Origin of the sequence: Streptomyces tailanensis (assembly GCF_008386495.1) — a bacterium.
Classification (GTDB): domain Bacteria; phylum Actinomycetota; class Actinomycetes; order Streptomycetales; family Streptomycetaceae; genus Streptomyces; species Streptomyces tailanensis.
This window is the reverse complement of sequence record NZ_VTHJ01000027.1, coordinates 1-41,496: the sequence shown is the minus strand read 5'-3', so window position 1 is coordinate 41,496 and position 41,496 is coordinate 1. Positions and strand designations below refer to the sequence as shown.

At 67.9% G+C, this 41,496-nt stretch carries 24 protein-coding genes and 1 pseudogene; 14 read left to right on the top strand and 11 right to left on the bottom strand.

Annotated features, from left to right (window positions below; genetic code table 11):
* The first annotated feature begins 500 nt into the window (after window positions 1-500).
* Entirely contained in the window at window positions 501-1,250 is a 750-nt protein-coding gene (locus F3T56_RS22250; protein ID WP_149827088.1) for a DNA-methyltransferase, read from the top strand.
* A 94-nt stretch (window positions 1,251-1,344) separates the two neighbouring features.
* On the opposite strand, the gene F3T56_RS22245 is transcribed toward F3T56_RS22250, so the two are convergent.
* On the bottom strand, window positions 1,345-2,286 hold the full coding sequence (locus tag F3T56_RS22245) for a DUF5655 domain-containing protein (protein WP_149827086.1): 942 nt from the start codon (window positions 2,284-2,286) through the stop codon (window positions 1,345-1,347).
* Window positions 2,287-2,566: 280 nt separating this feature from the next.
* Here F3T56_RS22245 and F3T56_RS22240 point away from each other — a divergent pair, with 280 nt between their 5' ends.
* From F3T56_RS22240 to F3T56_RS22215, 6 genes are all read left to right on the top strand, one after another.
* The gene (locus F3T56_RS22240) at window positions 2,567-2,770 is read left to right on the top strand and encodes a hypothetical protein (RefSeq protein ID WP_149827084.1); all 204 of its coding nucleotides are present in this window, start codon (window positions 2,567-2,569) and stop codon (window positions 2,768-2,770) included.
* A gap of 77 nt (window positions 2,771-2,847) precedes the next feature.
* A complete protein-coding gene (locus F3T56_RS22235) occupies window positions 2,848-3,471 on the top strand; it encodes a restriction endonuclease (RefSeq protein ID WP_246203759.1) in 624 nt (207 codons plus the stop codon).
* Between the two features lie 68 nt (window positions 3,472-3,539).
* On the top strand, window positions 3,540-4,937 hold the full coding sequence (locus F3T56_RS22230; protein WP_172639072.1) for a competence protein CoiA: 1,398 nt from the start codon (window positions 3,540-3,542) through the stop codon (window positions 4,935-4,937).
* A gap of 136 nt (window positions 4,938-5,073) precedes the next feature.
* Window positions 5,074-6,612: a UvrD-helicase domain-containing protein gene (locus F3T56_RS22225; protein WP_149827079.1), complete on the top strand. Its 1,539-nt coding sequence runs from the start codon at window positions 5,074-5,076 to the stop codon at window positions 6,610-6,612.
* 212 nt (window positions 6,613-6,824) lie between these two features.
* Entirely contained in the window at window positions 6,825-8,606 is a 1,782-nt protein-coding gene (locus F3T56_RS22220; RefSeq protein WP_149827077.1) for a hypothetical protein, read from the top strand.
* Between the two features lie 76 nt (window positions 8,607-8,682).
* On the top strand, window positions 8,683-9,291 hold the full coding sequence (locus F3T56_RS22215; protein ID WP_149827075.1) for a hypothetical protein: 609 nt from the start codon (window positions 8,683-8,685) through the stop codon (window positions 9,289-9,291).
* 61 nt (window positions 9,292-9,352) lie between these two features.
* Here F3T56_RS22215 and F3T56_RS22210 read toward each other — a convergent pair whose 3' ends face one another.
* Window positions 9,353-10,864: a UvrD-helicase domain-containing protein gene (locus F3T56_RS22210; RefSeq protein ID WP_246203765.1), complete on the bottom strand. Its 1,512-nt coding sequence runs from the start codon at window positions 10,862-10,864 to the stop codon at window positions 9,353-9,355.
* A 674-nt stretch (window positions 10,865-11,538) separates the two neighbouring features.
* Here F3T56_RS22210 and F3T56_RS22205 point away from each other — a divergent pair.
* Together F3T56_RS22205 and recD2 are read left to right on the top strand one after the other, a co-directional pair.
* On the top strand, window positions 11,539-12,612 hold the full coding sequence (locus F3T56_RS22205; protein WP_149827071.1) for a DUF6083 domain-containing protein: 1,074 nt from the start codon (window positions 11,539-11,541) through the stop codon (window positions 12,610-12,612).
* 202 nt (window positions 12,613-12,814) lie between these two features.
* A complete protein-coding gene (recD2, locus tag F3T56_RS22200; RefSeq protein WP_216372989.1) occupies window positions 12,815-15,136 on the top strand; it encodes an SF1B family DNA helicase RecD2 in 2,322 nt (773 codons plus the stop codon).
* Between the two features lie 148 nt (window positions 15,137-15,284).
* Here recD2 and F3T56_RS22195 read toward each other — a convergent pair whose 3' ends face one another.
* Genes F3T56_RS22195 through F3T56_RS22185 form a run of 3 tightly spaced genes read right to left on the bottom strand, consistent with a single transcriptional unit; the run spans window position 15,285 to window position 18,291 of the window.
* Complete coding sequence (locus F3T56_RS22195) at window positions 15,285-15,524, bottom strand: DUF397 domain-containing protein (protein WP_172639071.1); 240 nt, start codon at window positions 15,522-15,524, stop codon at window positions 15,285-15,287.
* Window positions 15,521-17,815, bottom strand: a complete 2,295-nt coding sequence (locus F3T56_RS22190; protein WP_149827069.1) for a tetratricopeptide repeat protein — start codon at window positions 17,813-17,815, stop codon at window positions 15,521-15,523. Before F3T56_RS22190 ends, F3T56_RS22195 begins: the two co-directional genes overlap by 4 nt.
* A gap of 50 nt (window positions 17,816-17,865) precedes the next feature.
* Window positions 17,866-18,291, bottom strand: a complete 426-nt coding sequence (locus F3T56_RS22185) for a hypothetical protein (protein ID WP_149827067.1) — start codon at window positions 18,289-18,291, stop codon at window positions 17,866-17,868.
* A gap of 263 nt (window positions 18,292-18,554) precedes the next feature.
* Between F3T56_RS22185 and F3T56_RS22180 the strand changes: the two genes are divergently transcribed.
* The 3 genes from F3T56_RS22180 to F3T56_RS22170 all read left to right on the top strand — a co-directional run bounded on the left by F3T56_RS22180 (window position 18,555) and on the right by F3T56_RS22170 (window position 21,855).
* Window positions 18,555-19,550 (top strand): competence protein CoiA family protein, encoded by a 996-nt coding sequence (locus F3T56_RS22180; protein WP_149827065.1) that lies wholly within the window; start codon window positions 18,555-18,557, stop codon window positions 19,548-19,550.
* A gap of 182 nt (window positions 19,551-19,732) precedes the next feature.
* Complete coding sequence (locus F3T56_RS22175) at window positions 19,733-20,131, top strand: hypothetical protein (RefSeq protein ID WP_246203758.1); 399 nt, start codon at window positions 19,733-19,735, stop codon at window positions 20,129-20,131.
* A gap of 1,202 nt (window positions 20,132-21,333) precedes the next feature.
* Window positions 21,334-21,855: a hypothetical protein gene (locus tag F3T56_RS22170; protein ID WP_149827063.1), complete on the top strand. Its 522-nt coding sequence runs from the start codon at window positions 21,334-21,336 to the stop codon at window positions 21,853-21,855.
* 15 nt (window positions 21,856-21,870) lie between these two features.
* On the opposite strand, the gene F3T56_RS22165 is transcribed toward F3T56_RS22170, so the two are convergent.
* From F3T56_RS22165 to F3T56_RS48035, 6 genes and pseudogenes are all read right to left on the bottom strand, one after another.
* Complete coding sequence (locus F3T56_RS22165) at window positions 21,871-23,136, bottom strand: erythromycin esterase family protein (RefSeq protein WP_149827061.1); 1,266 nt, start codon at window positions 23,134-23,136, stop codon at window positions 21,871-21,873.
* A 54-nt stretch (window positions 23,137-23,190) separates the two neighbouring features.
* On the bottom strand, window positions 23,191-24,123 hold the full coding sequence (locus tag F3T56_RS22160) for an LLM class flavin-dependent oxidoreductase (RefSeq protein WP_246203757.1): 933 nt from the start codon (window positions 24,121-24,123) through the stop codon (window positions 23,191-23,193).
* A 58-nt stretch (window positions 24,124-24,181) separates the two neighbouring features.
* A complete protein-coding gene (locus F3T56_RS22155) occupies window positions 24,182-25,966 on the bottom strand; it encodes an ABC transporter ATP-binding protein (protein WP_149827058.1) in 1,785 nt (594 codons plus the stop codon).
* Window positions 25,963-29,019 carry a lantibiotic dehydratase gene (locus tag F3T56_RS22150; protein WP_149827186.1) on the bottom strand — a complete coding sequence of 1,019 codons (3,057 nt, stop codon included), beginning with the start codon at window positions 29,017-29,019 and terminating at the stop codon, window positions 25,963-25,965. Before F3T56_RS22150 ends, F3T56_RS22155 begins: the two co-directional genes overlap by 4 nt.
* A gap of 5 nt (window positions 29,020-29,024) precedes the next feature.
* Complete coding sequence (locus F3T56_RS22145; RefSeq protein WP_246203756.1) at window positions 29,025-30,110, bottom strand: lanthionine synthetase C family protein; 1,086 nt, start codon at window positions 30,108-30,110, stop codon at window positions 29,025-29,027.
* A 35-nt stretch (window positions 30,111-30,145) separates the two neighbouring features.
* Window positions 30,146-30,513, bottom strand: a pseudogene (locus F3T56_RS48035) (site-specific integrase); the annotation flags it as partial.
* 1,707 nt (window positions 30,514-32,220) lie between these two features.
* Between F3T56_RS48035 and F3T56_RS22135 the strand changes: the two are divergent.
* Both F3T56_RS22135 and F3T56_RS22130 read left to right on the top strand, forming a co-directional pair.
* On the top strand, window positions 32,221-35,862 hold the full coding sequence (locus F3T56_RS22135) for a laminin G domain-containing protein (protein WP_342786971.1): 3,642 nt from the start codon (window positions 32,221-32,223) through the stop codon (window positions 35,860-35,862).
* A gap of 55 nt (window positions 35,863-35,917) precedes the next feature.
* The coding region (locus tag F3T56_RS22130) for an RHS repeat-associated core domain-containing protein (RefSeq protein WP_216372988.1) at window positions 35,918-41,496 on the top strand (5,579 nt) is incomplete at its 3' end.

The following is a 41,496-nucleotide window of genomic DNA, read 5'->3' as shown; positions in this document are numbered from 1 at the left end:
GGTCACCGGCGCCGCGCCGGTGTGAATCCGAACTCGCGTAGGAGCGAGAGGAATCCGGTATCGGGGGCTGCTAACTCCCGGAAGCCGGTGATGTCATCGGGGCGCGGCAGCCAGCCGCGCTCGTAATCTCAGGCAGCACATCGGAAATGCGTCCCCTCGCTCGGCGATAACACGTCTCAACTGTGATGCCGGGAATGCCCCGTTGGACGGGACAGCACAGAACAACACAGGTCAGCAGGAGTGGATGCGGGCTCCGTCCTGCGAACACGGCGAGACAGTAGACGCGTATTCCGGCCGTACCAAACGACCCCTCGATCCAGCCCGTTCTCGGCGCGACAGGCGGGCTCTGGACTCATTGGGTGCGGCCGGAAATAGCCGCTAACCTTCCGCCCATCAACCGCCCCGAATGGCTGCTCCCGATGCCACCCGGAGCCACTACTGCGCGACTCCCGAAGGAAATTCGCGCCACGACCGAAACCCCGGAAAGCGAGAACTCCCGGATGCCGTACACCCTCCACCGAGGCGACGCACTGACCGTGCTCGCCGGCCTCGGCGACGACAGCGTCGATGCCGTGATCACCGACCCGCCGTACAACAGTGGCGGGCGCACCAGCGCGGAGCGCACCGGCCGCACCGCGCGCTCGAAGTACACCTCCGCCGACGCCGAGCATCAGCTGGCGAACTTCCCAGGCGAAAACCGCGACCAGCGCTCGTACGGCTTCTGGCTGAGCCTGCTGCTCACCGAGGCATACCGGGCCACCGTCGAATCCGGCGCCGCGCTTGTCTTCACCGACTGGCGGCAGTTGCCGACGACGACGGACGCCCTTCAGGCGGCTGGATGGACCTGGCGCGGCATCGCCTCGTGGCACAAGCCGGTCTCCCGCCCGCAGCGGGGCCGCTTGAAGCAGTCATGCGAGTACATCGTCTGGGGCACCAAGGGCCCGGTCGACGCCGACCGAAACCCCGTCTACCTCCCCGGCCTCTACACCGCGAGCCAGCCGAGGAAGGATCGCGTGCACATCACCCAGAAGCCGGTCGAAGTCATGCAGGAGCTGGTCAAGATCTGCCCGCCAGGCGGCACCGTCCTGGACCCGTTCACCGGGTCCGGCTCCACGGGCGTCGCCGCACTGCGTGAGGGACGACAGTTCGTCGGAATCGAACTGTCCGACCACTACGCGGATATCGCAGAACAGCGACTCCAGCGCGCCCTGACTCAGGACGACTTCGAACTGGCAGGCCCCGAAGAATGAGACCGGACCACGCCAGACCGCCGCCCCTGAAGGCATGCAAGACGGGGGCCGGTGTGCATCGGAACTCCGATGCACACCGGCCCCGCAATCTGGGTCAGCGGCCTTCGACGCTTCGCCGGACGAGGTCGCCGGCTCTCGACAGGTCCTCGTGTGACCGGATCCGCAGCTCCAGAGGGCCAGTCCCCAGACAACCGATCTTGCGTACGTCGCGGGCGAAGCCCTCGACCAGTTCGACCGTGTCGGGATCGACCGCAAGCCGGACCACGAGGGTGTGGCTGCGTGGCTGGAAGCGGACGGTCGCGACGTTCTTGATCCGTCGGTAGGCGATGTAATGCAGCTGGAACTCCTTCTGCACATCAGCGTGGGAGATCAGCATCGCGTCGAGGTCGGCGTACAGGTCCCGCAGCGACTGAGGCGACTCGTCGTAGAACTGCCGGACCGACTTGACCGTGGAGCCAGCACCCCCAGAATGCTCCGAGGGTGCACTCGTGTTCGTGGGCGTGTCCGGAGTCCGGGACGGTGTCGCGGAGCCCGTCACGGAGGCGACCAGTTGCAGAGCCAGCAGGCCCCCGCCGAAGTCCCGGTAGCTCACGAGGTCGATCCGGCGCCCGATCTCCTCCAGCGCGTTCGTGTCGTGCGACGTGAAGTCCCCGGCGATGCACACCAGGCGCGGGTTGCTCCAGTCGACCGAGCCAGCCGTCCCGTCTCCCAGCCGCTCCTTCACCAGGCTCTCGAACTCGTGTCGGTGATCCCGCAGCCACGACAGGTATGACAGCGCCTGAGTGATCACCGCCTTACCATTCGAACGCTTGTACTCAATGATCACCGGGTTACCGCATTCGTCCAGTCCTAGCGAGTCGATCCGCCCCCGGTGCCGCGCACCCGTGCCGTACTCGGACGCCAGGAACCGTATGCCGAGCATCGCTTCCATGTTCCGCTCGATCAGCGTCTGCAGGTGCCGCTCCAGCGCCACCGCCGCTCCCGGGATCTCGGCCGCCTGGCCGTCCTGTATGCGGAACAGCTTCAGATCGTTCACCGGCTTCCCCCGTTCGCCTCGATGGCCTCGCACGGAACAATCGATTCCGGGCAGGCGCGTATTCCGGACACTGTGGAAGTAAGGGGCTGGCCACCGCCGCCCCGCCCCCGACGGGGAGTCGCGGTAGGGGATCGGACACCTGCGCGATCAGATCCGGACAGCGACAACGTGCCTCGTACGAGGTTGACTTGATGATCCGTCACCTCCTGTCAGTGGTGCCTGCTACATCAGTAAAGGACGGGCTGCACGAAGGCAGTCCGCTGGTGTGGAGGGGGTCCGTATGGCGTCCAAGGGCAGGCCGGGGATGCACTACCGGCGCGGGGGCTGGGTGAAGAACCCGACGCCGAAGAAGAAGAGCGGTGCGTGGATCGCAGCGGCCGTGGTCGTGGTCCTGCTGTACGGGTGGCTGAACGGCTGCATCAACGGGGACTCCAAGGACGACTCCTCGCCCAAGCCTGCCGCCTCCTCGTCTGAGAACCGGTGAGCCGCCGGGTTCCCTGGCGGCCTGGCGTTCCCCGTCCGCGCCTTCCACGGGACCGCGCCGAGTGGATCGCTGCCGGCGTGATCCTGGCCGTGGTGTTCCTCGCTCTCGTGCAGTTCGGCTCGCCGATCGCCGGGGCCCTCCTGCGCGCCTGGTACGTGCTGCCCGTGATGGCCGTCGGCGCTGGTGTGACGCTCGTGGCGCGGTGGCAGCGGCGGGCGGCAACTGAGCGAGCCCGTGCCGTCCGGCTGGCGAGCCTCCGACTGACGCTTGAAGAACTCGACGCGCTGGATCCGACCGGTTTCGAACTCGCGGTGCGCGACTTGATGGTCCGCGACGGCATCGCCGCCCGGCATGTCGGGCAGCAGGGGGACCAAGCTGCCGACGCGATCGGCAAGGACACCATAGGGCGCACGTTCGTCGCCCAGTGCAAACACACCACCAGCGGCGGCCGGGTCACCTCCCGCGTGATGTACGAGGTGAACGGTACGGCTGGCCCCGCCCACGGAGCTGACATCGCCGTCGTGGTCACCAACGGGACGTTCACCCGCGACGCACGCGCCTGGGGAGACCGCCACCGCGTCTACTGGATCGACCGGGACCGCCTGCGTCAATGGGCCGAGGACGGGGCCTCCCTGCAACGGACCCTGCGCCTGCCCGCGCGGAGCCGACCCCGACGGCCAGCGAGCAAACCCACAGCCTGAGCGTGAGGAGCCCGTCCGGTGGCAGCACACCGGAGGCCGCACGCAAGACCCTTGCCGAAGGGAGACGTATGGCGTTCACCGCCATCCATCCAGAGCACGGACGGCTTGATGCGACCCGCAGCGATCTGGGCTGCGGGCTGGACTGGTCGCAGGTCTACCGTGTCCGGCCCCGCGTCTCACTGACATGCCCCGAGTGCGGCTGGGGCGTCCACGCCAAGCGCTCTCCGCGCCGGGCACGATACTTCGCCCACAACCCCGGCAGGCCACCGGACTGCCAGCTGTCGAACGAGTCCGTCGAGCACCACCTGCTGAAGCTGGAACTGGCCACGGTGGTACGAGCCTCCGGCTGGCATGCGGAGCTCGAAGTGCGCGCCCCCGACGGCTCTTGGCGGGCCGACGTCATGGCCTCCGCACCCGACGGAGGCCGCCGCATGGCTTGGGAAGCCCAGCTCTCCCCGATCACCCTTGACGACCTGCGGGAGCGGACCGGCCGGTACACCGACGCGGGCATCGGGGTGTGCTGGGTTTCACCGCGCGACGAGGGTGTGCCATGGCTGGGCGCGGTGCCGGCCGTGCGCGTCACCCCACCCGCGCAGGGCGTCAGTGCCTGGACGGTAGCCGACGGCATCGCGCAGTTCGACGAAGACCGCGGGGTCTGGATCCGGGTCATTGGGACCGAACTTGGCGTCTTCACCCGCTGGGTGTTCAACGAGCAGCTATCGCCTCACCCAATCCTGGCGCGGTATCGCCGTATCTACCTCACACGCGGCGGCGCCATGGCCCGTCGCGGGATGATCTGGACGACGGCACGCTCCACCGCCGCCGAGGCCCGGCACGAGAAGAAGCGGCAGCGGCAAGAAGCATGGAAGCGGGAACAGCAGCAGCGGGAGGAGGAAGCGGAAGAGCGCAAACGGCAGGAGGAGGAAGCCCGGCGGCAGGAAGAAGAACGCCGTCGCAAGATTGAGCAGGAAGCCGCCCAGGCCGAGGCGCGCGAGCGGCACCGGCTGTTGATGATCGAGCTGGAAGCCGAGCGCAAGCGTCGGGAAGCTGAGCGGCGGGAGAAAGAAGAGCAGGCCCGGCAGGCCGAGCAGGAACGGCTGGAGAGAGAACGTCAGGAACGAGAGGCCGCTGCGCGGTGGTGGGCGGAGCTGTCCGTCGAGCAATGGCGGGAACTGGTCGACGCGGTGGCCGCGCTGTCGCTCAAGGAGAAGTCTGCCAGGGCGGCGCCTCGCGACAACCAGACTGTCGTGGAATACGCCTACGGTGTTCCGTTGTACGCGGCCGGCAGGCTTTACGGTGTCGTGCGCCCCTACCCTGCCTCCGTGCCCCGTTGGTCCTTTCACCGATCGACACGCGTCTTTGTCCGCAACGTGCGTGAAGCGGAGCTGGTCATCGAGCAGGGCGTGGACGCTGCCAATGTCGTCCACTTCGACTTGCCCGACTACGAGCAAATGCATCTGTGCTGACCCAGCCGGGCACGGGCCGTCATCCGGCCGACAGGGTGAAAGGGGCAGCGGATTCTGTGATCGCCGTACGCGGACCATCTCTGTGTGTCACCGTGCGATTGCGCTATGAAGCCGCACCCACCCTTTGAGGAGCACGATGCCCACACCCACCCACGAACAGAACACCGCCGTCGATACCTTTCGGCGCGGAGACCACCTGGTCCTGCAGGCCGGCGCCGGAACCGGGAAGACGACGACGCTGGCGATGCTTGCGGCCAGTACGACCAAATCCGGCCGGTACATCGCGTTCAACAAGTCGATCGCGAGCGACGCGACCCACAAGTTCCCCAGCAACGTGCGGTGCAAGACCGCGCACTCGCTCGCCTTCGGCGCCGTGGGCCACAAGTACGCGTCCCGGATGGATGCACCCCGGGTGCCTGGCTGGAAGACCGGCGCCTCCCTGGGCATCGCCGTCAACATGCGTATCCGCATCGGCGAGCGGAACGTCACCAACAAGGCGCTCTCGTACACCGTCCTGCGGACCGTCACCCGCTTCTGTCAGTCCGCGGACAGTGCCATCCAGCGCCACCACGTCCCGCGCCTTCGCGGCATCGAAGCCGAACACCTGCACGCCCAGCTCGTAGACGTCGTGCTGCCATACGCCAACCAGGCGTGGAAGGACGTCCAAAACCCCCAGGAAGGCGTCGTCCGCTTCGACCACGACCACTACCTGAAGATCTGGGCCCTGACCGAACCCAGGATCCAAGCGGACTTCCTGCTGCTCGACGAGGCCCAGGACACCAACCCCGTCGTCGAGAAGATCTTCAATGCCCAGCGCAACCACACCCAGCTGGTGATGGTCGGCGACTCGGCCCAGGCGATCTACGGCTGGCGCGGTGCCCGGGATGTGATGAGTGCCTTCGACGGCACCCAGCTGGCCCTGTCCCAGTCCTTCCGCTTCGGCTCCGCGCTCGCCGAGGAGGCCAACCGGTGGCTGCACATCGTCGAATCCCCGATCCGGCTGACCGGTACCTCGGCGATCAACACCCGCCTGGAACGCGTCCAGGAACCGGACGCGATCCTGTGCCGGACCAACGTCGGCGCGATGCTCGAAGTCATGCGCCTGCTGGAGGAAGGCCGTCGCGTCGCCCTCGTCGGCGGCGGCGAGGCTCTTCGCGCCCTTGCCAGAGCGGCCCGCGACCTCAAAGCCGGCAAGCGCAGCACCCACCCCGAGCTGATCCTTTTCGAGTCCTGGGGCGAGCTCCAGGAATACGCCGAATACGACCCGTCCGGCCGTGACCTGCTGCCGTTGGTCGACCTCGTCGACGAACACGGCGTCGACGTCATCCTCGACGCGGTGGACAAACTCTCCGTCGAACGGGGCGCTGAGATCGTGGTCTCCACCGCCCACAAGGCCAAGGGCCGCGAATGGGCTTCCGTCCGCATCGGCGAGGACTTCACCGAGCCGATGGATCAGGAAGAGACGGACGAGAACGGCGACCCTCTGCCTGGCGACATCGACGACGCCGAAGCCCGCCTCGCCTACGTCGCTGTCACCCGAGCCCGCCACCGACTCGACATCGGCGGTCTGGGCTGGATCAACCAGCACCCCGACGGCAACCCCGGCGGGACACCTCCGCGCCAGGACCCCGAACCTCCCTCGCCCTGGGACACGTTGGGGCCCTCTGCGAACTGAGACGCCACATCAAGGTGTGCCCGTCGGCCACGGGCACACCTCCACGCGCTGTTACGGCGTCGCTGGTTCAGCCAGCCTCGTACGCAACAGGGCCCTGCGCCATCATGCGCGCAACGGCAAGCGGCGATCCTCGTATGAGGCCCCTTGCCGCCGGTGAGCGGCCAGGCAAGAACCGATCAGCAATGTCAGCGGGGGCTTTTACAGTGGGTGACGTGACCGACCTTCCCGAACCGCAGCCGACCGTCGATGACCTCTCCAACCTCATCCCGGCAGTCATCCCAGACGACGAGGCCGATCCCGAACTGGTGACCATCGGTGAGCGCTATTGGGCCTTGGCCGGCTTCGCTCCGGATTACGGCACACCCGTGTGGTGCGAGAAGACCAAGGACATCGACACCGCCGGTTGGGGTCACCAGATTTACGTCGTCGCGGCGGCCGGCGTACGGGCCGTTGTCCCCGGACGGAAGTGTCCCGAATGCGGAGGGCTGCTCAGTCTCGCTTCCCGGACCGCCTTCCAGCAGGTCTGCGACGGCAACGACCCCGCCTGCGTGGAGTGCACCGAATCTCTCCTCCTCGCGGTACGTGCCGTCCTTGATCCTGCACGTAAGGCCAAGCGGGAAGCAGCCAAGGCCAAGGCACAGGCACAGCAAGCCGTCGACGAGGCCCGCGCCAGGTGGCAGCAGGTCCAGCAGGAGACCGTCGCGAAGGAATACGCGGCCGTCTTCCCGTCGGAACACACCACACCGCCCGTCGCCGGAGTCCGGGACATGATCTGCGCCTTGGCGCTGCTGCGCTACGCGCCCTCCATGTCACCCATCGCCGATATCAGCGCCTGGCCGGACCCGCTCTATCCGGACAGCAGCAAGATCGGATCGCTCCTGGGGACGCTGGTGCGAGCGGGCCTACTGAAGATCCACTCCTCCAGCCCCGTCACAGCCTTCGTCTGGGGGCCGGAGACGTTTGAGGACGCCCTGAGGGAGGCCGAGGGTGATCTGAATGCGGTTACCACGCCACAGCTCACCAGCAGTTTCTATCCGTTGACGGCCCGGTACTACGCGCCCTACGGCACAAGCCCAGGGAAGGCCGCCGAAACACTCGACGCCCACCTCACCTCCGCCCTGGACCCGACCGGCATGCCAGCAGGGCATCACGACGACCTCCTGGCCGTCGCCCAGGAACTCATCGCCGAGGAAGCCCTGCGCTACTTCTCGAACCGGCTGGCAGAAATCCATCTCCCCGCTGTCCCGGAGAACCACTCCGCCCGTCTCAGCGAGGCGGCCTACAAGCTCGCCGAGCACCGAACGCTCGGTGAGATCTACAGTCTCGTCTGGCGGGCGACCCGGGCAGCAGCCGAAGCCGCGCAGAAGAACCCCCGAGCTCCGCGCGCCCACATGAGCACTCACGCCATCAACCAGTTCGAAACGCATGCCCAGCGGGCGGTCGCAGACCCCGACTGGGAAATCAAGCCGTTCAACGAGATTCAGGGCCACGGCCCGGCGGCCATGACCCGGGCGCTTTTCTACAACGTCCTCGACAGCAGCCCGATCGACACCAGCCTCCCCCAGATCGCAGACGCTCTGCCCGCTCCCGTCCCCCTGGCAACCGCAGAGAAGCGCTCCGTCGTGTCGGACGACGACCAGCTGACGATCACCATCGAGTGGCTCAATGCCTACCCCAACAGCTGGAATCCCGAGGATGTCCCCGCTGCGCTCGCCGTCCTCAAGGAAAAGCGGGAGGAGACTCCAGAATGGCACTTCGAGGGCAAGATCCTGGCCCGTGGAGCAGCGCAGCTGCACCGCCTCTATGAACGGCTCGCCCCCACCATCGGCGCGAGAGAGGCAGCCTTGGCGGTACTCGGTGCCACCGCCATGCTCGTCCACCCCGTGACGCTCAACGGCAAATCACTCACCAACGGTGAATGGATCTTCGGCAAACTCAGCGACCTTCTCCTCGGCATCCCGGAGGCGGAGTCCGACGACGAAGACGACGCCTGACGGGTGACGTCGCCATCTGCCCTTCCCGATCGTTCTACCTGGCGGCCTTGCTATCCAGCACCAGGAGAAGCCAAAAATGAATGAGACCCGCGCCGGCCAGAACGGAAGTGAATCCGGCATGGAGCAGAGTGAAGCTGTCCGGCGGGCCGGCGAAGAGATTCTTCGCATTGGTGGCGATTGCACCACCCGCGCCGAGTTTCTCGACTACATCGCTGAGTTGGGACATGTAGCCTCCGCCATCCGATACGGGTTGATCAATGCGGCATGGCGGGCGTTGCTCGGCGGTGGCGCGCCTCTTGACCAGCGTCCGGCGGCAGGAGAGGTCGAGCGTGTGCTCTCGCTGAGGACTCCAGGCACGCACGATAATCACCCAGCCGAATCAGCCTTCATGCATGCGACGGCCGACGCCCTGAAACTCGCGGAGTGCCTTGGACATGTGACGCAGACAGCGTGGCTCGCTGGGATGAGCGATGAGACACGCATTGCCGTCGGCGAAGCTCGTGGCCGAGGTGAACGCGACACCTTGAACCGGGTCATGAAGGCCGTCAAAGATGGCCTCGCCGCATCCCTTCCCGCCGACCTCGTCGAGGAGACAGCGGCCGCGATTGCGGCTGCCATGCGCAGTCCCCAGAAAGACAAGAAGGATTTGGCCAGTTCTGCGCAGGATCTTCCAACAGGCCTCTGACCAGGGAATTTCCCGTCGCGCGGCCCACCCCGACGGGGCCGGATCGCGAGTGTTACTGCGGTCAGCGAGCCGCTCCGGCTGGAGGAATAGGCCCGAGCTTTTCCCAGGGTGAGGACGGGGCGTTTAGGGCGGGACCGTCGTCCGGGGCGCAGCCGGGGTGATCGTTGATCCAGCCGAGACCGCCCGGGTCGAGTCGGCGGCGGGCGCGTGTGACAGCGACGTAGGCCAAGCGCGCCTCTTCCGGATTGATCTCCTTGTGCAGCGGGTTGCCCTCCTCGTCAACCTCGTCGCTGGGAGCGGGTTCGAAGTCCGGGGCGATCCGTACGGATAGCCATTCGCGGCCCTTGGCCTTGTGGGCGGTGGAGACGGTGACCTCCGCCTGGCTCTCGGCACTGAGGCGTTGCATGGCGTCCAGGATGACTTCGACGCCATGCTCGTCGATCACGTCGACGAGGGGCAGCAAGTCCTGTCCGGACGGGTCGTAGGTGGCGTACTCCTGCAACTCGCCCCAGTTCTGGAAGAGGACGAGTTCGGGGTGGCTCGTGCGGCGGCCGGCTTTGAGGTCAGCCGCAGCGTTGGCCAGGGCCGCCAAGGCATCGCCGCCGCCCACCAGAGCGACTCGGCGGTTGTTGTCGAGGAGGTCCAAGATCTCCATCATGGCGCCGACGTTGGTGCGGCACAGGATCGCGTCCGGGTCCGCGATCGGACCGATGAAGGTGTCGATATCGGGTGTGCCCTGCAAGCGGATTGGTGCGTCGACGATTGTCAGCCAGCGGTTGGCTTCCTCGGCGAGGGCGGGGCCGAAGCGGAAGGACTGCGAGAGGGCAAGCTGGTCTCCGTCGAAGTCGGCCATGACGTCCCGTGCTCCGCGCCAGCCGTAGATGGCCTGGGCGGAGTCGCCAACCATGACCAGTTGGGCGTGCGTGCGCTGGTTGGTGAAGACTTCCTCGATCACCGGGTTGGTGTCCTGCGCTTCGTCCAGGAGGAGGTAGTCGGCGTGGATCTTCGGTTGGCCCAGGGCCCACATTTTCAGGTAGTGATCGTGCTCGAAGCGGACCGCACCCCCGTCAGGGTTCTGCAGGTCTTTCCAGGCACGGCGTGCGTAGGGAAGGACGATGTTGGCCAGCTGGTGGTGAAAGTGCTGGTCCTCCAACCCGCGTAGCACGGGGACGTGGTAGAAGCGGAAGTCGGTGTCAGCGGAATAACAGAACCGCTTCACCGTGCGCAGCACGGTGTACGACAGTGCCTTGTTGGTCACCTTGCGATCGCCGATCCGCACGGTCATGTTGACGGCAATGCCCAGGGACTCGCCTGTCTTCCAGCTGGGCTGGCGAGGGGCACTGAGCCGCTCGCTGTACCGGTTGCCGACAGCGGCAAAGGCCAGGGAATGCGCGGTGCGGCAGTTCACGGTGGCCGGGAACTTGCGGCGGGCGTCCGTGGCGATTGACGTGTTATACGCCACGTACCGACCCCTCCGCTGGTCGCTTTGGGCCAGCATGACCAGCGTGGTGGTCTTCCCCGTGCCGGCGCCTGCCTGCAAGGCAAGATTCCGGCCCGAACGGAACGCAGCGATGGCCGCCTCCTGCTCCGTGGTCGGAGCCGGGCGATGGCGTGGTGCCGGACGACCTCGTCCGTGGTCCGGCCTGTTCTGAGCGCTGGGCGCGTAGCGGGAGGACGGCGGGATGGGAACGGAGGGCGGCCGACCGCGATGGCTGATCGGCGAGTCAGGCGCTGTCGGCGGTGCCGTGCGTTCGGGCTCGTCCGTGCTGGAAGCCCGCAGTTGTTCCAGCCAGCCCCGCGCGAAGGTCACCGCCTGCTGGATGACGTCCAGGTCGGCGCCCGCCCGGCTGCGTACGCCGATTTCACGGTTGATGCGGTTGTTCACCTCTGGATAAGGCAAGCCCGAGCGTCGCGTCAGTTCGCCTACGAAACGGCGCAGTTCGGTCTGGGGATGGAGCACTGCGGAACCGACCGGGATCGGTGGTACCTGGGAAGGCGGTGCAAACAGCTCCATCTGGTCACCGTCGGGCGGGGCCGCCTGTGCCTTCCGCTCCTCCGATGGCGGTTCGCCCCTCATCCGTGTCTCCCCTGAGAGTATCCGTTTGGGTGCAGAGGGTAATTCGTTGGCGCGCCAAGCTGGAAGCGTAAATCACCCGAATTGCCTAAAACTTGAGATAGCTCCTTGGCGTTGGATGAAGTGGCCGGTGGTGAAGTCCAGCCCTTTGCCCTGTCTTTCCGGGAGCCCCCGTGAGTTCGTGGATGCGGATCTGGCACAGCAGCCAGTCGAAGACGCCAGTCAAGGACTGTGTCGAGCGCTGCACTTGGTGCGGTAACTCCGTTGAGTGGCATGACACTTTCGAGGGCACTCGTGTCCCGATCATCCCGGGGGAGATCCCCGTGCGAGCGGTGCCTCCCCGATACCGCTGGCATCTGTCGAACGGCATCGCTTACCTGGGAACCAACCCGCGAGATTATGGCTATTGCCGCGTCAAGCACTCCTCGGTCTGTCCGGCCGTCGAGCACTGCGACCTCGATCCCGCTATGCAGCGGTTCGTACGTTTCCTGGCCATCCGCATACAGAAGGCGATCGCCGAGGGCTCGTTCGTGTCGGCGCCGGTCGGGCCGCGTGGAGAGGCCGAGGTGCAGGAACCCGATCCGGCCACTGCGGAAGAGCGTGGTGGTACTCGTCACGTCATCAAATACAGTGGCTTCCTCCGCATCTGCCCCGGCCCTCTTGACGAGCTGACCTGCGTGGCTGCGACAGCCGAGGGCCGGTGCGAGGGGTTGGTCCTCGACGAGGGCGAGGGGTACTGGGAACAGATTGACGCTCCCCATCTGCCCGGCCGCGCTGGGCAGATGACCTTGCTCGACCTCCGTGGTCGGGCGTGGGTGTGGAGTATCGACATCATCGATTTCCAGCATGCGCTGCGATGGCTGCGTCAACGCTGCCACGACCACGGGAAATACGGGTCCTATCCCGATGCGTCACCCATGGAACTGGTCACCTTCGACCCATTCAGGCACGGCGACTTTCTCATCAGCGACCGCCCCGCAGGTTACCGGGCCTCGCCCGTCCCAGGGTGGGAACTTTCCCCGGGCACGGCGAAACGGCAATGCTGCGCCACGGAGGACTGCCACAACAGCACGGTTGTCGCTGTCGAAAAGGGCTGGCTGTGTTGGCAGTGCGAGAGGCGAGCCAAACGCCGACGCGCCATCCACGCCAAGTGGCAGGCCAGGGCATCAGAGGCCCAAGCGCTCTCCACCGAAGAGGAGTCGGCGGTCGGTGATCAAGACATCACGGGCGGCAGCATCCCGTTCTAGCCACTTTCCGGCTGGAGAGGTCCGGCTGCGCACGAGAAGCGGATCTGCCCTACCAGCAAGCAGATGTCTGGTTGGGGAGGCGGCCTGCTGAGGAGAATCGCCAATTCAGGGGACATCTGGCATCAAGATCCCGGCGCTGATCCATCCTGAAAAGCACAGTCTTCCGTAACACTCACCGCGCGCACTTCTGGAGGCAGAACCCGTGTCCGATGAACTGGACTCGAACCTCCTCGATGCGGTGGAGGGAGTAGTCGAGCACCTATTGCATGTCAGCTACGACGAGCGCACGGTGTTGCGGTTGACCAGTACGGCGGACGACGATCCGAGCATCACTGTGGTCGGAAAGGCGCTCTTCGGCGTGCGGCCAGGGGAGAGCGTGCGCGTGAGCGGCAGATGGACACAACATCTCCGCTATGGCCGTCAATTCATCGCCGAGCGCTGCGATCGCAGGATGCCCGCCGACGAACGGGCCATCCGGATGTATCTCGCCTCGGGCATGATCCGGGGTATCGGGCCGACGCTCGCTGGAGCGATCGTGGACCGGTTCCGTGCCCAGACGCTAAAGATCATTGACACCGAAGCGCAGCGCTTGCTGGAAGTCCACAACATCGGCGACATCCGGCTGGCGCGGATCACCGCAGCGTGGCAAGAACAAAAGTCCATTGCCGAGATCATGGTGTTCCTGCAGGGGCTGAATCTCACTCCCGCGCTCGCGGTGAAGATCTACACCGCATACGCCGATACCGACGACGACCCCATGCACATCGTCCGGCACACTCCCTACCGGCTGTGCCGCGATGTGCGGGGCATCGGCTTCGACAAAGCCGACAAGATCGCCCTTGCCGTGGGCGTTCCGAAGCACAGCGACGAGCGTCTGCAGGCCGCGCTCACGCACGAACTCAACCTCGCTGCCGGCCAGGCAGGACACTGTCACCTGCCCGTACGGGTTCTGCTTTTCCGGACCCGCACGCTGCTGAAGGACGACGACCCGGCGACCGCCGAGATCCTTGACGACGTGGTGTTGCGCCACGCCTTGAAAGCACTGTGCGACCACAACGAGGCGATCATCGAAACTCTGCCGCTGCCCGCGAGGGACGGCAGCGGCACTCTGGTGGACACGGAGATCGCTGTACTCCCACGCCTGCACCGCGACGAGACCCAGCTCGCTCACCACGTACGGCGCCTGCTCAGCGCCCGGTCCCTGCTCGCCGAAGTCGCCCCCTGGGACGATCGGTTGGCTGGGTTGACCACCACCGAGACGTCCGGGCTGACTGAGGAACAGCACCACGCGATCCTCACCGCCCTCACCAGCCCTGTCTCAATCCTCACTGGTGGCCCAGGCTGCGGGAAGACCCACACCCTGCGCACCCTTGTCGAGATCGCCGACGAAGCCCACGCGCTCGTGGCGCTCGCGGCGCCCACGGGAAAGGCCGCGAAGCGGCTGGAAGAAACCACCGGCCGCGACGCGATGACCGTCCACCGCCTCATCCGCCCCCCGGACGGCCACACTCTCTTCGACCACTCCAGCCCACTCGACTCCGCCGATCTCATCGTTATCGACGAAGCATCCATGCTGGATACCGCCCTCGCCCGCAAGCTCACCGCCGCCATCCGCGACGGCTGCCACCTGCTGCTGGTCGGCGATGTCGACCAACTGCCCAGCGTCGGCCCCGGGCGGGTACTGCGCGACCTGCTCGACGTGGAGGACGTCCCTCGCACGCGGCTGACCCGAGTCTTCCGCCAGCACGATGACAGCGCCGCGATCGTCCACAACGCCCACCGAATCCTCCGCGGCGCTCTGCCCGAGGACGACCGGAAGGCTTTCTGGAACAGGCACGTTCCCGACCCGGATGAAGTCGCCCATCGCGTAGTGGACTTGGTGGCCGACCTCATGCCCCGTCACTTCGGCGTGCTTCCCACGGACATCCAGGTCCTGTGCCCCGGCAAGAAGAACATCGCCGGAATGACCGACCTCAACCTGCGCCTACAACTCCGGCTCAACCCGCCGTCCGACGACAAACCCCAGCACTACCACGACGGCATCGCGTTCCGTCTCGGCGACCGCGTCCAGCAGATCCGCAACAACCCCCACCGCGGGGAGACGGGCATCTTCAACGGCAGCAGCGGCACTGTCACCGCTCTCGACCTGGAGGCCCACCAGCTCACCGTCACGTTCCACGATGCCGAACAGGCCGCCTACCCGTTCGCGGAACTCGACGAACTCATCCACGCTTACGCGCTGACTGTCCACCGCTCACAAGGCAGCGAGTACCCGTACGTGATCGTCCCGGTCCTCAGCGAGACCGGCGATCTGCTCCTCCAGCGGAATCTGCTGTACACCGCTGTCACTCGTGCCCGCCAAGGAGTCATGATTATCGGACATACCGAGGCAGTGGAGCGAGCGATTGCCAACAATCGCACCCTCAGGCGCAACACCGCCCTGACCCACCGCATCACCACCGCTCAGCCGACCGTGCCGGCACCAAGACGGAATGCGACTACCGGCCAACTCGCCTGGGACTGAACGTCGTCGATGAAGCCGTCGGAGTAGCCCAGGCATCGAAGATCGTCGAACTCCCTCGGTGCTCCGCCGAGGGACGAGTGGCGCGTTCCGCCCACCGGCACGCCACGATCGGTTCACACCTGTAGGCCTGCGTCGAGCAGGCTGGTACCTAGATCGGAAACTCTCCTCGCCGGACTGCGGCTATGAAGTTCAGCCATACCTCCGCTTTGAAAACGATCATTGAGTCGTCAGGCTCTTTGGAGTCCCGGACAGGGGCCTGGCCCGGTGGGGGGGGGGTAAGTATTTCCAGGCAGGCGTTCTCGTTGCCGCTGTAGCTGCTCTTGCGCCAGACGTGGATGATCGTTTCGTTCAAGGCTGCCTGTCCTTGCCGGGTGACGGAATCGTTCATGCGTTCTCTTCGGTCGTGGCCAACTCACACACCTCGCGGCAGTTGAGGGTGCTGGGATGTTCGGGGCCCAGTACGCGTGTGCTGGCCGCGAGGGTGTGCGCCACGAGATCTCGCGCCTGCCGGTGGTTCCCAGCGCCGATGAGGATGCGGGCGAGCCGGGTCTGGATGGCCAGGGTGTGGGGGTGTTCCGGCCCGACGACGCGCTCGCGGGCTTCCGCCACGGTCCTGGCGATGTGCTCCGCTTCGGGCCAATTGCCCTGGCGGAGCAGGATGCCGGCCAGGAGATCCTGGGCGTTCAGGGTCCGCGGGTGCTCTGGGCCCAGGACGCGTTCACCGCCGCTGACCGTGGCCCGGGCGAGGGCCTCTGCCTCGTCCAGCTGGTCGTTTCTGGAGAGCACCCAGGCCAGGGCGATTCTGCTCTGCAGGGTGTGCGGATGCTCTACGCCCAGGGCGCGTTCGCTGAGTGCGAGGTTGGGCCGGGCGAGGGCCTCGGCTTCTGCCCAGCGCCCCTGTTCGCCGATGGCGTCCGAGAGACAGGCCCGGCTCTCCAGTGTGTCGGGGTGCTCCGGCCCCAGGACACGGTGGCGACCGTCTGCCGCACGCCGCATGTGCTGCTCGTCCTCGGCGAATCTGCCGAGCCCGTACAGCGCGAGACCGAGGGCGTGGGCGCTGGCCAGGGTGTCGGGATGGTCGGCGCCAAGCAGGGTTTCGCGGGCGTCCAGGGTTTCCTGGTGGAGGTCGGCGGCTTCGGCGAACCGGCCGGTTCCGGTGAGTGCTCGGGCGAGTTCGTGCCGGTCGGTCAGCGCGTCGGGGGTCGTCTGACCCCGTGTGGCGGCGGCAGCTACTTCACCGAGGGAATGGGCGGTCGCGTAGTCGCCACGGGCGTAGCTCTGGAGGCGCAGCCCGCGGACGACGGCCAGCGCGGGCTCCAGGGCCGAGCCGCTCATGCCGGCGCAGCGCCGCAGCAGTGCCGTCGCGTGCGGAGCAAACAGGCGAAGGCTCTGGCTGTCGATGTACTGGCCGTCGTTCGTGGCCAGGAGCTGCGAGAGGAGTTCGGCCGCGGCGGTGAGCACGATGTCGCGCTGGTCGAGCGGGATCCGGGCCGCGACGGTGTCCAGGAGAAGGGCATGGGCTTGCACGGTCCGTACGGCAGGTCGGCCGGAGTCTCCGGGGACATGGTGGAGGGAGACGAGCGACTGCGATTTCAGCCCCATGACGGCGGTGTTGGCCCGGCCACCGGTCAGGGGAGGATCAGCTTGCGCGAGGGCCGTGGCATCCAGCCGGGGCGGGGCGAGTAGGCCGACCGGCAGAGGATCGGGGGCGTAGCACGACAGGATCCGCAGCACCGTGGTCGCCTCGGGAAGACCCTGCCGGTGCAGGGCGTCCAGCGACAACTGCCAGGTGCTGCTGATCAATCGGCGCAGATCGCGTTCACCGGGCTCGGCGCCGAGGTCCAGGACGGTGCTCGGATCGTGCCGCAGGCGCTGGAGGTAGTCGTGCACGGTCACCGGTTCCAGGACCTGCTGGCCCAGATAGGTGCCGGCCAGCATCAGGGCGAGCGGATGGCAGCCCAGGCTGTGCGCCAGTTGCTCCAGCACGGCCAGGTCTGCGTCGCCGACCTGGAAGTCCAGCAGCACATCTACGGCGTCCGACACCTCCAGTACGCCGAGTGGGTGTGATGCGGCACCGTGCCACAGCGGGGCGGCGCCATGCCGGGTGGTGACCAGTACGGTCCCGCGCGGGCTTGAGCGCAGCCACCCAGGCTCCTGGAAGATGGCGGGCTCGTCGGCGTTGTCGAGAACGAGGATCCAGCGTTCGTCCGAGCGGCCGAGGTAGTGCCAGACCAGGTCTGCGGCCGGGCGCCTGCCCGCCCGGGCGGCGTCGACCTCGTCCTGGGAGGCGCCCCGGTCGGTGGCCACGGCGAGCATGCCGGCGCGGAACGAGGTGGCGCTGGATGCGTTGACCCACAGCCCGGTGAGACCGTGCCCGCCGACCGCCTCATCGAACACGGTCAGTGCCACCGCGGTCTTCCCGCAGCCCGGCATGCCGTGCACGATGTGGATGCCCTTCGGCTCCGGCTCGCTGCCCAGGACCGCGGCCAAGAGCGCGCGCCGCAGATCGCGCCGGTCCCGAATCGGCGAGTGCATCCGGGCGGCCAGAGGCACACGCACCGAATCCGGCCCCGCCCACTGCTGATCCCCCAGGGCGCCGAGGGTCGCGGCAATGTGGGTGTGATACTCGGTGATGTGCTGGTCACGCTCCGCACGGAACAGTCGGCCGTGATCGCTCACGGCGGTGCGCGGTGCCGACGCATCGGACTGGTGAGGTTCCACGCCCTCGGTCACCGCTCAGTGATGTGCTGGTCACGACCGGCCTGATAGACGCGGCCACTGCCGGAGACCTCGGCACGCATGTTGACCACGGGGGCCCGAACCTCCTGCTCTGCGGGGAGCAGAGCACGGGACTCTTCCAGGACACGGAGCAACTCCTGCGCAATCTCCGGATCGGCGATCAGCAGGCGGCGCAGCCGTCCCTGCCACTCGCCGGCCAGAGCCTGCTCGCCAAGTGTGTCGCCCTCCTGCCGAGCGGCCAGGATCTCCGCTCGGGTTACGTCCAGCTCATTGCCGACCTCGTCGGCCTGGCCAGGGCGTACCCGTCGCCACAGTGCAACGACGCCGTCGCGCGTGTGCTGCCAGACATCGGTCGCCATCAGGGCCACGACAGTGGCGCTTGCGGTCTGCGCCATCACCGTCAACTGCGGATCCATGCTCCCCCCGAACCAGCTGTACCTCGCATCTGCCCAATGATAGGCGGCGGTTGGCATGAACGGGCCGTGATCTGCTCCTCGGCCAAGGCGGGCTGGTTGGCGCTCGGGCACTGTGCGGCATTTACTGCGCCAGCTGCGGCCGAGCCGCGATCGAGTATCTGCCCGAATGCGGTTCTGTTGTGCGGACCTTAAGGGGAGGCGACTGTCAGTGCCCGTTGCGATGCTCTGCGCGCACGATTCGGGTGAGTTGAGAGGAGTATTCGGTGCTTGACGATCTGCTGGTGGTGGGGTTCGACCTGGACACGCAGAGCGAGGTCCACATCGGCGACCGGCCTCTGGAGCAGTGGCGGGCGCTCGGCTATGGGCGGCGGGAGACGGTGGTGTGCTTCTACTGCTGGCGCGGTATCGACGCGCCTGCGGGCACGAAAGTGCCACTGCTGGCCCGCGGGAGGATCGGTGGCTTGGTGCGACCGCACTTCGCGCACCCGGCCGGAACCGCACCGCCGGGCGGGCACGGTCGCGAGACGGTCTGGCACATCAACGCCAAGCACCGGCTCGCCCGTTGGGCCCGTACCCGGCCCAACGTCATGCAGGTCCGGATGGAGCAGTGGACCGAGGACCGCGACCGACGTGCCGACGTCCACGTCGTCCTCGACGACGGCGCCCGCCTGGCGCTGGAGGCCCAACGTGAGCTGATCACCGACGAGTTGTGGCAGGCCCGGCACCGCGACTACGCCGCCGCTGGCGTGCGGGACGTGTGGTTCATGCGCCCGGACACCCGCGTCCCGCATGTCTTGTTTGCTGAGAGCATCCCCGCCTGGACGCTCTATCACCGTGAGGGCGAGGCCGAAGCCCGCCTCGGGGAGCCCCACGCGCGGGGCCCGCGGTGGTGGACGAAGGACCTGCGCATGTTCGGGCTGCACCATCCCCCGTGCCCCGGTGACCCGGTTGTCCGCGAACGCTTCCCGCTCACCGAGCTCGGCCTGGACCCCGACGGTGTGACCTTCCCGCCCGCGATGAACGAGCGCCTGGCCGAACAGGCCGCCCGCGTACAACGGGACGCCAGCGAGGCCCGGCACCAGCACGAACAGGCCGAGCGGCGGCGGGAGGCTGCACCCAGGCAACCCCGTTACAGGTACGAACCCGCCCCGCTGCCCCCGCGGCCGGCGGCCGTGCCTGCGGGTACGCCGGTCTGCGAGGTCTGCCACCGCCCGCTCGCTGAGCCCCTGGTCCGCTACGGTCGGCACATCCTGTGTTGAATGGGGTAGAAGGATTACTTGTGCTCCTCGCCCACCAGTTCGTCGCACAGCTCCGTCAGTGTCCGCGCCTGTTTCTGGAGCGCCTTGACGTGACGACTTGTGGTCCCACCCCATGGGCTGAACACCGGATTTCGGCAGGAGTACCGCCCGCCGGGGCCGACTACGGCCGGTTTCCTGACACGATGCTCTTCATGCAGCCGCTGCCCACCCCCTGCTCCGCCGACCTCATCCCCAACGCCACGGGCCTGAAGCCGTTCAACGCCGCCTACCAGGCGGCCAAGACAACGTGCGCTGTGTACGTCGGTATCGAGCGCCGCGGCCAACTGTGGACCGTGAAAGCCGACGCGCTCACCGCCGCCCCGCAGCACGCTGTTGACGACACCACGCACGACGCGATCCGGGCCGCCACCCTCCGCCTGGCCCGCAGCGGTGAGATTCGCCCCGGCTCCGGGCTGGGGCCGGTGCACTACACGCTGAACGGCGTGAAGAGCGAGGACCGGGCCCGCGAGCTCGCCGCCGCGCTGCACGCCGCACTCTATGGAGACGTGGAGCCCCTGACCCGGGCTGTCTCCGCCTCCTGAGACAGCCGAGACAACTGCGGGAGACGCTCACCGCCCGGGTGTACGGGAGAGGCCGCCGGGGCGTACGTTCGATGTAGAGGAACGTCGCCTCAGCCCTCCGCGCCTGTAGGAGTTGAAGTGCCGAGTCACACTGTGTTGACTGCCTACAATTCGACCTTGCTCGGCCGTGAACTGCGCTCCGGCTCCACCAGGCGGTCGCTGATTGCGCAGGTGACGGCGATGGGAGGCCAGGGGGAGGCCGGACGCCTTTGGACCAGATGGACGCGACAGCATGGGCGAAAGTGCAGCATGTGTTCTGATCAGCCAAAACTGGAACCGGCGGCACAGGGCAGCACCCCGCATCACGATCACTAGTGTTCTCGTAATGCGTAGGTCTCGGGTTCGAATCCCGAAGGCGGCTCTGTGGTGAACCCCAGGTCAAGCCTTTGACCTGGGGTTTCTTGTTTCGGATGACCTTGAAATCGACCCAAGTTGCGCCTCTGGGGTCTGTGCATCGTAATGCGTGGGTCGGGGGTTTGGTTTCCGTGACCGTGTAGACGGCTTGAGCCTCTGAGCTGGGCTTTTGCTCATCCGGGAGGGGCGGGTCAGGCTTACGCGGTCGGTTTCGGTGGACAACCGGTGGACAGGCGTGCGTGACGTTCCATCAGGGGGCTGTCGCTGGCCCGGGACCGACGGGTGAAGGGCGATCGTCTTCGATGGGGCGATCGGGAGTGGTGGGACTGTCCGATGCCGATAGGTCTCACGTCCAGCTCGGGTCCTGGAGTTGATCAAGCTGTGAACCCACTCAGTAGCCGATCGGGGCACAGGGTCAGGATCGGCCGGTGGGCCGCACTGCTGCCTGTTGTTCCCTTGTGGCACAGCGTTCCTGGCGAGTACGCGTTCAGCATGGACCGGCGCGGAACCAGCGCAGCATGTGTGGGCACTTCCGCCTCAGGCCTCCAGCTTCCACTGGAAATGCCACTACAAGCCGGACGGCGCTCTCCTGTAGGGGTGCGGCGGCCCTGACGGCGCTGGCCGGAGGTCGTGCGTCGTCGAGAGGCATGCAGCTGACGGTTGACGGAGCAGAGAGACAAACTGGCCGCACTGCGGCAGCTCTCCATGGTGAGGGCCTGCCGACTGGAAAATCACCCAACGTCCGACGACTTGCCGGAAGCTGGCCTGAACATTGATCAACAGGGTGATCACGAAGCAAGGAGTTGTTGATGTACTCGTTCACACATGTGTGCGCCGACGATCCGCTCTTCGGTTCGATCGGCATCGAACTGGACCATGAGAACGGGGCTTTGGTTGTCGACGGCGGTGGTCTTCCGCGGGCCGAGATGACGCGGGCCGCCGGTACACCGCTGGAGAGCCATGTGCCGATCGGTACGCGCGACCCGCAGTGCCTGATCATGACGGTCGACGACACGGCCGTGACCCTGCGCCCTGCCAAGGGTTTCCTGACCCGCCGGTCCTACCGCGTGGACGTCGGGTCCGAGGAGACGGGATCCGGGCACCGGTTGGTGCCCGATTCCCTTGGCAGCAGCCGCCTGTTACGGGACGGCGTGGTCATCGGTGCCTTCACGTCGACCGGAGACGGGGAGGTGACGGCCGAATGGGAGCCGGACGCCGCCCCGGAGCCCCACGACGCGGCCATCGGATACGCGCTCGCTGCGGCCTTCGGCACCGGAGCCGAGCCGATGTGGAAGTTGACTCTTGAAGCCGTGCTCGCCATGTGGCCATAGGAGTGAAGGCGTTGCTCACACCTCCGGCGGCAGCAGGTGCGAGCAGGTTGAGCGGGCGACGAAGGCGATGCCGTCGTAGTCCTGCACTGGCACCAGCGGCGCCACATGGAAGCGGTAGAAGAATCGCGGCACATTGGCACCGAAGCCGCGCTGGGCATGTGGGGCGTACAGCCACTGTGCGGCCTCGGGTGAGGTACCGCCGACTCGCAGGTCGGCGTAGTAGTCACCGAGGACGCTGTCGGCGAGCTGTGCCTCAATGGACCGGAATCCCGTGCCGATGTGATGCTGAACCGGCGAGCCCTGGAAATCGTCACCGCGTCGTGCGAGGAAGGAGCCCTTACCGAAGAGCAGGGCCAGCGCGTAGTAGGCGTCGCCGTAGCGTTCGCGGAGCCCGCTGCCGAGCGCGGGCACGTTTTTGCCGTATGTGCCTTTCGCGATGTGTCCGTTGTGCGCCCAGAGCATGACCCGCGCCTTGGGGTTGTCGTCCACGAGCCGTGCCACGGCCTCGGCCATGTAGCGGTCGCGTACGGCGAATACGCTGTCCGCGCCGGAGTGCGGGTCCGGGGAGCGGGTCACCAGATCGGCGGCACGCACGAGGATCCGTGCGTGTTCCAGGGCTTCGTCGATGCCGTCCGCCGGTTCCGACGTCTCGTCCGCGGTGTGCCGGGACAACTTCTCGCGGAGGCTCTCCAGGAAGTCGGCGAGTGCTTCGGCGCGGCGCATGAGCGTTTGTCGCGGGTCGGGCTGGGACGCCGGTCGAGCTTGCTTCAGTACATCGAGTTCACGTATCTCCTCCGTCCGCTCGGGTGCGACCCGCTGGAGGAAGGCGGCGACCGCCTTGACCGAGTCGGTGCTGCGCTGGGGGTCCGTGCCGACGAAACGGACCCGCCGTTCCTCGGGGAGAGCGCGGTTGTGCTTGCGCAGCCACTCGACGAGGTCGAGCATCTCCTGTGTGCGCCAGGTCCAGAATCCCAGCCTGGCGACGAGCCGTGCGGGGTCGCCGGTGCCGTGCCGCACGTACGTGTCCAGGGCGTGGGCGGCTGACTCGCTGGCCTCCATGGCGAGGACGCCGAATCCCGCCTCCTGCACCAAGAACTCGATGATCCGGTGCTTCAGCCGGAAGAACTCGCTGGTGCCGTGGGTGGATTCACCGAGACCGACAATCCGCACACCGCGCAGGATGTCGCGGAGCGGTTCAAGGTCGTCGGCGGGAGCGCCCGGTGTCAGCGTGCTGAGCGGTCTGGCGTGCTCGGTCAGCCAGCGCGCGATGTCGTCGGGCACTTGGTGTCTCTTCTCGTCGGGCGGCTGAGCGGCGCATGGCGGGTCCGGGATGCCCTACCGGATCGGGTGACCGTTCTCCAGGCCCCGGCACGAGGTGAGGATGTCCTGGAGGTCTTGCACGGCGTCCGGTTGGCCATGTTCGGAATACACGCCGGCGAGGTTGAGGACAACTTCGTCCACGCCGGCCCGGCCGTATTCGGCCAGTTGCACGGCGATTTCCTCGGGCGTGCCGTGCACGAAGGTGCCCGAGTCGACCAGGGCACGGGCGCCGAGGTTCGGTCGGCTGTGGTGCACGCGCAGGCCTGCCCGGCGCAGCATGTCGGTGTAGTGCGGGCCGGCGAGGTGGGCGCGGGCCGCCGTGTAGGCGAGCCGATACGCGTTGCGGTGGGGGCGGTCGACGGCGGCGTGCACGACCGTGACCATGCGCGGCACCGGCCGACCGGCCTCGGCCGCCCCTTTCGCCATGGCGGGCAGCAGCGTGTCGCGCACGTAACCGGGCGGAGTCATCCAACTGATCGCTGTGTCAGCCACGCGGCCGGCGGCGCGCGCGAGGGCGGGCCGGAGTACGCCGAGCCCGGTCTCCACGTACGGGTGCGGCATGCCGGGCAGGCTGACGGCACCACCGTCGTCACTGGTCGGCTGTGTCTGCTCGGTGTCCAGCAGACGGCGGACCTCACCGAGGTAGGCGGCGCAGGCGTCACGCGGGCTGTCGTACGGCTTCCCGTGTAGTCCGGTGACGAAGTCCGGCGTCGCCGCTCCCAGGCCCAGGACCATGCGGTGTCCGGTGAGCATGGCCAGGGAGCGGGACTGGATCGCGGCGTCCATGGGGTGGCGAAGCGGCATCAGGACGACGCTGGTCCCGACCGGTACGCGATATCCCATTCCGGCGAGGTAGGCGAACACCTGGTGGGTGTCCGCGCTCAGGGACTGGCCCTGCCACAAACGGGCGGCCCACCCGTCACGAACGAACTCGGCGAAAGGAACCACCGATCGAGGATCCGTCGGCATGACGGGGTACAGGACGGACACACGCATCGCTCGACCTCTAGGGGGACACGGCTTCGGTCAGGTAGCCCGAAGCCTGGAGACGGAAGAGACGGGCGTAGACACCGTCGGCCCGGACGAGGTCCTGGTGCACGCCGTGCTCGATCACCTTGCCGTTCTCCACCACGACGATGTGATCCGCCATCCGGACCGTGGAGAAACGGTGGGCTATGACCAGGGACGTGGCGCCGCGGGCGATTTCCTTCAACCGGGTGAAGATCTCCGCTTCCGCTTCGGCGTCGATGGCGGCCGTCGGCTCGTCCAGAACGACGACCGGTGCGCGTCGCATGAACGCCCGGCTCAGCGCCATCTTCTGCCACTGCCCGCCGGAGAGCTGGTGACCGTCCTCGAAGTGGCGTCCGAGCATGGTGTCGTACTTCTGCGGCAACGACTCGACGATGCCCTCGGCCCCGGCCGCACGTGCCGCCTCGGCGACTCGCTCCGTGTCCTGACGAGCCTCCACCCGGCCGAAGCCGATGTTGTCGCGCACCGGCAGCTCGTAGCGGATGAAGTCCTGGAAAATGACGCCCATGTGACGTTGCAGGTCGTCGATGTCGTACTCCTCGATGGGCACGTCGTCGACGAGGATCCGGCCGCCGCTCGGCTCGTACAGGCGAGTGAGGAGTTTGACGAGCGTGGTTTTGCCAGCACCGTTCTGCCCCACCAGAGCAACGCACCGGCCTGCGGGGATGGTGAAACTGACACCGTCCAGGACGACGCGATCGGTTCCGGGGTAGACGAAGCGCACGTCGCGGAACTCGATGCCCTTGCGGAGCTTGTCGGGGAAGGCCCTGGTGCCGCCCTTGAGCTGCCGTTCGGGCAGCGCGAAGAAGTCGAAGAGGTTGCCGAGGAACAGGCTGTCCTTGTACAGGGCGGCGATGCCGAGCAGTATGGCATGCGCGGACACCTGGATCGATCCGACGGCCTGGAGGTAGCCCGCGAGCTGCCCTATCCGGCCGGCGTCGATGGTGGTGTGGATGGCCCACAACACGGCACCCGACGAGGCGGCGACGCTGAGAAAGCCGAGGGCGCCACCGAGCAGGGACTGGCGACGGGCCAGACGCCGGTCAGTGTCGAAGAAGGTCCGCACGAGGCGGGTGTAGAGGTCCAGGAGGTGCGGGCCCAGTTGGAAGAGCCGTATCTCCTTGTACGAATGGTCGCTGGTCGTGAGGTGCTGGTAGTAGTAAAGGCGGCGTCGGTCGGAGGCCCGCTCATACTCGATCTCGTAGCCCTTGTGGCTGAAGAACATGTACGAGATCACCGACGGGACGGGCGAGAACAGGATCGCCAGGGCGATCCAGGGACTCCAGGAGAACAGCACCACGCTGACGGTCACCAGAGTGACCAACTCCCGGGCAACCTCAAGGAGTTGGGTGAACACCTGATAGACACGGCCGCCGCTGCTCTCCTGGAAGGCGCGCTGCATGTTGTCGTAGACCGCCGCGTCCTCATACTGCTGCAGATCGAGCATCGTGCCCTTGCGCATCACCCACTCGCCCACGCGGGCGGTGAGTTCGAGCCGCAGGAGCGAGTCGAGGTATTGGAGGCAGGTGCCCAGCAGGTGGCTGGCGAGGCTCACCGCCATCAGGAGGCCACCCGAGAGGAGGGCGGACCGCCCAGCGTCGGCATCACCGGCGACGGCGTCGGCCACGCTCTGCACCGCGGAAGCGACGAGCCCGATCTGGGCGGCCGGGACGAGGGCGAGAAGCATGGACACGGCCGCGAAGCCCGATACCCGCAGAGGGCTGAGTCCCCAGAACAGGACGGTGACGCGGAGCCAGATCATCGTTCCTCCCTGGCCGCCGCGGCGGCGCGGCCGCGGATCGCGCGCAGTACGTGCGCCCACAGGGCATGGCTGCGAGCCTCCCGGTCCAGGTCTATGGGCAACAGGCGGTTGATCTGCATATGGGCCAGGCTCGCAAGGATCCCGTCCTCCGATCCGACGAGCACCCCGTCCCGCTCCGCCTGGCGTACGGCCTCGGCCATCCGCCCGGCGGAGGACGCCTGGTCCGCGAAAATCTCATGGAGCAGCAGCCGGTGGCTCCTGCCCTCCTCGTGCGGGGCGCGATCCCAGGGGCTGAGAAGCTCGCACAGGTAGGCGCGGTGCGCGTGGAACAGCTGCCGGGTGTCACGTACATGGACATCGTCCTGGTCGACGGTGTGCCCCGTGCGCAGGGACGGTCGGCCACCCCACTGTGTGTGCAGCGTGTCCAGGGCGGCGACGGCGAGGAACTCCGGTCTGATGTCGAGCCGTCGAGCCAGCAGCGACGCCGTGGTCTCGCTGCCGGCCTGGAACATCAGCTCAGCGGCGTCGAAGACCTCCGGGCCCCCGTAGCGGGCGATCTCCGGTGCGTAGCCGGCCAGTTCGATGTCCCTGGCAAGCCCCTGACCGACCAGGCTCCGGCCCCATGCCGTTACGAGGGTCAGAGCGCGGGCGGCATCTGTCCCCCGTACCCGCAGTCGCAGGTGGGGAAAGGGGTCGGCGTAACGGATGTAGAACCAGCGGTCGAGCAGGCCCTGTCGCCGCAGTTCGGCGACGAGGTCGCGCAGTGGGCCGGCGATGATCTCGTCCTGCCGCTCGGGTGCCGCGTAGACCTTGAGGAAGGTCCACTCGCCGCCCGGTAGATGGCGTTTCACGGGGACTTCCCGCCTGCCGCGCGGCAGGGAGCGGCGGGTGGCGCGCACGGCGTCTCGGAGCACGACCGGTACGACGACCTCGGCCGCGCAGCGGTCGCCGGCGGTGTCCTGGAGCCACATGCCGTCGAACGACGGCAGCATCTCGTGGAGGACGAGGGTGCGCTGCTTGTCCAATTCCTCGCGGAGTTCGACTCGGCAGGCGGAGTGGTCGAGGTCCAGCAACAGCCGCTGGTCGGCTTCGACGAGGTAGACGTGGCGGGGTACGCGCCATCGCTCCCGCCAGCCGTCGAGGTCGTCGGCGGTGCCTGCGGTGAGCCTCCACTGCGCGGGGCGCAGAACCACCCTGCCGCGGGTCACCCGCGGCAGGAACGGAGCCGCCTCCGCCGGCCCCCAGTGGAATCCGGTCGGCTGGATGCAGCCGTCCTGAGACACCTCGATGAGGAAGCGCGCGACATTCGGCGCGAGGGTCGGGCTGAGCATGTGGTGCTGGGCGACCACGATCTCCCGGTCCAACCGCCGGGACCACAGGTAAAACCGGTCGTCGGCGACACCCACGAGGATGTCGTCCAGCGGGACGACCCGGTCCGAGGCCACCGACGACGTCGTGTTGACGGGAATCTCGTACGGCCGGATGGCGGGGCGCAGCGTCACATTGGCCGCCCGGCCGTACGGCGGCAGGAACGCCAACTCTGCATACGCGACATCGGGAAAGAGTGCCTCCTCGCGCCGGGCATAGTCGCGCAGCCGATCCCCGGCGGCCTCACCGAGCAGGTCGCTGAAGCGTCCGAAGGTGCGTCCACCGTAGGCGAGGCTGTCGGACCGCAGGACCGCCCGCCACTCGCCCCGGTCGAGGGCCTCGCGGTCCGAGGCGTCGATCTGGACGTACGCCTCCAGCGCCGGTGGCGGGTCCGCCGACCCGGGGCGGGCCGGGGCGAGCCTGTCCAGCCAGGCGTCGGTCAGCTCGACCTCGACGGCCCGGTCCCACCACGCCTGCTGGGCGAACTCGACGAGCGCGCCGTCCAGCCGGGAGCTGTCCTCGGCGGGCGCGGGAGGCAGCGCGATGCCGCGGGGCGGATTGGTGTAGGTGGGCGGCGCGTCCAGCCCGGTGTCGGGACTGAGCAGGCTGAGGACCGGTACACGCGTCCCGGCGCCGTAGCGCTCGGCGAACTCCTCGCGGTAGCGGGTCAGCGGGGTGCGCGTGCCGTGGGCCGCGCTGAGCCGGACCAGGACGCCCACGGCTTCGGCGACCTTGTGCGCGATCGACTCGTTCAGGACCGGATCGCGCAGGTCCAGTGCGGTGTCGGCCTGGTAGGTCCGGTCCGTGTGCTCGGGGACCAGGTCGCGCTGGGCGACCGACAGCTGCTGCAGCGACTCGGTGTTGTGGACGCGGTCGGCCAGGTCGGCCACCGCACGCAGCTGTTCGGCGGCGGCGGTGGCGGCCGGGACGCCGGTGAGTTTCTTCAGGACGTGCAGCTCAGGGCGTTCTGCGGTCTGCGGGGGCCGCAGGTCGCCGGTGAGGAAGCCGAGGTCCCACAGCTGGCGGACCAGTCCCTCGACGGACTCCGGCGACACATCCGGGAAGGCGGTCGACAGTTCGGCTGTGAGCTGCTCGTAGGGGACAGGTGCGGCGGCCGTCCGCATGACCAGATCCACGGCGGGGGTGGCCCGGACGCGCACCGTGCGCGCGTCGTGCCGGCCGTACTTGTCGGCCTGCGGCAGGACGACGCGATCGCCGGCGAGATGGGCCATGGGGTTGAGGACGAGATGGAGTTGGCGCAGCAGGGCGGGGTCCGTCTCCAGCCGCTCGATCAGGGCGAGCAGCCAGCCCATGTCGGCGCGCACGCGGACTCGGTGCTCCTGGGGCCGGCCGAGCCGGGCTTCCGAGCCGGGTCCGAACGTTCCCATCGCCACGCCGGAGAACGCGCCGAAGGGCGTGGGCCGGGTCGCCATGCGCGTCGCGTACCGCAGCAGCCGGGAGTGCAGCCGCCGGGTGCGCTTCTCGCTCAGGCTGTCGAGCCGGTCGAGACCGCCGGTCAGATCCTCGCTCGCGATGAGCAGAGCGCGGGCGATGTCGGGACGGCTGGCGAGGTCGACCAGGGCCTGCGGGGTGCGGGCGGGGTCGGCCATGATGTCGAGATAGGTGTCCACGGGCAGGACAGGGGAGCGGAGGAGGAAGAACCCGGCGGGCTCGTACGGGGCCATGGCCGTCACCGGGCGAGGAAGATGCGGAACCAGTGGGGTCGCTCCTCGCCGACGGCGGCGAGCAGGGTGAGGGCGACGCCGGTGGCCCCGGTGAGGAGCCCCGGATCGTCGACGGCCTGTCCGGGGCGGGGCACGTCCGTGAAGCCGAGCGGGCGGTCCGGATCGTGTCGGTCGAGCAACTGCCCGACCAGCTCCGGCAGCCGGTCACGGGCGGTCGTGCTCCAGGGCGCGAACTCCAGGGCGAGCATGACGAGTCCGGCGAGGCCGTGGCAGAGCGTGGGTGACAGCGGTGCGAGATGTCGCGCACGGGTCAGTGCGGCGTCGAAGGCCGCGACGGCGGTGGAGTGCAGTTCCTCGTCCGCGGTGGCCGTGGCGATGGTCAGGAGCGCGCCGGCGACGCCCACGCTGCCGTAGCACCAGGCGACCCGATCGTGTCCGGACCCGGAGGTGACCTCCTGACCGTGCTCGTCGACGGGCGTGCCGTCGCCCCACACGGGGCCGTGCTCGTCGACGGCGGCCTGGGCCCGGATCCAGCGGGTGAGGGTGGCGACGGCCTCCAGGTGGCCCGGGCGGCGGTGGCCCGCCTCCCAGGCGACGGCGAGCGCGGCGGCCACTCCCGGAACTCCGTGCGACAGACCCAGGTTGAGGTAGCCGTGCGGGTACTTGGCGTGGTAGTCGGCGACAGGCGGGTAGTACGCCGGGGTGATGAGCCAGCGGTGCGGTGTGCCCGCGGTCTCGGCAGGTCGGCTGAGCCAGATCAGGTAGTCGACGAGTGCGCCGGCGGCCTCGGAGATCCGGTCGGTCGGTTCGGTGAGGGAGCTGAGCTGGACGAGGGTGCCGGCCGCTCCGGTCACGAGGTCGTAGTCCAGGTCGCTGACGGCCCGCTCGGTCTGTCGCGGTGGTGCGGCGAGGATCTGGTCGGCGAGCTGTTCGTACAGCCGGTCCAGGCTGGGGCGGAAGCGGGGCTCGTCGCGGGTGATGTCCGCGAGCGCGAGGGCGAGGCCGCTGGTGCCGGCGAACAGACCATGGTGGTTGAGGGGTTCGACCTGGGTGGACAGAACCGCCTCGCGTATGTGTGCGAAGGCCGTCACGCCGAGCCCGCGGACACCTCCGCACCGCTCAACTTTGAAGACCCATCAAAGTCGAGGTCTTCCCGGCGCAGGCCGAGGGGTTCGTGCTCGCGGAGTCCGGTGTGGAGGGCGAGTTCGAACACGGCGTGCAGGCGGTGGCCTTGGGGCTGTCGTGAGGAGCTGACGGGCTTCGTCGGCGATGAGGGGTTCGAAGCGTCGTGGTCGTGGGGTGCCGTTGGGGGGCGACGTTGAGCGGGATCTCCGCTTCGCGGACGGCGTGCTCTTCGGGCGGACTTGAGCTGTAGGTGAGCGTCAGCGGGGAGAGCAGCTTGTGACGGCACTGGCTGGCGGCGCAGCAGCGGGGCTGGTTGCGCCGGGCGTTGATGCCGCGCGTGCAGCACTGGCACGTGGTGCGGAGCTGGTTGCATCAACCGCAGCAATTGAAGATCTCTAGCATGTTGTCAGATTGAGGATTTGCATCTCATCCCGAAAAGGAGCGGCGGCGCTGGTAAGGTGCCCGTCGCCTCGGCGGGGAATAGGTCCTGGCGGGCTGCAATCGGCAGCCCTGATCGAGGTGGGGACAAAATGGGCAGGAACGTTGGCTTCGCGGTTGCCGGTGCGGTCATGGTGGGGCTGTTGGGGGTTGGCTGCGGAGCCAGTGGGAACGGGGCGTCTGCTCCGTCGTCCGAGGCGACACGAGCGAAGGCGTCGCACTCCTCGACCTCCGAGACCACAGAGAAGAGCCGGGCTCGGGTGGTGGGAGATCTTCGGTACGCCTTCGGAGACGTAGGGGAGGGTTTTGTTGTCGCGAAGGACCCTCTTGGGCGCGACTGCGTAGTGAATGGCACGGCACTCAGCCGAAAGATCCCGGGCAAAGAGGAACTGCGGCGAGGTGTCCGTCTTCTGGAGGAACGGGGTTGGCATCTTGATGGCGAGCTGATGGAGATGAGTCCTGCGTTCGCCGCCTTCCTCAATCGGGGGGAGTGGTCCGTCACGGCCGGTGTGGCGCCCGTGCCGGACGAGGTCAAAGAGCAGGCGTCTTCGAACGCAGGGATGTTGACTGTCTCGGCGACAGGGTCATGCAAGCCCTCGTCGTAGCGGCGCCACCAGCACCCCGCTTGAAGCCTGATGATTTCCTTGCGGTTATCGGTGCCCTCGCACGACGACGATGCTGTTTTGGCGACGCCGGCAGGAGGGTCTGTGGGAGGCCGACAACCCGGGTGATTCCGGTTCTTTGCTGCCCGCGGCGCCCGTCTCGGTGGCCAGCCGGTGGCCGGACGCCTTTGGACGACGTAATACGAGGTGGCACAGTCCAACCAGCCGCACATGTTCTGATCAGGTAGAACGTCACTCAGTAGCACCACCAGGCACCACGCAGCACGATCGCTCACGGTCTCGTAATGCGTAGGTCTCGGGTTCGAATCCCGAAGGCGGCTCTATGGTGAACCGCAGGTCGAGCCTATGACCTGCGGTTTTTTCTTTTCCTTGACCATGGGAACGCTGATTTGGAAGGCGTGTTGACCTACGCATTCCCGTGCATAGGTTGTGAGGCTTCCATGCTCAGCGACTCTAGCGACGTGTAGGTCGTTGACCTGCATGTTTGTGCGGATCATCGCCTCTTTCGGATCGGGCCTCAGGAGGCGGGGGAGGCCGAGGGGAGGCCATCGGTGCAGTGATGGTGTGGCAGGGGTGGTTGTGGGGCACCCAAAGAGGGCCGGGTGAACAGGGAAATCGCGAACGCAGCAGTCTCGAGTGCGTTGGTGGTAGGTGGGTTGCTCTTGTTGAGAAGCGCCAACCTCACGCCTCCGGCGTAGAGGTGTGAGCCGAGAGTCGAAGTGGGCTCTGGTCGGGGGTATGACGGTCGGCGTCCTTGAAGGCTCGCTGCGGTCCTGAACCCGGACCAAGTCGGACGGCGGACCCCTCGTGCCTGACGTGACGTCAGTTTCCTGGTTGTGCGTGACTAGTTCATCTGGATTTCATTGACCGGGTTCATTCAAGGCTGGTTGCATCCTCACTCGTAAAGATCGCGTGAAGCGGGGGTGGGGGTATGGGCGGGGATCGCTCGCGCTGCCTGGAGAACGGTCGCTCGGGTTGTCTGGAGCGTTTCCTCTCTGCGGCGACGGCTGCGGTGGTGTTGCTGGCTGTCCTGCCTGCACTCGTCGTCACCGCGCCGACCGCGACGGCGGACACGCAGGAGTCCTCCTCGGCGTCCGAGGCTTCGGCGGCGCTGGAGCGGGCGGCGGCTTCGGGGGAGGAGGTCGAGGTCGTCGGGGAGCGAGGGGAGTACTCCACGACATACGCAAACCCTGACGGCTACTCGTTCACGCTGGAGCAGTCCGTCGTCCCCGTACGGGTGGCGACCACGGACGGCTCCTGGGCCGCGCCGGACGCGACGCTGGAGCGCAGGGCTGACGGATCGATCGGGCCCAAGGCGGCGGTGGCCGACATCTCGTTCTCCGCCGGGGGCGACGGCGCCGACTTGCTGGAGTTGGCCGAGGAAGGGAAAACCCTGAACCTGGGCTGGCCTGGCACTCTTCCGAAGCCCACGCTCGACGGCGCCTCCGCCACCTATCCGGAGGTGCTGCCCGGCGTCGACCTGCGGATGACCGCGACGGTCGAGGGCGTGAAGCAGGTGCTGATCGTCAAGTCCGCCGAGGCGGCCGCCAATCCGGAACTCGACCGCATCGAGTTCTCGCTCCGGTCCGAAGGCCTGACCGTGGACACCCGGGCCGGCGGTGGCCTGAGTGCCGTGGACGAGGACGGCAACACCGTCTTCCGCTCCCCGGCCGCCCGCATGTGGGACTCCGCCGGGGAAGCCGACACTACCGGCACCACCACAATGTCCCTCGCTGCGGCCGGTGTCGCAGAGGACGACACCGATTCTGAACCTGTCCAGGACGGCCACGGCGCCGCGGACACCGACCCGGCCGACGGGCCTGGCGTGGGCGACGCCTCCGCCGTGCTGCCCGTGCAGGTGACGGAGGGCACGGTGGCGGTCGTGCCTGATCCGGAGCTGCTGACCGGCGAGGACACCGTATACCCGCTGTACATCGACCCCGACGTGGCGCTGGAGGAGTCCGAGCGCACCGTGCTGTCCTCGGATGGCGACACCTACTACAACTTCTCCGGCGGTGACGACGGCGAGGGCGTCGGCTACTGCGGTACGTACGTCACCGGCGGCTACGCCTACTACTGCGGCTCCGGCTACAAGCAGCGCATGTACTTCGAGTTCGCGCCGACCAAACTGGCGGGCAAGCGCGTGCTGGACGCCACGTTCCGGGTGACCGAGCGCTGGTCGATGTCCTGCGAGAAGACAGTCGTGGAGCTGGTCCGCACCGGGAACATCTCCTCCGCGACTAACTGGCCGGGGCCGACGGCGAACTGGGATGTCATGGGTGACCGCACCGTGGCCGCGGGGCGGGGCTCGCTGTGCGACCCGGACCAGCCGGACGCGCCGATCGAGTTCAACGACGACCCGGCCCAGAGCTACGAGAACCTGACCGCGACAGTCAAGAAGTTCGCAGCCGGTGACTTCTCCCGCCTCACGCTGATGCTGAAGGCGGACGACGAGTCCGACCCCAACGGCTGGAAGCGGTTCGACGACGACGCCCTGCTGTCCGTGAAGTACGTCGGTCTGCCCGCCGTGCCGACCAGCGCCGGACTTGTGCAGGGCAGCGGCATCAGCTGTGAAACCAACTCGGCTGATCCGGACATCCTCGCGGACCCGACGCCGATGCTGACCGCGCGGCCGCAGACCGCGGCGGGCGGTGAGAGCGGCGCACACCTGCGGGCGCACTTCTACATCCAGAAGAAGCAGAGCGACGGCACCTGGGCCGTGGCGACCGAACCGGTGAGGCCCCTCGACGGCTCCGTCGGTGACAACGGCCTGGTGCAGTACCCCTCGCCCATCACCCTCTCTGACGGCGTGCTGTACCGCCTGGCGGTGTTCACCCAGTCGCTCTACAACAACGACAACAGCTATCTGCAGTCGTCCAGCACGGTCACTACCAAGGGCTGGTGCTACTTCAAGGTTGACACCACCGCCCCCAAGGCGCCGAAGATCACCTTCGGCAGCCCGTACAGCGAGTGCACCGCCGATGCCTGCGCGGCTGCCGGCGGACCCGGCACCAGGGCACAGTTCACCTTCTCCCCGGCGGCCGGTGACACCACCAACACCCATTACGAGTACAAGCTCTCCACTGACACGACATGGTTGCCAGCGATCGCCGGCGAGACGGTCAAGCCGTGGATCACGCCCCGGCTGGCGGGCCTGCAGCAGCTCCAGGTCCGGGCCAAGGACGTCAACGGCTGGGGTGGCAAGGCGATCGTGGAGTTCAAGGTCGCCGAGGGGCAGACGGCGGTCGGCCGCTGGCACTTCGACGACGCCGCTGCGGGCTCGGACGTGATCACTGCGGCTGACACCGCCACCGAGGGCGCCCGGCACCCGGCTACGCTGTACACCACTGGTGCGGGCTGGTCCTCGCTGGCGCGGCGGGGCGACGGCGACCGTTCGCTCTGGCTGAACGACACCTCCGACACCACACGCCAGTCCGGGTATGCGGCCACCACCGAGTCGGTCGTCAACACCCAGTCCACGTTCACTGTCGGGGCGTGGGCGTACCTCACGGACTCGTCCACCTACCGCACCGTCCTGTCACAGACTGGCAGCGACAACTCCAGCTTCTCCCTCTACTACTCGTCCGGGGCGCAGCGCTGGGTGTTCCTGTGGAGCTGGTACGAGAACGGCGTACGCAAGTACCAGGGCGCCAACGCGGACGCCGTCGGCGTGCAGCTCAAGTCGTGGACTCACGTGGCGGGTTCGTACGACGCCGAGAACCGGACCATCCGCCTCTACGTCAACGGACGGCTCCAGGGGGCGCCGGTGAGTCTCCCCGTCACCTCGGACGCGACGGTCTCGGACGGCGCGCTGCAGATTGGCCGGGTCGCCTACAGCGCGGGTACCTACCAGAACTACTGGCGCGGCAGGGTCGACGAGGTGGCGGTCTGGCAGCGGCTGCTGACCGACGACGAGGTCGCCACCGAGGCCCGGTTGCTGGACGCGGACGGGAACGCGGCAGTCGAGCTGATGAGCGACTGGGACCCGGCCGGGAAGAGCGGCAGCACTCTGTCCGACACCGTTTCGGGCTATGGGCGGTCCCTCACGCTCACCGGCGGGGCCACGCTGGACGGTGAAGCGATCGTGCTCGACGGCACGGACGACGCGGCCACCACGACGGGGCCGATCGTGGACGACTCCGGCTCGTTCACAGTGACGGCCGCGGTGGAGCTGGACTCAGCCGCCATGGCAGCCAAGGCCGACGGCTATGTCGCCCAGGTCGTCGGTCAGCGCGGCACCGACGGCGCCTCGTGGGGCCTGTGGTTCGAGAAGACCGGCACCGAGTTCGATCCGGAGACCGAGACGGAGCTTCCCGTCGGCAAGTGGTACTTCGGTCGGTTGAACGCGGACGGCAGCTGGACGGCGGTGGTCTCCAACGAGGTTGCGGTCGTCTCCGCCAACAGCGTGACGCAGCTGACCGGTGTGTTCGACGCGTACACCGACACCATCGGCCTCTATATCGGCGCCAACCAGAACGGCTCCGACCTCGCCTACACCGCTGTGGCCGGCTCCGACGACTTCGCGGTCGGCAAGGGCTTCGTGGACTCCGCATGGTCGCACTACCTGGCGGGCCGGGTGACCGATGTGCGGATCTGGGCCGGGGCGATGTCCGGCCAGCAGCAGATCAGCGACACCGTCGGAATCGCCGGTGCCTGACCGCCCGCTCCAGCATTCGTTCTCTGTCCATCGTGATCAGCAGGGGAGTTGTGTCATGAGCGCCGGTATACGTGCCCGTCTGCGTGCCCGCCGGGGCAGAGGCGGCATCGGACGCGTCATGCTGCCGGCGCTCGTGCTGGCGGTCGTCGCGCCGACCGCCCTGGCCGGGCCGGTCCAGGCCGCGGCCGACGGCCTGGGCCGCCCCGACGCGCCGAAGCAGGAGGTCTCCGAGGTCCACGCTGTCACCAGCCTGGGTGCCAAACAGGCCCGGGCTCGGGTGGCCGCAGTCGGTAAGGAGAACGCCGAACAGGCCCGGCAGGCCAAGACGCAGCAGACCGCGACCTGGCCGAAGGCCGGTGCGGCGAGCGCGAAGCCCGCCAGGAAGGGCAAGGCCGCCCGGCTGACCGCCGGCGGGCTCCCCGTGACGCTCGCCGGCACCTCCGGCAACGCCCGGATCGAGGTCCTGGACCGGAAGAAGACCGAGGCCGCCGGTGTCAAGGGCGTGCTGCTGACGGCGACGGCCGCCGAGCCCGGCACCGCGGAGATCGGCGTCGACTACTCGGCCTTCGCCTCCGCGTACGGCGGCGACTGGGCGGGCCGCCTGCGCCTCTACCGCCTCCCGGCCTGCGCCCTGACCACCCCGGACAAGCCGGCCTGCCGCGAGCGCACCCCGCTCGACTCCGACAACGACATCTCGGGCAGGACCGTTTCCGCGGAGGTCGAGCTGACGGAGACGTCAACAGGTACGGCGTCGAGCAGGGCAGAAGCGTCCGGCACGGTAACCCCGGCGAGCTTCTCCACAGCCACCACCACCGCTGCCGCCGCGGCCGACTCGTCCGCAGCGACCGTCCTGGCCCTGGCCGCCACCACGGGCGCGTCCACGTCCGGCTCCGGCGACTACACAGCGAGCCCGCTCTCCGCCTCCTCCACCTGGGAGGCGGGCGGCTCGTCGGGCGCGTTCACGTGGTCGTATCCCATGGCAGTACCGCCCGCCGCGGCCGGGCCGTCCCCGAGCGTGTCGCTGTCGTACGACTCCGGCAGCATCGACGGCCGGACCGCCTCGACGAACAACCAGGGCAGCCAGGTCGGCGAGGGCTTCGATCTGTCCGCCGCGTCCTACGTGGAGCGCTCGTACGGCTCTTGCGACAAGGACGGGCAGGACGACAAGTACGACCTGTGCTGGAAGTACGACAACGCCTCCATCGTCCTCAACGGCAAGTCCAACGAGCTGATCAAGGACGACACGACCGGTGTGTGGCGGCTGAGCTCCGACGACGCCTCCACCGTCACCCACTCCACCGGCGCCGACAACGGCGACGGCAACGGCGAGTACTGGACGGTGACCACCGGCGACGGCACCAAGTACGTCTTCGGCCTCAACAAACTCCCCGGCGCGGGCACCGACGACGCCACCGACTCCGTGTGGACGGTCCCGGTCTACGGTGACGACTCCGGCGAGCCCGGTTACGACCAGGGCTCCGCCTTCGCCGACCGGTCGGTGACCCAGGCCTGGCGCTGGAACCTGGACTACGTCGTGGACAGGCACGACAACGCCATGACGTACTGGTACACGCCGGAGACCAATCACTACGCCAAGAACGGCGCCGACACCGCCACCACCGAGTACACCCGCGGTGGCTACCTCACCAAGATCCTCTATGGCCAGGACAAGGACACCCTGTTCTCCGGCGTGACCTCCGACAAGGTCACCTTCTCCTACGCCGAGCGCTGCACCGCCTCCGACTGCTCCGAGCTGAAGGAGTCCACCGCCGACAACTGGCCCGACGTCCCCTACGACTCGGTGTGCGCCTCGGGCGCCGACTGCGACGCGGTCAGCCCGGCCTTCTTCACCCGCAAGCGCCTGACCAATGTCACCACGCACGCCTGGTCGGCCACGGCGAGCGCCTTCACCGCCGTCGACAGCTGGGACCTGACCCAGGAGTACCTGGACGGCGGCGACATCGGCGACACCTCAGACCAGACCCTGACCCTGAAGTCGGTCCGGCACACCGGAAAGAACGGCACCGACATCGCGCTCGACCCGGTGACCTTCACCTACGAGATGCGCCCCAACCGGGTCGACGCCACCGACAACATCCTGCCGCTCACCCGGCCCCGCATCAGGACGGTCACCTCCGAGACGGGCGCCATCACCACGGTTTCCCTCTCCGAGCCGGAGTGCGTGCGCGGTTCGAACATGCCGGCCGCCGAGGACGACAACTCCAAGTCCTGCTACCCGCAGTACTGGAACATCAACGGCGCCGAGAACGCCTCCCTCGACTGGTTCCACAAGTACCGCGTCACCGCCGTGGGTACCGCCGACCCGACCGGCAAGAACGAGGGCACCGAGAACACCTACAGCTACGCCGACCCGGCCTGGCACTACAACGACAACCCGCTCACTCCCGAGGACGAGCGCACCTGGTCCCTCTGGCGCGGCTACGGCAAGGTCACCGTCACCCAGGGCATCGCGAGCAAGACCCAGTCGAAGACCGTCTCCCTCTACCTGCAGGGCATGCACGGCGACAAACGCAAGGACACCACCGCCACCCGGTCCGTCTCGGTCGCCGGCATCGACGTCGCAGGCCTGGACGTCGCCGACCAGACCGACAGCGCCCCCTTCGCGGGCTTCCTGCGAGAGCAGATCACCTACGACGGCTCCACCCCGGTCAGCGTGACCGTGAACGACCCCTGGTCCCGCAGGACCGCCACCCAGCACAAGTCCTACGCGGACGCCGAGGCCTACTACGTCCGCACCGAGAAGGCGTACACCCATACCTATCTGACGGCGGGACAGAGCTGGCGCACGCGCACCACCGCCACCACCGAGTGGGACGACTACGGCAATCCGCTGAAGGTGTACGACGCGGGCGACACCGCCGTCACCGGCGACGAGACCTGCACCCGCACCTGGTACTCGGCCAACCCCGACCTTGGCATCAACTCCCTGGTCACCCGCAAGCGGGTGGTCGGCCGGGCCTGCTCGACCGCCGAGACCGACCTTTCCCTGCCGACCTCCAGTGCCACTCGCGGCGACGTGTTGTCCGACACCGCCACCGTCTACGACGGCCCCGCCACCACCACCGCCTGGACGGCGTCCCAAACACCCACACTCGGCGAGGCCACCTGGACCGGCCGCGCCTCTGCCTACCCGGCCGCGGCGACGAACGACGAACGCCACCCGTCGAGCTGGCAGACTCTCAGCCGGAGCACGTACGACGCTTTGGGCCGTGTCGCCTCCGTCGCCGACACGGCCGGCAACACCAGCACCACGTCCTACGTCCCCGTCGCGGCCGGCCCGCTGACCAGGACCAAGGTCACCAACGCCAAGACGCAGAGCATCTACACCTACAGCGACTACGCCCGGGGCCTGCCGACCAAGGTCTACGACGTCAACAACAAGATCACCGAGACGACGTACGACGCTCTCGGCCGCGCCACCGCGACCTGGCTGCCCAACCGCTCCCGCTCCGGCGGCTACAGCGCCAACCACACCTACGCCTACTCCGTCACCGACGACGCCCCGTCCTGGTCCTCGACCTCCTCCCTCAAGGCCGACGGCACCACGTACAACACCAGCTACCAGATCTACGACTCGCTGCTGCGCCCGCTCCAGAGCCAGACACCCACCCCGCAGGGCGGACGGCTGCTCACCGACACCCGCTACGACAGCCGGGGCCTGGTCTACGAGACGTACGCCGATGTCTTCGACACGACGTCCACTCCGAACGGCACCTACACCCGTGCCGAGTACGGCCGCGCCCCCAAGCAGACCGCGATCGTCTTCGACGGTGCCGAGCGGCCGGTGAGCAGTACCTTCTACGTGTACGGCGTGCAGAAGTGGAGCACCAGCAGCACGTACACGGGTGATTCCACCGCGGCCACCGCCGTCGCCGGCGGCTCGGCGACGCGGACCATCGTGGACGCCCTGGGACGCACGGTCGAGACCCGCGAGTACGCCGGTACGAGCCCCGCCGACACCGGTTACGGGGCGGGCGTTGGGGCGTCCTACACTTCCACGAAGTTCACGTACACCCGTGACGGCAAGCAGTCCACCATCACCGGCCCGGACAGCAGTTGGTCCTACGGCTACGACCTGTACGGCCGTCAGACCTCCGCCACCGACCCGGACAAGGGCACGGCGACCACCGGCTACACCAGTCTGGACCAGGTCTCCTGGACCAAGGACGCGGCCGGCCGGGTCATCATCACCGCCTACGACGTGCTCGGTCGCCCCACCGGCACCTGGTCCGCGACCGCCGACGCCGACCTGACCTCCACCACCGAGGAGCAGGTCGACGCGAACAAGCTGACGGCCTACGCGTACGACACGCTCGCCAAGGGCCAGCTGGACTCCTCCACTCGCTACGTCGGCGGTGTCTCCGGCAGCGCTTACACCCGCAAGGTGACGGCCTACGACAGCCTGTACCGGGCCACCACCACCCAACTCGCCCTGCCGTCGACCGACCCGCTCGTCACCTCCAAGGCCGTGGGGTCGACGCTGACCTTCTCCACGTACTACAACATCGACGGCACCCAGCAGTACATCGCGGAGCCCGCCGCCGGCGGTCTCAGCGCGGAGACCGTCGACTTCGAGTACGACGGCCTGGGCCTGAACACCCAGACCGGCGGCACCAGTGACTACCTCCTGGACACCAGCTACTCCGCCCTCCGCCAGCCCGAGGTGCTCACCCTGGGCACCTCCGCGGCCGCCGGCACCAAGAAGGCGTACGTCAGCAACCTGTACGAGGAAGGCACCGACCGTCTCACCCGCTCCTCGCTCACCGACGACACGCACGCCTACAAGCTCCAGGAACTGAACTACAGCTACGACGACGCGGGCAACGTCACAGCCATCACCGACCCGACCACCCTGGGCGGCACCGGCAAGGCGGACTACCAGTGCTTCGCCTACGACGGCCATCGCCGCCTTACCGAGTCCTGGACCCCGTCGACGGCGGACTGTGCCTCCTCCGGCCGCACGACGGCGGACCTGGGCGGAGCGGCCCCGTACTGGACGTCGTACACCTACAAGAACTCCGGCCTGCGCGCCACCGAGACCACCCACACCACCAGCGCGACCACCACCCGGACCTACTGCTACGACAGCACGAAGGTCCACCGCCTTACGGCCACCACCACCGGCGCCACCTGCACCGGTGTCACGGCGGCCTACGGCTACGACACCACCGGGAACACCACGAGCCGCCCGGACGGCAGCGCGAGCCAGGCCCTCACCTGGTCCGCGGAGAGCCGCCTCGACACGGTGAAGGAGGGCGCGAGCACCACCGGTTACGTCTACGACGCGGACGGCGATCTCCTGATCCGCCGCAACACCGCCGGTGAGACGGTGCTGTACCTGGGCGCCACCGAGGTCCATCTCGACACCTCGACCTCGACCGCGAAGTACTGGGCCCAGCGTTACTACAGCGGCGCGGGTTCCATCGTCGCCCTGCGCAGCAACAAGTCTGGTACGTCGACACTGACCTGGCTGGCCGCCGACCACCACGGCACCAGCAGCCTGGCCGTGGACGCCTCCACCCAGGCCGTCACCAAGCGTTACACCACCCCGTTCGGTGCCCCGCGCGAGGGTGGGGCCGGCATTTGGCCCGACGACAAGGCGTTCCTCGGCGC

Bases quoted from the DNA above. Each gene is read 5' to 3' on its own strand.
- F3T56_RS22175 (WP_246203758.1), top strand. From the start codon at position 19,733: ATGCTCTTCATGCAGCCGCTGCCCACCCCCTGCTCCGCCGACCTCATC.
- F3T56_RS22230 (WP_172639072.1), top strand. From the start codon at position 3,540: ATGGCGTTCACCGCCATCCATCCAGAGCACGGACGGCTTGATGCGACC.
- F3T56_RS22195 (WP_172639071.1), bottom strand. From the start codon at position 15,524: ATGAACGATTCCGTCACCCGGCAAGGACAGGCAGCCTTGAACGAAACG.
- F3T56_RS22240 (WP_149827084.1), top strand. From the start codon at position 2,567: ATGGCGTCCAAGGGCAGGCCGGGGATGCACTACCGGCGCGGGGGCTGG.
- F3T56_RS22185 (WP_149827067.1), bottom strand. From the start codon at position 18,291: ATGGATCCGCAGTTGACGGTGATGGCGCAGACCGCAAGCGCCACTGTC.
- F3T56_RS22250 (WP_149827088.1), top strand. From the start codon at position 501: ATGCCGTACACCCTCCACCGAGGCGACGCACTGACCGTGCTCGCCGGC.
- F3T56_RS22215 (WP_149827075.1), top strand. From the start codon at position 8,683: ATGAATGAGACCCGCGCCGGCCAGAACGGAAGTGAATCCGGCATGGAG.
- F3T56_RS22225 (WP_149827079.1), top strand. From the start codon at position 5,074: ATGCCCACACCCACCCACGAACAGAACACCGCCGTCGATACCTTTCGG.
- F3T56_RS22155 (WP_149827058.1), bottom strand. From the start codon at position 25,966: ATGATCTGGCTCCGCGTCACCGTCCTGTTCTGGGGACTCAGCCCTCTG.
- F3T56_RS22170 (WP_149827063.1), top strand. From the start codon at position 21,334: ATGTACTCGTTCACACATGTGTGCGCCGACGATCCGCTCTTCGGTTCG.
- F3T56_RS22150 (WP_149827186.1), bottom strand. From the start codon at position 29,019: ATGGCCCCGTACGAGCCCGCCGGGTTCTTCCTCCTCCGCTCCCCTGTC.